Below are 56774 nucleotides of genomic sequence, written 5' to 3'. Positions count from 1 at the left end.
ACTCGTACCCACCGAGCCGGGCGGCAACACCTTCCGCCTGATGTTCAAGGGCCGTCCGGTGGCAGCCAGCCAGGTGAACGTGGATACCAGCGAAGGCTGGTACCGCGTGCTCACGCCGGCCAAGGACGGCACGGTGAGCTTCACGCCCGCCTTCCCGGGGCTGTACGTGCTGGAAGTCACCGCCCGGGTCAACAATGGCAGCGTGACGGTCGACGGCAGGAAGTACGACGACGTGCGCCACACGGCCACGCTCAGCTTCGAAGTTCCCCGCTGATGTCCGCCGGCCCGCACTGGCGGGGATCTGCGGCCGGGACATGGGAGGCGCCGTGACCGGCTGCTCAGGCCGAAGGCGGATCGCCCACGCTGCCGAGCGCCAGTATCCGCCGCGCCAGCGCATCGATGCCGGCTGGACTCAGGTCATCGGTTTCCAGTCGCGGCGCATCGCCGAAGCCGGCGTAGTTGCCGTGCTGCGAGCGGCGGTAGAGCGGGTCGTAGTGCAGGTCGATGAGTTCGCCGAACAGCTCGGGCAGGGCGCGGGCTTCGGCCAGCGCATGCCAGTGCTCGATGGTCCTGCGGCTCTGCAACTGGGCCAGGCGGTCGATGTTGGCCCGCAGGCGGGCGATGTCGTCGCCGAGGTAGGCGTAGTCGCGCACCAGGAATTCCAGCCGCGCCCCGCGGCTGGCTTCGATGGCGATGCAGGGCGCGCGGCGCATCGCGAGGATCAGTGGCTCGGGCACGAAGACTGCGCCGATCTTGCGGCTTTCGGCTTCGACGTGCACCGGGCGTGCCAGGTCGAGCGCCGCCATCCTGGCCCATAACCGAGTCTCGAAGTGCTTCTGCGCGGGCTGCGGCCGGCCGGGCAGGGCGCCGAGCACCGAACCCTTGTGGGCAGCGAGCTCTTCCAGGTCCAGCGTCTGGGCGCCGGCGCGCGCCAGCGCTTCCAGCACCCGCGTCTTGGCGCTGCCGGTGGGGCCGCAGACGACCCGCCAGCGCAGCGCCGAGGCGTAGTGCTCGATCTCGGAAATGACGTGGTGGCGAAAGGCCTTGTAGCCGCCTTCCAGTTGATGGGCGTCCCAGCCCACCATGCGCAGCCAGGTCGTGAATGAGCCGCTGCGCTGTCCGCCGCGCCAGCAATACACCAGTGGCCGCCATTTTTTCGGCTTGTCCTGGAGATGGCCCTGGAGATGGCGGGCGATGTTTTCTGCGACCAGCGCACCGCCCAGCCGGCGGGCCTCGAAGGGGGATTGCTTGTACAGGGTGCCGACGGCGATGCGCTGTTCGTTGTCCAGCACAGGCAGGTTGATTGCGCCGGGGATGCGGTCCTCGGCGAACTCCGCCGGGCTGCGGGCATCGATGATCTCGTCAAAGCCGGATAGCTGTGCTACGGTCGCGACGCCTTTTCTCATGTTTTTGCAGGCACGTTTCCAATCCTCCCCGCGCGCCCGCTGCTCCTCTTTCCGGATATGAACGAAATCAAACTCACGCAATTTTCCCACGGCGGCGGCTGCGGCTGCAAAATCGCGCCCGGCGTGCTGACCGAACTGCTCGCGGCGATGCCGGCCGGCCTGGTGCCGGCCGAACTGCTGGTGGGCACCGATACTTCGGACGACGCCGCGGTGTATCGGCTGAACGAGCGCCAGGCCGTCGTCGCCACCACCGATTTCTTCACCCCGATCGTCGATGATCCACGCGACTTCGGCCGCATCGCCGCCACCAACGCGCTGTCCGACGTCTATGCGATGGGCGGCACGCCGATCTTCGCGCTGGCCGTCGTCGGCATGCCGCTCGACAAGCTGCCGCGCGAAGTCATCGGCGAGATCCTGCAGGGCGGAGCGGAAGTGTGCCGCGAGGCCGGCATCCCGATCGCCGGCGGCCATTCGATCGACGTGCTGGAGCCGATCTACGGCCTCGTCGGCCTGGGTGTGGTCGATCCGGCCAAGGTCAAGACCAATGCCGGCGCGCGCGATGGCGACGTGCTGGTGCTGTCCAAGCCGCTCGGCATCGGCATCCTGTCGGCAGGGCTGAAGAAGGGGCTGCTGTCGCCGCAGGGCTATCGGCAGATGGTTCGCTGGACGACCACGCTGAATCGCGCCGGCACCGCGCTTGCCGAGCTGGACGGCGTGCATGCCGTCACCGACGTCACCGGCTTCGGCCTGGCCGGCCACCTGCTGGAAATGTGCCGCGGCGGCAAGCTGGGCGCGGAAGTGCGCATCGACGCGCTGCCGCTCATCGACGAAGCCGCGGCCCTGGTCAGGGACGGCATCGCCACCGGCGCCTCGACGCGCAACTGGGCCAGCTACGGCAGCGGTGTGCGCCTGCCGGAGAGCGCGCCGGAATGGCAGCAAAGCTCGTCACCGACCCGCAGACTTCGGGCGGCCTGCTGATCGCCTGCGACGAAAGCGCGCTGGAAGCGGTGCAGGCCGAGATCGCCGGCGCGCAGGGCGAGCCCGGCACGGTGATCGGGCGGATGGTGGCGGGCGAAGCGATCGTGACGGTGGTCTGAGGCTGCGCTAGCGCTTGCCCAGCATCGGCTCCAGGCCGTTCCACACCGTATCCAGCACCAGCGGCTGCGCGTCGGCCGTGGGATGGATGCCGTCGGCGAGGAAGCGCTCGGGCTGGTCGGCGAAGCCTTCCATCAGGAAGGGAACGAGTGGCACCTGCTGGGCCTTGGCGACTTCGTCGAAAGCCTGGGCAAACCGGCGGGTGTAGGCGGGACCATAATTCGGCGGCATCTGCATGCCGATCAGCAGCACCCGGGCACCGGCTTCGCGGGATGCGGCGATCATCGCTTCGAGGTTCTCGGCCAGCAGTTGCGGCTTCAGGCCGCGCAGGCCGTCGTTGGCGCCGAGTTCGAGGATGACGATGTCGGGCTTGTGGCGTTCGAGCGCGGCCGGCAGGCGCGAGCGGCCGCCGGCCGAAGTCTCGCCGGATACGCTGGCATTGACGACGGTATGGCGGAACCCTTTTTCCTCCAGGCGCGTCTGCAACAAGGTGGGCCAGGCTTCGCCGGGCTTCAGGCCGTAGCCGGCGGACAGGCTGTCGCCCCACACCAGGATCGTCGCCGCCTGGGCGGCACTCATGAACAGCAGCATGACAAAGAAGGTAGCGATGGATCGCAGCGGCATTGAAATCTCCATTCCGGTCATCGAAGTCGAGCGCTTGTCGAAGCGCGTGAAGGTGGCCGACGGCGAGGGTGATCTGCACATTCTGCAGGATGTCGGCTTCGCTGTCGGCGCGGGCGAGTCGGTCGCCATCGTCGGCGCGTCGGGTTCGGGCAAATCGACGCTGCTGGGATTGCTCGCCGGGCTGGACGTTCCATCGGACGGTTCGGTCAGGCTGCAGGGCACGGACTTCTTCGCCCTCGACGAGGATGCGCGCGCGGCGCTGCGCGGCGAGGCCATCGGTTTCGTGTTCCAGTCCTTCCAGTTGCTGCCGGCGCTGACCGCGCTGGAGAACGTGATGCTGCCGCTGGAACTGGCCGGAGTGCCGCAGGCGCGCGAAGTGGCCACGCAATGGCTGCAGCGCGTCGGCCTGGAAAGCAGGCTGCGCCACTATCCCAAGCACCTGTCCGGCGGCGAGCAGCAGCGCGTCGCGCTGGCGCGGGCTTTCGCCCCCGATCCGCGCCTGCTGCTGGCCGACGAGCCGACCGGCAACCTCGACGCCGAAACCGGCCGCGCCGTCATCGAACTGATGTTCGCGCTCAACCGCGAGGCCGGTACCACGCTGATCCTCGTCACCCACGACGAGTCGCTCGCCCGCCGCTGCGCGCGCGTGCTGCGGATGACGGCGGGGCGGCTGCGCGAGGAAGCGGCCAGCGCTGCGCTGGCCGCAGGCTGAAGCGCCTCAGCCGAAGAGGTCGAGCACCCCGTCCAGCCCGCTGTGCTCGATGCAGCAGTCCGCCACCTGGCGCAGTGCCGGCTTGGGGTGGAAAGCGACGCCGAAGCCGGCGGCTTTCAGCATCGGGATGTCGTTGGCGCCGTCGCCGGCCGCGATCACCTGCCGTGGCTCCAGGCCGAGCGCATCGCGGAGGCGCAGCAGATGGTGCGCCTTGGCCTCGCCGTCGACGATCCCGCCCACCACGCGGCCGGTCAGGCGGCCGCCGGCCACTTCGAGCTCGTTGGCATGGGCATGGTCGAAGCCCAGGCGCTGCTTCAGGCGTTCGGTGAAGTAGGTGAAGCCGCCGGACACCAGCATCGTGCGGATGCCGGCGCGCTGCAGGCCCTTCATCAGCCGTTCGGCGCCGGGGTTCAGTTGCAGGCGATGGACGTAAACCTCTTCCAGCGCGCTTTCGGGCAAGCCGGCCAGCAGCGACACGCGGCGGGTCAGCGACTCGCGGAAATCGATCTCGCCCTGCATCGCCGCTTCGGTGATCTCGGCGACCTGGGCTTTCAGGCCCTGCATGTCGGCAATCTCGTCGATGCATTCGATGTTGATCAGCGTCGAATCCATGTCGGTGACGAACAGGCCGAAGTCGCGCAACTGGCGGCCGTCGGGCAGCCAGGCATGGTCCAGGCCGCCCGCGGCGCAGGTCTTCGCCAGGTCGGGATGGGCCTGGGCGGCGACCAGACGGAACGAGCGTGGCGTGATCTGCTCGATCTCGCGCGCGCCCGTCAGCTTGGCGACGTTTTTCAGCGCAATGCTGTCGACGTCCTCGGCCAGCACGACGAGATTCATGCGCATGCTCCGCGCCTGCCCACGACTTCGCGCAGCATCGCCGCCGCATTGCGGATCATCTCCTCGGTGGTGTCCCAGCCCACGCAGGCATCGGTCACCGAGCAGCCGTACTTGAGCTGCGACAGGTCGGCGGGAATCGGCTGGTTGCCGGCCTCGATGTTGCTTTCGACCATCAGGCCGACCACCGACTCGTTGCCTTCGCGGATCTGGTGCATCACGTCCTTCATCACCAGCGGCTGGTATTCGGGCTTCTTCCAGGAGTTCGCGTGCGAGCAGTCGACGACGATGTTCTGCGGCAGCTTGGCCTTGGCCAGCGCCTGTTCGGCCAGCGACACCGACACCGTGTCGTAGTTCGGCCGCCCGCCGCCGCCGCGCAGCACGACGTGGCCGTAGTGGTTGCCGCGGGTGCGGGTGATCGCCGACTTGCCGTGGCTGTTGATGCCGAGGAAGCTGTGCGGGCTGGCCGCCGAGATGATCGCGTTGATCGCCACGTCGAGGTCGCCGTCGGTGGCGTTCTTGAAGCCGACCGGCGTCGACAGGCCCGAGGCCATCTCGCGGTGGGTCTGCGATTCGGAGGTCCGGGCGCCGATCGCCGTCCACGAGATCAGGTCGCCGTAGTACTGCGGCGCGATCGGGTCGAGCGCCTCAGTGGCGGTCGGCAGGCCGGTCTCGCAGACGTCGAGCAGGAATTTGCGCGCACGCTCCATGCCGACGTCGATGCGGAAGGAGTCGTCCATGAAGGGATCGTTGATGAAGCCCTTCCAGCCGGTCGAGGTGCGCGGCTTCTCGAAGTACACCCGCATCACCAGCAGCAGCACGTCCGACACCTCGTCGGCGAGCTTCTTCAGCCGGCGCGCATAGTCGAGCCCGGCCACCGGGTCGTGGATCGAACACGGCCCGACGACGACGAAGACGCGCGGATCCTTGCGATCGAGGATGTCCATCAGCGCTCTGCGTCCGGCCACGACCGAAGCTGCGGCTTGCTCGGTGAGCGGTACGCTGGCCTTGATCTCCTCCGGCGAGGGCATGTGATCGAAGGCGGCGATGTTGAGGTTTTCGGTCAGGGCGGCGGGCATTGCTGAGACTCCGGTGTACGGCTGGGGCGGAAAACCATAAATTCTAACTCCCGGATGTGGCTGCTGTACGATCCTTGCAACACTGCCGGCAGGCTTCCAGCCAAAGAAAACAGGAGCCGGCGGCGGCAAGTGGATGTATAATGAGAAGCGTTATCATCTTGATGGCCTGATACAGTCCTATCATGGGTATGACCGAGGCTGGCGCGCCCGCGCAGGATGTCGCAACGCTCTACCACGACAATCATCGCTGGCTGAGTGCGTGGCTGCGCGCCAGGATGGGCAACAAGGCCGATGCCGACGACCTGGCCCAGGACACTTTCATCCGCGTGCTGTGCGCACATGCCAATGTGCAGATGGCGCTGCGCGAACCACGGGCCTACCTCGCCACCGTCGCCGGACGGCTGATGGCCAACTTCTACCGCCGCCAGTCGATCGAACGCGCTTATCTCGAAGTGCTGGCAACGCTGCCGCAGGACGAAATCCCTTCGCTCGAAACCCAGGCGCTGATGAAGGAAGCGCTGCTGGAAATCGACCAGATGCTCGATGGCCTGGGCATCAAGGTCAAGCAGGCCTTCCTGCTCGCCCAGTTCGAGGAAATTCCGTATGCGCAGATCGCCGAACGCCTCGGCGTGTCGCTGCGTACCGTCAAGAACTACGTGGCGCGCGCGATGGTGCATTGCTGCGAGATGATGCCGTGAATACCAAAGCCATCTCGCACAGCGCTCCCGCATGCCGGCGTGAAAGCGGGGCAGGGTGTGAATAAGTCCTCCAGCTCCATCGAAGAAGCCGCCTTCTGGTATGCCTGCCTGCAGGCGGAAGACGCCACCGAACAGGATCGCCGCCGCTGGCAGGGCTGGCTCGACGCCTGTCCGTCCAACCGCCAGGCATGGGCGCGGATCCAGGAGGTCCGCAGCCTGTTCGACAAGGTCCCCGGCAGGCTTGCCTCGCCGGTGCTGGCGCAGAAGACTTCGCGGCGCGCGGTGCTGCGCAGCGCGGTGGTGCTGGTTTGTGCCGGACTGGCGGGCGCCGGGACCTGGCGCCAGTTGTCCTCGCCCGAGCTGCATGCCGGCCTGCGCACCGGCACCGGCGAGCGCAGCCGGCAGGTGCTGGCCGACGGCTCGCTGCTGTACCTGAACACCGGCAGCGCCATGGACCTTGCCTTCGGCCCCAGCGAGCGCGGCATCCTGTTGCGTGCGGGCGAAATCCTCGTCGAGACTCGGCCCGACAAGCTCCCCGGCGCCGCGCGCCCCTTCGTCGTGCATACCCCGCATGGCAGGGTGCGGGCCCTGGGCACGCGCTTCGTGGTCAGGCTGCATGGCGACCATTCCAGCGTGCAGGTGCTGCAGGACGCGGTCGAAGTGCGTCCGCTGCTGTCGATGGCGCAGCCCGTCCGCCTGTCCGAAGGGCAGGAGATCGTCTTCGACAGCCACAGTGCCGGCGCACCGCACATGCAGCCGGCAGGGGCGGGCGACTGGCGGGAGGGGCGGCTCAGTGTCGTGAACATGCCGCTGCCGGACTTCATTGCCGAACTCTCGCGCCACCGCAAGGGCTACCTGGGCTTCGATTCCGGACTTGCCCGGCTGCGCGTATCCGGTGTGTTCCCGCTGGACGATACCGACGAGGCGCTCGCCATGCTGGCCGATGCCTTCCCCGTCCGGGTGCGAAGCTTCACGCGCTATTACGCGACCGTGCTGCCCGCTTCAAAACCCTGACGCAACTGCGCAGGTCTCCCGGACCATTTTGCAGCGCAGGCCGGCCGGGTTCGCGGCCTCATCCCGGCACCGTCGCCGGGCCGTAGAAAATTCCGCTCGAATCATCGATGCCTTCGGGTGCACTTTCGGCGCAGCTCGCGTGTCCTTCCAGTTGTAATAGTTCTCATTAACTTCACTCATTCACTGGAATCGAGATGCCCGGAGTCGCCCAAGTCCGCAAACACCCCCCTTCGTCCCGCCGCTTCTCCAGCCATGGACGGCGAAACCTCCGCCTCAATGCCACGCTGCTGTGCATCCTGGCGGCCTTCCTGGCCCCGGAGTCCAGCCAGGCACAAACCGCCGGCACGACTCAGCAACAGGGTGTGCGCAGCTACGACATCGGCCCCGGGCCGCTCGCCGAAGTGCTCAACCGCTTCGCGCGCGAGGCGGGCGTGCTGCTGTCCTTCGATGCCCAGGCGCTGCAGGGGCGGCATTCCAGCGGCGTGCAGGGCAGCCATGCAGTGGGCGAGGGCTTCCGCCAGTTGCTTGCCGGCAGCGGCCTGCAGGCCGTCGCCATCGCAGCGAACCGCTACGTGCTGCGCCCGCTGCTGCCCGACATTGCCGGTGAAGACGACCCCGCCCGCAATGCGACCGAGATGAAAAGCGTTCTGGTGACGGGCGAACGGACCAAGGACGAGGTGGGGCATGACAATGTGTATGAGAAGGATATTTCCAATGCTTATGTCGATCGCCAGTACATGGAACGCTATCGCGGCGTCTCGGTGGGGGACGTGTTCGCCGGCGTCAATGGTGTATACAACAGCGACAACCGCAACGGCGCCGCCCTGTACCCCAACATCCGCGGGCTGTCCGGCAACGGACGCATTCCGGTCACCGTAGACGGCACCGTGCAGTCCATCGACGTATGGATGGGGCGGCAGGGCATCAACAACCGCAACTACGTCGATCCCAACCTGTTCCGCAGCATCGAGGTGGAAAAAGGTCCGTCGATGACGCGTGGGCTGAAGAGTGGCATCGGCGGTGCGGTCAACATCCGCACCATCGACGCCGACGACATCGTCGAGGACGGCCGCAACTGGGGGCGGAAATCAAGCTGGGCACCTCCAGCAATTCCATCAAGGATTCCACCGACGCGCACAGCCTGGTCGGCAAGGATTACCGCGACATCCACCGTGCAGTCACCGCGGGGCCGTTCGATGTCCCCGGCCTGCTGTTCCTGGAGCCGCAGGCCAGGCGGCGCAGCCGCAGCGACACCCGTCTGTTCAACCTGGATGACCGCAGGCTGTTCCTCGCCGGGGCCTACAGGCACGAAATCTTCGATGTGCTGGCGGCCTACAGCAACACCCGGCGCGGCAACTACTTCGCGGGCAAGAAAGGGGCTGGTGACTACATGCAGAACGAACGCACCAACGCCACCATCCTCAACAACGCCAAGGGCATGTACCCCAACATCGCCCGCCTGTTCGCGCCCGGTTGGGAGGTGCCCTATACCAGTACCGAACTGGAAAGCCTGCTGCTGAAAACAAACTGGAAACTGCCTGACGGCCAGAAGCTCAGCTTCAGCTATACCCGCAACGACCTGAACTTCGCCGAACTGCCGTCCTCGATCACGGCGGACTACATCTACCGGCTGGATCAGGACCGATATCTCGACCAGGGGAAGAGCCTCATCCAGTACCCTTTTCCGCTCACCACCATCGACCAGGACATCTACCGGGTGGGCTATGAATGGAAGCCGGCCGATTCTCGCTGGATCGACCTGGAGGTCGGGCTGTGGCAGACGGACAGCAGGAGCCGGCGCTACCAGGACGGCGATTTCACCTACCAGGTGAAAGCCAGAGATTCGGCCTGGGATCAGTGGGTTTCCTGCAACTACAGCAGCAGCTTCTGCTCGAATCCTGCCCTGATCGGTGCGCCGGAACCCGCGAAGGGGCCGAATACCGACGACCAGTACACGGTGTTCATCGGCAACGAAATCCAGACCCGCTCGACCCGTAGCGGGGTGGACCTCAGCAACCGCTTCCGATTCTCCGACCGCTTGGCGCTGACCGCCACCGCCGATTGGCAGCACGAACGGCAGAAGGACCACCAGCCGGTGGAAACCTCAGTCATGGGCGTCGGTCCGGCGCCCGCCAAGTTCGGCCCGGCCTCCGGGCGGCGGCAGGAATACGGAGTGGGTACCCTCGTCGAATGGCGGGCCACCGACCGCCTGCAGCTGAGTGCTGGCACGCGCTACGGCGCCTACTGGGCCTACGACGACGAACTGGACAAGCGCCGCGCCGAGCGCGACGAATTGTGGAAGAGCACCGCGGTGAACACGCACCAGTTGCTGCAGTGGCGCGTGCTCATGGACGATGCTGCGGCCGAGGCCTATCACAAGCTGAGATACTCTGAGCCGGACTGGGTTACTGACGAGGAGACGGGAGAGGACCACGAAATCCCGCCGCTCTTCGAACTGACCGACGAAGAGAAAAGCCGCTATATACAGATTCTGGGCGATTACAGGGCATCCATCGGCTGCGATGCTGGTTGCGCTTTCTTGAATTCTGCGGAGGATGGTAGTGGCGTTTATTATGTTGATGGTCTGTCCAGTAAGGTACCACTGAAGGATGGCAAGCCGGACAGCGGGCAGAACCCCTTCCACAACGGCAGCATCGACATCAACGAAACGGCGGAGAACCCGCAAGGGGTTGTCGGCACCTACCAGAAATATCAGCCGCTACCCCAGGGTTTCGGCGGCAGCTTCGTCACCCAGACGCCCGACGACCAGTGGAAGCGCCCTGAAACACAGCGCGCACACGCGTGGTCGTCCATGTTTGCAGCCTCCTATCTGCTGGGCGAGCGTGGCAGGGTGTATGCGCGCTATTCCAGCATGCCTCGCTTTCCGAGCATCCTGGAGATCGCCAACCGGACCGGCATCGTCGGCGGGGAATTCCTCTATTCCTCGCCCAAGCCGGAGCGTAACGAAGCCTGGGAGGTCGGCTATTCCCACGACTTGAGCGGCCTGCTGCCCGAACTGCGGCGCGCGGACGTCAAGCTGAGTTACTTCCACAACACCATCCGCGATTTCTACGACCGCACCATCAACATGGCGATGGTCCAGTTCGACCGCAAGGTCATGAGCGGCGTCGAACTGCAGAGCCGCTTCGACACCGGGCGCTTCTACGGCGGCCTGGGCGCCACTTGGCGCGAGCGCCAGGAGATGTGTGACAAGGACTACGCGGTGTTCCTCGACCCGCACTACAGCCGCCTGCCGGAATGCATGGAAGGCGGCTTCCCCGGCACCCTGTCGTTCGCCAGCATGCAGCCCCGCTATTCGATCAACCTGGACCTGGGCGCACGCCTGCTGGAGCGCAGGCTCGATCTGGGCGTGCGCCTGCGCTACCACAGCAGCACCGAGAACAAGAAGCTCGAACGCCTGCTGCGTCGCTACAACGGCGAAAGCGCGTCCGGCTACGCCTACCCGCTGAACATCACCACCGGCACCATCCGGCCCTATGACTGGCAGCCGGTGAAGCTCATCGACCTGTACGCCGAATACCGCTTCGACCGCCACGCCACGCTGCGCCTGTCGGTGGAGAACCTCACCGACCGCTATTACCTCGACCCGCTGAACCGGACGGCGGTGCCGGGGCCGGGGCGCACGGTGATGCTGGACCTGGGGTTCCGCTTCTGATTTCCGCCTTTTGCTGGTTTTCGTGAAAAACCAGATTTTCGCAGTGCTCAACTCTCAGGAGAAATGGTATGAAGATGACTGTGATTGCCACCGCCGTGCTGTCCCTCGCTGCTGCCGCGCCGGCCTTCGCGCAGGCGCCCAACGTGCAGGGCGGCTCCTCGAACACGGCCAACGTCCAGGTCGGCCCGTCCGCATTTCCTCCCGGATCTCCGACCGGATTCGCAGGGATCAGCATGCTGCGTTCGGATGGCGTGATGTCGGGTTACGTGAACATCGCCGCCGCGCCGATCAACCAGGCAACCACCTACGCGACGGCCAATTCGGCCGGGCCGTTCTACGCTCCTCTGCCGGGAACTACCCCTCCCACGCCGATCGCCCAAGTCTGGTACAACAACCAGAACGCCGTGGCCAACGTCCACAGCCTGCGTCAGGTTTCGTATGCGCAGGCCGCGCCGTGGCCGCAGTTCGGTGGCCTGGTGATCGGCCAGTTGAAGGGCAACACGCCGGGCAGCGCGGTGTATTTCGGCGAGTGGTCGCCGACCGTGAGCGGTACGCCGAGCACGGGCGACAGCACCAACCTGAACATGACGAACAGCGGCCGCACCGTATGGTACGTGGGTGACAATGCCGTCAGCAGCATGCCGTCGCTGACCAATGCCAAGTACGACGTGGTCGGCATTCGCCAGACAGGCACCAACGCTGCCGGCACGACGCTCGGCGGCGGCTTGCCGCACGCGCCCAATCTCTACACGGGCGTGCTGACCGCCAACTACTCGCCGAGCGGCTCGAAAACGCTCACCGGTACCATTTCCCGCACCGTCGGCAGCAGCACCCAAAGCGTGAACTTCAGTCCCTCCACCAACCCGACCGCCATCAGCTCCAACGGCACGTTCAGCAACACCACGGGGACGATCACAGGCCGGTTCTACAACAGCGCCAGCGCGCTGGCCGGCATCTACACCGGAGGCAGCGGATCCGGCACCAACGTTGCTTTCGGTGGCACGCGCCAGTAACGCATGCCTCCTGATCTGACGTAAGCAGGCAACCATGGAGGCCGGTCCGCTGGCCTCCATTCTATCCGTAGCTTGGGCGTCGCTGCGCTCAGCGCCAACCTACGTTGCGTCTGGCCTCGGCCCGGCCGCTATCCCTATACCCGCACCGATCCATATCATCCCCGGAAATCCCTGGCCCATGCCCAAACACCGCGCCGCCGTGCTGTGCCTGCTGCTGGCCTGCCTGCCCTTCTCCACGGCCCGTGCCGACGATGACGACACCCGCTTCCTGCTCGATCAGACACGCCGTACCGCCGAGCGCCGCATGCAGCCGGTGGAGTCGCTGGTGGCCCCGCCCGGCACCGTGGTACACGAGGGCAGGATCTACGAGGTAGGCAACAATCTGCAGGACCTGGAACCCGCCATCTACATCGCCCTGAACACCGGGCAATGGGACCGGCTGGTGGAGTTCGTCGGCCGCTACCGCCTGCTGCGCGACTACCGCCCCGAACTGGTGGACATGGCCAACGGCCTGCTGGCACGCCATCGCGGCCTCTACGGCCAGGCGCTGGAACACCTGAGTCGCGCCCATGCCGCCAACCCCGGCGATGCGCGCATCCAGCTGGAACTGGCCCGTCTGCAGTTCGAGGACAACCGCGACGCCGATGCCCGTGCCACCTTCGAGCTGGCCCGCAGCAGCACCCTGCCGGACTACGGCCGCGTGCTGACCGAGCAATACCTGTCGGCACTGGATGCGCGCGCCGGCTGGCACGGCAACCTGGCCTTCGGCATGGGCTACAACGACAACATCAACCAGACCAACGGTTCGCGCGACTGCCTGAGCGAGTTCTGGGGCATCTGCCTGTTCGAGCGCAAGATGCCCGACCCCATCGGCTCCGCCATGCTGAACTACGAGTTGGCGCTGGAGCGCCGCTTCAATCTGAGCGGCAACCACAACCTGCTGCTGCGGCCGGTCAGCTACGGCAGCCATTACCGGCACGACGATCCCCAGGCCCTGATGGGCGTGAAGGACTACAGCAGCAACACCGCGCTGCTGTACCTGGGCTACCAGTATCTGGATGCGCGAAACAGCGTCAGCATGCTGCCCTACGTGGAGCACTACTACCGCGACGGCTACACCAACTACCTGGCCCCCAGCCTGCAACTGGAATGGCGCCACGCGCTCGACAACCAATGGCAGATCGGCGGCTCGCTGGACACCCGGCGCTACCACCACAAGGACCGGGCGCTGCGGATCACCAGCGACTACGACCAGTACCAGGCCAGCCTGTTCGCCAGCTACATGCCTACGCCCGTCACCTCGATCCACGGCGGCATCGACGCAACGCGCAAGAAATACGAGGTGGCGCAGGCCAGCAGCAAGGAGTGGACGCTGCGCGCCGGCGTCTACCACCAGTTTGCCGGCGAGGCGGGCATGTATGTGAACCTGCTGGGCATCTACCGCGAGATCCGCAACGACGCCTTCGACGGCTTCCTGGCGCGCGGCGGCACGACAAACAGGAAATCTACATCGCCAGCCTGGGCGCGAACGGCTGGAAGATCGCCGGGCTGGTGCCCGAGCTGCGGCTGCGCCACAGCATCAACCGCAGCAACCTGGACTGGGCCTTCGGTTTCCGCCAGACCGAAGCCAGCCTGATGCTGCGGCACAACTTCTGACGCCGCCACCGTGAATTGAGCGCAGGCAGGTCGGCAAGCGGCCGCCAGGCTCATCCACGCGCCGCCTCCGGCGTCATCCCCGGCTGGAAATCGCGCGTCCTGCCGCGATCAGCAGCGACAGCATGTTCTCCTTGTCTTCCTCGCCCTTCCATTGCGGGCGGGCGATGCCGATGTTGATCGCGCCGACGACCTTGTTGCTCGAATCGGTGATGGCGACGCCCAGCGCGATGTCGCCGAGGTACATCTCGTCTTCCACGTGGGAATAGCCCAGGTCGCGGATGGTGTCGAGCCGGGCCAGGATCTGCTCGCGGTCATTGACCGTATGGCGGGTGTACTTGATGAGCTGGGAGCGGTCCAGGATGGCCTCGGCCTCGTGACGGGGAAGTGCGGCCAGCATGGCCAGGCCCGACGAGGTGCAGTAGGCGGGCAGGCGCGTGCCCATGATGATTTCCGGCGACAGCACGTAGCGGCTCACGATGCGCTGCAGATAGACGATGTCGGTGCCGTCCAGGATGGTCAGGTTGACCGCTGCCTCGGTTTCCATGGCCAGGTGCTGGAGGTAGGGCATGGCCCGGCTGACCAGGTCGTTCGACGATATGTACTGGTGCGCCATTCTCAGGATGCCGGGCGACAGCTCGTACGACTTGCTGCGGGGATCCTTTCTGAGCAGGTTGAGCGTGACCAGCGTGTGCGTGAAGCGCTGGACCGAGCTCATGTCCATGCCCGACTGCGCGACGATCTGGGTGAGCGTGAGCTGCCTGCGGCTGGGGCCGAAGACGGCCAGGATCTGGAAGGCTTTCTCCACCGAGTTTACGAAGAGCGGCGACGACCGCGGGTCGCCGCTCTTGCTGCGCTTTTCCTCGGCGCCGGCGGCAGGGTCGGAGAGCGTGGGGGAGGGGAGGAAGGCTTTCTTGGCATGGGCTCGGATCGGGCGTTCTTTCTTGGTGCGTATCTTATTGCATAAAAATAAATAAATCTTGCCTTTGCACCATGAGCAGGCACGGCCGAGCTGCAACTCACCTCTCAGGTGCATCGGTCACCTGGCGAACCAGGGCACCGACCCCTGAAAACGGGGTTTCAAGCCGATTCAAGGCCTGGCACAGCTCGTGCTAAGGATGTCCTGTTTCATCGGAAAATTCAGTATTGTTTTAGTGTATAGAAATAAATTAACGAACTTCCTGGCTGAGGGGACGCCTCCGAGATGCCTGTCAGGCGCGAAGTGAGGCGATATTTTCCTGTTTTTTGCGCCGTTCGTTAGGGTATTCACTTATTTTCTATCTTCATTACACAGATTTATATTTTATAAAAATACAGTTCTATCGGCGCAACGGAGAAGCAAACATGAGTACCTATCAATTCATCGAAACCGAGCAACACGACAACATCGGGCTGGTCCGGCTCAATCGTCCGGAGAAGCTCAATGCCTGGAACGGCGCCATGCGCGCCGAGATCATGCAGGCGCTGCGCGCCTTCAATGCCGACGCGGCCACCCGCGCCATCATCATGACCGGTGCCGGCGACCGTGCCTTCTGCGCCGGCCAGGACCTGGAGGAGGCCCAGCATTTCGACGAGACCGACTCCGAAGCCTGGATCCGCACCTGGGAGGAGTACTACGACACCCTGCGCAGCCTGGACAAGCCGCTGATCATGGCGCTCAACGGCACCGCCGCCGGCTCGGCCTTCCAGGTGGCGCTGCTGGGTGACGTGCGCGTCGGCCACCCCGGCGTCAAGATGGGCCAGCCCGAGATCAATTCCGGTATCGCCAGCGTTACTGGCCCCTGGATCATGAACCTGGTCCTGGGCATGTCGCGCACCATCGAGCTGACCCTCACCGGCCGCCTGATGGATGCCGAGGAATGCCGCCACATCGGCATCCTGCACCATCTGGTGCCGCAGGATCAGGTGATGGCCCGTGCCTTCGAAGTGGCGCGCGAACTGGCTGCCAAGCCGCCCGTCACGATGCGTCTGGACAAGCAGCGCTTCCGCGAGATGAGCGAGGCGAGTTTCCGCGAGACCATCGACGCCGCGATCCGCATCCACGCCGACGCCTACAGGTCCGGCGAGCCGCAGCAGATGATGGCCGCCTTCCTGGCCAAGCGCCAAAAGTAATCCTCCGGACCCGCCGCCGATCCCGCCCCCTGGCGGGGCGGCGGCACAACCAGCGGCGGCCCGCGGGCCGCCACGCCGTCCCCGATCCCCGGACGTCTTGCGTCGATAGGAGTACGCCATGAGCAAAATTCTCAACAGCAGTGATCGTCGTCGATTCCTGAAAGCCACCGCAGGTGGCCTGGTGCTGGCCCAGGTCGCGCCGCTCGCCTTCGCGCAAGGCAAGCAGCAGATCGTCGTGTCGGACCCGGGCGGTCCGTACACCGCCGCCTATCGCCGCGCCTTCTACGATCCGTTCGAGAAGGCCACGGGCATCAGGGTCGTCAACGTCGCCCGCGAAGCCCAGCCCACTGCCCAGATCGGCGCCATCGTCAAGTCGAAGAACTACATCTGGGACGTGACCACGCTGACGCTGTCGGCCGACATCCCCTATTTGGAAGCGAACAACCTGCTCGAGCCCATCGGCCTGACGAATGCCGAGTTTCCCGAACTGATGCCGGATGCGATCACCCCCAACTGGCTGGGCGTGGACGTACGCCACGATCATGGCCTATCGCACCGACAAGTATGGCGACGACGGCCCCAAGAACTGGGCCGATTTCTGGAACGTCGAGAAATTCCCCGGCCGCCGCAGCCTGCGCCGCAATCCGATCGACACCCTCGAGCAGGCGCTGATGGCCGACGGGGTGCCGGCCAGCGAGCTGTATCCGCTCGACGTGGAGCGCGCCTTCCGCAGCCTGGAAAAGATCAAGCGGCACATCAGCATCTGGTGGACCTCGGGCGCGCAGGCCATGCAGATCATCCAGAACGGCGACGTGGACATGGTGGCCACCTGGAACGGCCGCGCCCAGACCGCCATCGACAATGGCGCACCGGTCAGGATCGTCTGGAACGAAGGCCTCTACGCGATCGAAGGCTGGGGCATCCCCCGCGGCACGCCGCGCGCGGAGCTGGCCAAGCAGTTCGTGCGTTTCTGCGCCGATGCGCGGCGCCAGGCCGAGTTCACGTCCGACCTGCCGTATGGCCCGACCAACACCAAGTCGATGGAATTCATCGATCCCCAGCGCGCCACGGTGCTGCCCAGCGCGCCGGACAACATCAAGGGCATGGTGTCGCCCAGCCCGCAGTGGTGGGCCGAAAACCGCCAGGCGGTGACCGAGCGCTTCAACAACTTCCTGATTTCCTGAGCGCGGGGTCTTTGCCATGTTCAAGCTTGAAACCACCGGCCTGGCCAAGCGCTACGGCGACTTCGACGCGCTGCTGCCGACCGACCTGCAGGTGCGTGCAGGCGAGTTCCTGACCTTGCTCGGGCCGTCCGGCTCGGGCAAGACCACGCTGCTGATGATGATCGCCGGACTGGTCGCCCCGTCCGGCGGCAAGCTGCTCATCGACGGCAAGGATGCCACCTACGCGCCGCCGGGCGAGCGCGGCATCGGCATGGTGTTCCAGAGCTATGCGTTGTTCCCGCACATGACGGTGCGCGACAACGTGGCCTACGGGCTGCGCATGCGCAAGGTGCCGGAACGCGAACTGGCCGGGCAGGTGGAGAACGCGCTGGGCATGGTGAAGATGAAGGAGTACGGGCACCGCTATCCCAAGGAGTTGTCCGGCGGGCAGCAGCAGCGCGTGGCGCTGGCCCGCTGCTTCGCCTACAACCCCTCGGTGGTGCTGCTCGACGAGCCGCTGGGCGCGCTCGACAAGAAGCTGCGCGAACACATGCAGCTGGAGATCCGCCGCCTGCACCAGGAACTCGGCTCCACCTTCATCTACGTCACGCACGACCAGGAAGAGGCGCTGACCATGAGCGACCGGATCTGCCTGATGAACCACGCGCGCATCGAGCAGCTCGGCACGCCGATGGACCTCTACGACCAGCCGAAGACGCGCTTCGCGGCGGACTTCATCGGCCAGTCCAACCTGATCGACGGCCACATGCAGGCCGCCGGGCAGTTCCAGGTCGGCCAGGCCACGATTCCCGTCCATCCGCAGGACGACGCGCCTGCCGCCGGCAGCGAAGCCACGCTGATGGTGCGCCCGGAGGCGGTCGAGCTGGTGTCGCCGGGGCAGGGCTGGCTCTCGGGCACGGTCAGCGAGGCGGTGTTCCTGGGCAGCGAAGTGCGTGCCGTGGTGACGCTGGAACAGGCCGATGATGCGGCGACCTCCGCGGCCTTCATCGCCCGCTGCGGCCGCGAGCGCCAGCTGGCGCTGGGCGACCGGGTGGGGCTGCACTGGGACCTGGCGCGTTCGCGCGTGCTGCGCGCCTGAGCGCGGCAAGGAGACTCGCATGCAGACGACCACATTGCCGCCGGCCACCGCGCCGGCCTCGCCGCAGCGCCAGTTCGCCCGGATCTGGCTGCCCGCCGTTCCCGCCATCGCCTTCCTGGCGGTGTTCTTCCTGATTCCCGTCCTGCAGATCCTGTGGGGCGGCTTCGTCGCCGACGAGGGCGGCTTCGACGTGTCGCCGTTCGAGCGGCTGGTGTCGGCGCCGGTGTACGTCAAGGTGCTGTGGACGACCTTCGGCATTTCATTCGCCACCGCTTTCCTGTCGGTGGCCCTCGGCTATCCGCTGGCCTACCTGCTCAGCATGCTGAGCGAGCGCCGCCGCAACCGCTGGGTGCTGTGGATCCTGCTGCCGTTCTGGACCAGCTATCTGGTCAAGACCTATGCCTGGATGCTGCTGATGTCCAAGACCGGCCTGCTGACCACGGTGGCGACACTGCTGGGCCTGATCGACGGCAACGATACGCTGGCGCCCTCGATGCTGGGCGTGCTGGTCGGCATGGTGCATGCCATGCTGCCGCTGGCCGTGCTCACCATCCTGCCGACCATGCAGGGCATCAACCGGCAGTTGAGCAGCGCGGCGGAAATCCTCGGCGCCGGCCGTGCCACCAACTTCCTGACGGTGTTCTTCCCGCTGTCGCTGCCCGGCGTGGCGGCCGCCGGCCTGCTGGTGTTCATCACCTGCCTGGGCTTCTTCATCGTGCCCGCGCTGCTGGGCACGCCGCGCGAATCGATGATCGCGCAGATGGTCATTTCCTCGGTGCTGGAGCTGCTCGACATGCGCATGGCCGGGGCGCTGTCCATCCTGATCCTGGTGTGCTCGATCATCGTGTTCTACGTGTATGACCGGCTGGCCGGGCTGACCTCGCTGGCCGGCGAGACCAGCCAGAACGGCGGCGGCGGGGCAAGCTGGTTCTCGCGGCTGGGTTATGCGCTGGGCGGGCTGATCGACCGGGCCTTCGCCGCGCGCAGCATCCGCGCGCAGAAGGCCGGCGTGCTGGTGGGCTACTGCCTGGCGGTGGTGGGCTTCCTGGTGCTGCCGATCCTGATCGTCATTCCCATCGCCTTCAGCAAGACCGCGGTGGTGGCGTTCCCGCCCGAGCTCTTCAGCCTGCGCTGGTTCCAGGACTTCCTGGAATCGCCGGTCTGGCATGCCGCGATGGTGCGTTCGCTGAGCGTGGGCGCGGTCACCGCGGTACTGGCCGTGGTCCTGGGCTTCGGCGCCACCTATACGCTGACCAAGGTGTCCTCGCGTTGGGTCAAGCCCTTGTTCGCGCTGTACGTGGCGCCGCTGATCGTGCCCCGCATCGTCGTCGCCATCGGCCTGCTGTACCTGTTCGCCAGCCTGGGCCTGACCGGCAGCGACGTGGCGCTGGTGATCGGCCACACCGTGCTGGCCATCCCCTACGTGGTCGTGACGCTGGCGGCCGGCTTCCGGCAGTTCGACTGGCGGCTGGACGATGCGGCGCGCATCCTGGGCGCTTCCGGCTTCGCCCGCCTGCGCACCGTGCTGCTGCCGCTGCTGGCCGGCAGCATCACTTCGGCACTGCTGTTCGCCTTCATCGTCTCGTTCGACGACCTGACCATCGCCATCTTCGTCAGCGGCGGCGTCAACACCACCTTGCCCAAGCAGATGTGGGACGACATCCAGCTCGCGGTATCGCCCACGCTGGCGGCGGTCTCCACGCTCATGATCCTGCTGATCACGCTGATCATCTTCCTGTCCTCGTACATCAAATCCAAAGGTAGCCGGTGATGACCCGACTTCAATATCTACCCCAGCGCATCGACAACGACCGGTTCGACGTCGCGCCGCTGCTTTACGCAGGCTTGCTGAGCGACGATCCGCATACCGTCATCGATTTCCAGGGACAGCAGCTATCGCCCCAGGCCTTGCGCCAGGATGTCGCCGCCTTCCAGGCCTGGCTGGCGGCCGAAGGCCTGGAGAAGGGCGATCGCGTGGCGGTCATGCTCGGCAACTCGGTGCAGCACATCGCGCTGATCTACGCCATCGTGCTGTCCGGGCTGGTGTGGGTGCCGATCAACACCAAGCTGCGCGGAATGGGGCTGAAATACATCCTCGAGCATTCCGAGCCGACGCTGCTGATGCTCGACGACGAGTTCGCGCCGCTGTTCGAGGGGGCCGAGGCGCCCGGCGGGCGTCTCGAAGGCAATGCGCGGGTGGTCAATGTCGCAGACCAGGACTGGCGCGTGTCCAGCCGCGGCGACGCCGTCCCGCCCGGCGAACTGACGCACACGCCCTGCGAAGTCGGCGACACCCTGTGCCTGATCTATACCTCGGGCACCACCGGTGCGCCCAAGGGCGTGGTGTTCACCCATCGCATGATGCGGATCGCCACCGAGGCGGCGATCCGCGTGGCCGACATCAAGGCGGGCGACCGCGCCTTCCTGTGGGAGCCGCTGTGCCACATCGGCGGCGCCCAGATGCTGCTGATGCCCTTCCTCGAGAAGGTCACGCTGCTGGTGGTCGAGCGTTTCTCCGCCAGCCGTTTCTGGAGCCAGTGGCAGGAGTCCCGCGCCACCCATCTGCATTACCTGGGCGGGGTGCTGGACATCCTGATGCAACTGCCCGAGGACGCAAAGCCGGCCGATGCGCGCATCCCCGTCGCGTGGGGCGCGGGCGTGTCGGCAAGCAGCTGGCAGCCCATCCGCGACCGGCTGGGGTGCGAGCTGCGCGAGTGCTACGGCATGACCGAAGGCTCCAGCTTCGCCACGCTCAACGAGACCGGCAAGCCGGGCTCCATCGGCCGCCCCTTGCCGTGGATCACGCTCAGCCTGCTCGACGACAACGATCAGCCGGTGCCGGTGGGCGCGGCGGGCCAGATCGTGGTGGAGAGCAGTCTGGAGGGCACGCTGCTGCCGGGCTACTGGAAGAACCCCGAGGCGACCGCCAAGGCGCTGCGCAACGGCAGGCTCTACACCGGCGACATGGCCCGCCAGGATGCCGACGGCGACCTGTTCTTCATCGGCCGCGCATCGGACAGCATGCGCGTGCGCGGCGAGAACGTGTCGGCCTGGGAGGTCGAGCGGGTGTTCGCCGACCACCCCTGCATCGAGATGTCGGCTGCGATGGGCGTCAAGAGCGCCATCGGCGAGCAGGAAATCTTCCTGTACGTGAAGTTCAACGAAGGTCAATCGGTCGATTGGGCCGAACTGGTCGAATGGGCCAGGCCGCGCCTGGCGGCCTTCCAGCTGCCGCGCTACTTCATGAAGATCGACCGCTTCGATCTCACGCCCAGCCAGCGCATCCAGAAGCACAAGCTGTCGCCCGATACGGGCACGGCGTGGGACAGGGCAGCGAAATAGTGTTCCGCCCATCGCGCCGGACATGAGGTCCGGCGCGATCGCCGTCCATTCTTCCCGCTTCCTTCCCGCAACCACTTCGCCCTCCCGAACCGCCGCGACATGGGGGCGCCCAGGCGGCGAGGCTTCTGCCAATCCCGTGCCGATCGGCGGCGGCCGGCTGGCAAGGCTGTCGGCGGAACGCAATGCTAGCGGGAATGCACTCCCAGCCGCGTGACGGCGGCAGGCTCCCTGCGCGGCGACCGACAGCTCCGCGAGGATGCCGCACTGATCCACGGTGCTCGGGCTGCAGCAGCGCCGGCGCAACTCACGCAGTTGCTTCTCCAGTGCGCGCAATTCCCTGATCCGCGCCGAGACATGCCCGATGTGGGCGTCGATGAGCGCATTGACGTTGGCGCAGTTTTCCGCGCCGCCATCCTTGACGCCCAGCAGCACACGGATTTCATCGAGCGACATGTCCAGGCTGCGGCAATGGCGGATGAACTGCAGCCGCTCCAGGTGGGGCGGCTCGTAGCGCCTGAAATTCCCTTCCGTGCGCGCGGGCTCGGGAAGCAGCCCTTCGCGCTCGTAGTAGCGGATGGTCTCCACCGGCGTACCGGATGAGGCCGCAAGCTCGCCGATCTTCATGACGTTCTCCAGAAATCCACTGCCGGATTATAGGGCTTGACTCTCTAGTTGCTACAGGGTTTCCAATAGCTGTCATCGAAACGGCTGGATCAGTTCGCCATGACCACTTCAGATTCGAAATACGCTTCGGGCGCACAGGCTGGAAATGCCGGCGACGCGTGTTGTGAACGACCCACGCTGCGTCCTTCCACGCCTTCCGCCTCACAGGACACCTGCTGCGGTTCTTCGGCTGGTGGCCGCGCTGGCGAGGCACCTGCCAGGCTGCGTGTCCGGCAGGAGTCGGCTTGCTGCACTGGCACCGCAGCGGCCACGGCTTCCTCGACAGCCGATCACTTGCCCGGACGATCACTGCTGCGCAGCGCCTGGCATCACCGCCGCAGCGCCTGCCATGGATGACGCCCAGGGGATGCAGCTGCTGCGCATTCCGGCGATGGACTGCACCGTCGAGGAGGGGCAGATCCGGCGGGAGCTGGAAGGCATGCCGGACATCGCCCGCCTGCGCTTCGACCTGCCTGCCCGGGTGCTGGCCGTCGACGCGCCCGCCGGGACGATGGCGACCATCGTGGCCGCGATCGAGCGCTTGGGCTTCAAGGTGGAAACCCTGGCGGCACCGCCACGCGCGGAGGACGTCGCCGGACGCCAGCGCACCGAGCTGCAGCGCCTGCTGGCTGCGCTCGCCGTGGCGCTTGCCGCCGAGATGTTTCATTTTTTCGCGCCCGAGACGCTGCTCTGGAAGCTGGCCGGCATGGGCGTCGCGGCCGCGGCCATCGCCCTGGCCGGCACGGAGGTCTTCCGCAAGGGCCTGTCGTCGCTGCTGCACTGGCAGTTGAACATCAACGCGCTGATGAGCGTGGCCATCATCGGTGCCTTCCTGATCGGCCAGTGGCCCGAAGCCGCGATGGTCATGGCCTTGTACTCGCTGGCCGAGCTCATCGAGGCGCGTTCGGTCGAGCGTGCGCGCAACGCCATCGCCGGCCTGCTCGCGCTGTCGCCGCCGCAGACCGAAGTGCGCCAGCCCGACGGTAGCTGGATGCTGGTGGATGCGAAGGCCGTGGCGGTCGGCGCGACCGCGCGCGTCAAGCCGGGGGAGCGTTTCGCGCTGGACGGCCGCGTGCTCGCCGGACGCAGTGCGGTGGACCAGTCCCCCGTCACCGGCGAGAGCATCCCGGTGGACAAGGAGGCCGGCGACGAGGTTTTTGCCGGCACCATCAACCAGAGCGGCGCGCTGGAATTCGAAGTCACCAAGCCGGCCGCCGACACGGTGCTGGCGCGCATCATCCACGCGGTCGAGGAGGCCCAGGGCCAGCGGGCCCCCACCCAGCGCATCGTGGACCGTTTCGCCGCCGTCTATACCCCGACGGTGTTCGTGATGGCTCTGGCGGTGGCCGTCGGCACGCCGCTCGTGCTGGGTTGGCCCTGGCTGGAGGCGATCTACAAGGCGCTGGTGCTGCTGGTCATCGCCTGCCCCTGCGCGCTCGTGATCTCGACGCCGGTGACGGTGGTCAGCGGACTGGCGGCTGCGGCGCGCGGGGCATCCTGATCAAGGGCGGCGTCCATCTGGAGCAGGCGCGCAAGCTGCAGGTCATCGCCCTGGACAAGACCGGCACGCTGACCGAAGGCCGGCCCGCGCTGGTGGCGCATCGAGTCCTGTCCGACAGCTTGCCCGAGCAGCAGGTGCTGCGCATCGCCGCGAGCCTGGCCGCTCGTTCCGACCATCCCGTGTCCAGGGCGATCGCGACCGGCCTGGGCGTCGAGCCGCTGAGCGTCGGCGACTTCGGTGCCGAGCCGGGACGCGGCGTATGCGGTGTGGTGGATGGCCGGGAATACGTGCTCGGCAACCATCGCTGGATTCATGAGCGGGGCCTGTGTTCGCCCGAACTGGAAGCGCGGATGCAGGCACAGGAGGCCCAGGGCCGCACGCTGTCGCTGCTCGCCAGCGGCGACGATGCCCTGGCGCTGTTCGCGGTGGCCGATACGACGCGGGAAACGAGCCGCCAGGCGATCGAGGACTTGCATGCCCTGGGGGTGCGTTCGCTGATGCTCACCGGCGACAACCCTTCAACGGCGCAGGCCATCGCACGCCAGGTCGGCATCGACGAGGTACGAGCCAACCTGCTGCCGCAGGACAAGCAGCAGATCGTGGCGCAGTTGAGCGCCGGCGAGACCGTCGGCATGGTCGGCGATGGCGTGAACGATTCGCCGAGCCTGGCGGTCGCCGCCGTGGGCTTCTCCATGGGGGCCGCAGGCACCGACACGGCCAAGGAGGCCGCCGACGTGCTCATCATGAACGACGATCTCCGCAAGGTGCCCGAGACCATCCGGCTGTCGCGCAAGACCCACGCGGTACTGTGGCAGAACATCGTGCTTGCGCTCGGGATCAAGGCCGTGTTCTTCGTGCTGGCCATCTTCGGCAATGCGACGATGTGGATGGCCGTGTTCGCCGACATGGGCGCCAGCCTGCTGGTGGTGTTCAACGGCCTGCGCCTGCTGAGGGGCGTGCATGCCGAGGAGGGCAATACGCAATACAAGCTGCGAGAGCGGTTCGATGCACGATAAACCAACGACGTGGTGGTGGCTGATGGCCGCCTGGGCCGTCGCGCTGACCGCGACACTGGGCGCCCTGTTCATCGGCGAAGTGATGGGCATGACGCCCTGCGTGCTGTGCTGGTACCAGCGCATCGCCATGTTTCCGCTGGCCATCATCCTCGGCATCGCCGTGTTCGCCGAGGATCGGCGCGGTGCGGTGTATGCGATGCCTTTTGCCCTGGCCGGCGCCGCCCTGGCGGCCTGGCAAAGCGCGCTGATTGCCGGCTGGGTGCCGCAGTGGTGGGTCCCCTGCGGCACCGGCCCCTCATGCAGCCGGCAGGCGCTGGTCATCCTCGGCGGCATCCAGATTCCCTGGCTGTCGCTGGCCGCCTTCCTCGCAATTGCCGTTTCGCTGACGGTTCATCTACAAAGGACGCGCCCGTGAATGCAAGAAAACTGGTGGCACTCGGTGTGCTGCTCATCCTCGGCCTGGCTTTCTACTTCGGCATGGGGGCTTACCGCGACCAGACACAGGCCGAACAGGATGCGCGCGTCGGCGCGGAAAAAGCCGCCTCATCAGAATGCATACGCCGATCATCGGGCCGCGGAGCGCGCCGGTCACCATCGTCGAGTTCTTCGATCCGGCCTGCGAGACCTGCCGCGCCTTCTACCCGATAGTCAAGCAGATCATGGCCCAATACCCGGACAAGGTACGGCTCGCGCTGCGTTATGCGCCTTTCCACCACGGTTCGGACCAGGTCGTGAAGTTGCTGGAAGCCGCGCGCAAGCAGGGCCTCTACATCCCGGTGCTCGAAGCGCTGCTGGCGGCGCAGCCGGAGTGGGCCGACCACGCCAGGCCCGACATCGGCATCGCTTTCGAGGCTGCGGCGCGGGCCGGCCTGGACATGGAGCGGGCGCGGCAGGACATGGAAACCCCGGAGATCCAGGCCGTGCTCGCGCAGGACGTCGAGGATCTGAACGCGCTGCAGGTCGGCAAGACGCCGACCTTCTTCGTGAATGGACGCAGCCTGCCCAGCTTCGGCCCGGAGCAGCTTGCACGGCTGGTGGCTGAGGAGGTCGCGAAGCTTCAGCCTTGAGCCGACCGTTCAGGCACCCTGGCCATGCCGGGGCGCCTGGCTGCGATCTCCACGGGATTCTTCCGCCTGGGCAGGGAACCTGAAACCAATCGTCGTCGAGCCTGCAACAGAGCGGGCGAACGGCGAGCCGCCGTGCATGCGTGCGATCGCGGCAACGATCGACAGACCGAGCCCATGGCTGTTTCCGCCATGCTCGCGGGCCTGGTCGGCACGGTAGAAGCGCTCGAAGATGCGGGGGATGTGCTCGGCGGGAATCCTCGGGCCGCTGTTGGTGACGGAGAGCTGGACGTTTCCCGCGAGATCCGTGGCGATGTCGATATCGACCGTGCTTCCGTGCCGGGCGAACCGGGTCGCGTTGGCGAGCAGGTTCGACAAGGCCTGGCGCAGCAGCGCCGTATCGAACGTGCCGGCAGCGTCGCCGCGTACGCGAGCACGGATGCCTGCTTCAAGTAGCGCAGCCTCGTGGAAGTCGACGACATCGGTCGCCAGGGCGGCGAGGCTCTCTATCGGACTGCGGCGGGCACGCTCCCCCCGGTCCGCGCGCGACAGGAACAGCATGTCGTTGACGAGGCTCGCGAGCCGATGGAGGTCTTCGAGATTGGAGGCGAGCACCTCCTTCAGTTCTTCGGTGCTGCGCTTGCGGTTCAGTGCAAGCTCGGTTTCACCGATCAGGATGGCCAGCGGGGTGCGCAGTTCATGGGCGACATCGGCGTTGAATCCCTCCAGTTGCCGATAAGCCCCATCCAGGCGGGAAAGGAGCGCATTGAACTGGGTGACCAGGGGCTGCAGTTCTTCCACCTGAGCGGAGCCGTCGAGCGGCCGTCCCACGTTCTCCGGGGCGAGCGCGGCAGTCTGGCGGGCGAGGTCGTGAACGGAAAGCAAGGCCTGCCGTACGAGCCATGCACCACCCGCGGAGATGAGCAGCGCGCCGACGAGCGCACTTGCCAGCAAGGTCCAGGCCAACTGGTTCAGCAAACGGGTGTCGGCGCTGACGTCGAGCGTCAACTCTGCTTTCAGCGTGGACGTCGGCAGCCACGGCGCAGGCATTTCGAATGCGAACCGGTGCAGATCCTTGCCTGCATTCCGGACAGGGCGCATCAGGTACACCGGCGTGCCGGTTTCGTCGGCCAGGCTCAGGCCGATATCGACATGCCCCACGAAGAAATCGTCGAGCTTGTGGCGCAGACTGGGGAGATCGTCGAGGCTCGCCATCTCGTCGACGAGATGGCGGACCAGCTCCTGTTTGTGCTGGAGCTCCTCGGCCTGCCTGGCGGATATGCTGAAGCTGCTGGCGGTGTAGACGAGGAGGCAGACGAGCCCGAGGCCAGCGAAGCTCTGCACCGCCAGCCAGGACGACAGCCAGCGGCCGAGGGAGCGCCGGGGGAGCATGCTCAGGCGCTCCGGTCTTCGAGGACGTAACCCATGCCTCGCACCGTATGCAGCAGCTTGAGCTCGAAGGGGTCGTCGATCTTGCCGCGCAAGCGGCGTACCGCCACTTCGACGACGTTGGTATTGCTGTCGAAATTCATGTCCCACACCTGTTCGGCCAGCGCCGTGCGCGATATCACCTGGCCGGTATGGCGCAGCAGCAGGGTCAACAACACGAATTCCTTGGCGGTCAGATCGATCCGCTGTCCGCTGCGCGATGCCTTGCGCCGCACGAGATCCAGCTCCAGGTCGGCCAGTTCGAGCGTCGTCGGATCCTGTGCAGCCGGCGAAATCGCGCTGCGCCGCAGCAGGGCCTGCACACGAGCGAGCAATTCGGACAGGGCGAAGGGTTTGACGAGATAGTCGTCGGCACCGGCCTGCAGGCCGTGCACGCGGTCTTCGACCTTGTCGCGCGCGGTGAGCATCAGTACCGGGACGCGTTTCTCGCGGCGCAAGGCGGCCAGGAGACCGAGGCCATCCAGGCCGGGAAGCATGACGTCGAGCACGACGAGATCGTAGTGGCCATCGAGCGCAAGGTAGCGCCCCTCGATGCCGTCGAGCGCGACGTCGACGATGTAGCTGCTTTCGGTGAGTGCCTTGCGCAGGTATTCGGCGAGCTTGGGCTCGTCTTCGACAACCAGGATCTTCATGCACCGATTATCGCGGAGCATGCAGCCGTTCGTGATTACGAATTCGTAATCGGGCTGTTCGCATTTCGACGTGGACGCTTCCCTACAGTACGACCCGTGTCCAGCGCATGGCATTCGAGACCGCCAGGCCGGCGACGCACATTTCATATCGAAGAAAGGAGCTCCGTCATGTCCAAAGCCCGAACATCCACTCTCGTATCGCTGCTGGCTGCCGCCTGCCTGCTGCCCGGAACTGCGCTGGCGGATTCCGACTGGCATGTCGTCAATGGCGAGCATGTGTTCGTCAATCACGTGAAGAGCACCAAGACCCGCGCAGACGTAATGCGCGAGCTGGAGCAGGCGAAGGCCGACGGGAGCTATCTCTACGTCTCGCGTGGCCTCCCGGTGCCGTCCCGTCATGCCGGTCCGGGGAGGACGCGCCAGGAAGTGCTCGACGAACTGAAGAGCATTCCTCCGTCCGAGCGTATGAAACTGAGGGGCATCTACGTCGGTTCCTGAGTGCCGCAGCCCGGTTTCGACAAGCGCGGAGCCGGGTCGCGGAAACGTGCCGGGCCTTGCCTGCGACCCGCAATGACTACGCTGACAACTCAGTTTTTTGTTTCTGTCCCTGCCGCTACAATCCGCCACCATGCGCCGCTGGCTTTCCATCCTTTTCCTGCTCGTCCTGCCGCTCCAGTTCAGCTGGGCCGCGGCCAGTGCCTATTGCCAGCACGAAACCGGCGCAGCGGCCAGCCATCTCGGGCATCACGCCCATCCCCATCAGGCGGACTCCGCCAGCACCGCCGACGGCGAGGGCAGCGGGGTCGCCCCCGACTGCAGCTTCTGCCATGCGCTCGGTTGCATGACGGTGCCATCCGCCGATGTGGGCATCGTGCCTGCCAGCATCGTCGCCGTGCTTCCCGACGGCGAGTTGCGGACCTGGCTGCCCGCCGGGCTTTCCTCCGAACCTGAACGCCCCAAGTGGTCCCGCTCTGCCTGATCGGCAGGGCATCCCTTTTTCCTCGATTCCGTGCTTCGACCGTCGTGGACGGTGGTGCCGCGCGTCCGTCGCGGCCCGCACGATCGTGCCTTGCCGATTTTCCGTACCTCGTCCCTTGCGGAGAATTGGATGCTTCAAATCAAACGTATCGATTGGATCGCGGGGCTCTTGCTGAGCCTCGCCGCCGGCGGCGCCTGGAGCCAGGCGCCGCTGACACTGGAACGGGCTTTCGAAGCCGCCTGGGCGCGGCAACCCGAAGCGCAGTCGTTCGACGCCGTGCAGGCGGCGGCACGCGCACGGCGGGAGAGCGCGGACAACTGGCTGGCCGAGCCGCCGGCGCTGGAAGTCGCGGGCAAGACGGATCGCTTCGACGGCAATCACGGTAGCCGCGAATACGAGATCGGCATCGCCATGCCGATCTGGCTGCCGGGCGAACGCGGCGGCATGGCCGGCCTCGCCGCGGCGGAGCTGAGTGCCGGCGAGAGCCGCAGCCACGCGGCCCGCCTGCGCACGGCGGCCGAGGTCAGGGAAGCGTACTGGGCGTGGCAGCGCGCCGTGGTCGAGGCCGAACTCGGCCGGAAACGGCTGGACAGCGCGCGCGAGCTGGCCGCGGATGTGGCACGCCGCGTCAAGGCGGGTGAATTGGCACGCGCCGACCAGCACCAGGCAGACGGCGCCGTGGCGGCGGCCGAAGCTGCGGCGGCGGAGGCCGACAGTGCGCAGGCCGAGGCGATCCGGCAGTTGCGTGCGCTGACCGGGATCACGCCGACGCTGGATGCGGGCCACATGCCGCAGCCGGAGGCCGACCCGGGCCTGGCCGCAGCCGACGGAATGGCCGAAACCTCGCATCCGGTCGTGGCCGAGCTGAGGGACAAGGCCGAAGTCGCGCGGCGCGCCATGCAGCTGGCCAACATCCAGGGGCGCGCGAACCCGGAGCTGAGCCTGACGACCACCCGCGAACGGGGTGCAGCAGGCGAAGACTGGGAGCAGACCGTGACGCTCGCCGTGAGCATTCCGTTCGGCGGCGGCTCGCGCCATCGTGCGCGTGTCGCCGAAGCCAGTGCCGCAGCGATCGAAGCCGAAGCCCAGCTCGCCATCGAGCGCGAGCGTGTGCTCGCCGACCTCGATCTGGCGCAAGTGCGCGTTGCATCGGCGCGCACGCAACTGACGGCCGCAGAGCGGCGCGCCCGGCTTGCCGGCGAGTCCCGCGGCTTCTTCCAGAACGCCTTCCGCCTGGGCGAGGCCGACCTGCCGACCCGGCTGCGCATCGAGCTGGAAGCGGACGAGGCCGAACGCCAGCTCGCCCGCGCCCGCATCGATCTGGCTGCCGCCATTTCCACCCTGCGCCAGGCCCTCGGTCTGCTGCCCCGATAAACGACAGGAATTCCCCACATGAAGATCGTCCATACCCTGGCGGCCTGGAGCATGGCTGCCGCGTTGGCGGGCTTTGCCGCCCCCATCCTGGCCGGCCCCGGACACGACCATGACCACGGCGACGAAGCGGCCCAGATGTCCGGCCCGGCACTGCCGCGCTTCACCGCCGTTTCCGAGCTGTTCGAGCTGGTCGGCGTGGTCGACGGCAGGAACATCACCCTCTACCTGGACCATTTCGCCGACAACGCTCCGGTGCTGGAGGCAACGCTGGAACTGGAGATCGACGGCACGCCCGTCCCCCTCGAAACCCGCCCGGACGGGACTTTCGCAGCCGTGCTGGCCGAGCCGCCGGCGCCGGGCGTGCTGCCCGTGACCGCGATGGTGGTCGCCGGCGACGAGGCCGACCTGCTGGCCGGAGAGCTCGACATCCACGACGACGAGGAAGCACACGGCGTGGAGACCGCGGCAGACATGACCCGCTACGCCGGCTGGCTGGTGGCCGGCCTGCTGGCGCTCGGCGGCGTGACCCGGGCAGCGCTGCGCAAGGATGCTGTGGCCAAGCGCTCCGTCGGAGGTGCGGCATGAAGGCGAAGATCCTGATCGCCATGCTGAGCCTGGCGCTGGCCGGCACGTCGTCGAACGCCCTGGCGGGCCCCGGCCACGACCACGGCGACGAAGGCCCGCTGCAGGCCAGCGGCAATGGCCCGCGGCGGCTGCCGGACGGCAGCGTCTTTCTGCCCAAGCCTGCACAGCGCCAGATCGGCGTCCTCACGCAAGTGACGAAAGCCGGAGAGCTGCCACGCTCGATCGCGCTCGCGGGCCGCGTCGTCATGGACCCGAATGCCGGCGGCCGGGTGCAGGCGATGCTGGCCGGCCGCCTGGAAGCAGGCCCGAAGGGACTGCCCAGCGTCGGCCAGGCGGTGAAGAAGGGGGACGTCCTCGCCTACGTGCTGCCGTCGGCTGGGCAGATCGAACGGTCGAACCAGCTCGCGCAACTGGCCGAGCTGCAATCGGCCAGGGCGCTCGCGCAGAAGCGCGCCGAACGGCTGCAGGCCCTGGCCGATACGGTTCCGCGCAAGGACATCGAGGCCGCCGAAAGCGAACTCGCCAGCCTCGGCGCCCGCATGGCGGCATTGAATGCCGGACTCAGCAATCGCGACGTGCTGGCCGCGCCGGTTTCGGGAGTGCTGGCATCGAGCAGCGCGGTGGCCGGCCAGGTCGTCGATGCGCGCGAGCTGATCTTCGAAATCGTCGATCCGCAACGCCTGCACGTCGAGGCGCTGGCCTACGACGCCGAACTGGCCGGGGACGTCGCAGGTGCGAGCCTCGCTGCCGGCGACCGGCGCGTGCCGCTGTCGTTCATCGGTGCCGCCCGCAGCCTGCGCGAACAGGCCTTGCCGCTGCGCTTCGCGGTCGATGACGGGGCTGCGCCTGCGCTGACGGTCGGCCAGCCGGTCGAAGTCATCGTGCAGACGCGCAGCACCCAGTACGGCGTGAGCGTGCCGGCGGCCTCGGTGCTGAAGAGCCCGGCGAACCAGTCCATCGTGTGGGTGAAGACCGCGCCCGAGCGCTTCGAGCCGCGCACCGTGACCGTCGCGCCGCTCGACGGCGCGAACGTCGCGGTGACCTCGGGCCTCGCTGCCGGCGAGCGCGTCGCCACGCGCGCGGCCACGCTGATCAACCAGATTCGCTGACGGAGCGTCCGCACGATGTTCAAGTGGCTACTCGACAACAGCCTGGGCAACCGCATGCTGGTGATCATCGCCAGCCTGGTGCTGATGGCTTATGGCGCGTTCACGCTCACGCGCACGCCGGTGGACGTGTTCCCCGATCTCAACAAGCCGACGGTCACGATCATGACCGAAGCGGGCGGCATGGCGGCCGAGGAGGTCGAACAGCTCATCACCTTTCCGCTCGAGACGACGATGAACGGCCTGCCCGGCGTCGAGTCCGTCCGCTCGGTGTCGAGCGCGGGGCTGTCCTTCATCTACGTCACCTTCGACTGGAGCACCGAGATCTTCCTGGCGCGGCAGATGGTGTCCGAGCGCCTGTCGGCGATGGAGGAAGGCCTGCCCGAGAACGTGATTCCGCGCATGGGGCCGATCAGCTCGGTGATGGGCGAGATCATGCAGATCGCGATCCCGGTCGACACGGCGAAGAGCACGCCGATGCAGGTGCGCGAATACGCCGACTGGGTGCTGCGCCCGCGCCTGATGGCGATCCCGGGGATCGCGCAGGTGATTCCGATCGGCGGCGAAGTGCGCCAGTTCCAGATCCAGCCGGATACCCGGCGCATGGCGGCGCTGGAGATTTCGCTCGACCAGCTGGAAGCGGCGATCCGCGGCTTCTCGTCGAACACCTCGGGCGGCTTCCTGGAGCTCTCCGGGCGGGAATACCTCATTCGCCACCTGGGCCGCACGTCCAGCCTGGACGACCTGAAGAACCTCGCCATCACGGCGCGCAATGGCCAGCCGATCCTGCTGCGCCAGATCGCTGACGTCACCTTCGCGCCGGCGCTCAAGCGCGGCGATGCCGGCTTCGAAGGCAAGCCGGCGGTGATCCTCGGCATCCAGAAGCAGCCCACCGCCGACACCATCCAGCTGACGCGGCTGATCGAGGATGCGCTCGACGAGATGAAACGCTCGCTGCCCGAGGGCATGGAAGCGCCCGAAGTCACCTTCCGCCAGGCAAGCTTCATCGAGGCCTCGATCAGCACCTTGCAGGGCAAGCTGATCGCCGCATCCCTGTTCGTCGCGGCGATCCTGTTCTTCTTCCTCGGCACGCTGCGCCCGACGGTGATCGCGCTCACCGCGATTCCGGTATCCATCTTCATGACCGCGCTGGTGTTCAAGTACTTCGGCCTGTCGATCAACACGATGACGCTCGGCGGGCTCGCGATCGCGATCGGTGGGCTGGTCGACGATGCGGTGGTGGGCGTCGAGAACGTGCTGCGGCGGCTGAAGGAGGACAGGGCGAGGCATCCGACCCACCGCCTGCACCCGATTGAGCTCGTCGCGCGCGCGACCATGGAAGTCCGTTCGGCGATCCTGTACGCGACCATCATCATCGTGCTGGTGTTCCTGCCGCTGTTCGCGCTGCCGGGCATGGAAGGCCGCCTGTTCGTGCCGTTGGGCGTGGCCTTCATCGTGTCGACGCTGGCCTCGCTGGTGGTCTCGGTGACGGTGACACCGGTGCTGTCCTTCTACCTGCTGCCGCGGATGAAGTCGCTCGACCATGGCGATACGCGCCTGCTGGCCTGGCTGAAAGCGCGTTACCGTGCAGCGCTGCAAGGCGTGCTCGATCGCCCGCGGGCGGCCGTCGCGGCCGGAGGGCTCGCGGTCGTGGTCGCCGCGGCCGCGGTGCCTTTCTTCCCGACGACTTTCCTGCCGCCGTTCAACGAGGGCACCCTGCTGATCGGCATGCGCCTCAACCCCGGGGTGACGCTGGCGGAATCCACCGCGCTCGCCCAGCAGGCCGAAGTGCTGGTGTCGCAGGTGCCCGAGGTCACGCACGTCGGCCGCCGCAGCGGCCGGGCAGAGCTCGACGAGCATGCAGAAGGCGTGCACGTCAGCGAACTGGACGTCGGCCTCCAGCCGGCAGCGGAGCTGACCCGCTCGATGGGGGAAATCACCGCCGACATCCGCTCGCGGCTGGTGAATCTGCCGGCCGCGATCTCCATCGGCCAGCCGATTTCACACCGCATCGACCACATGCTGTCGGGCGTGCGCTCGCAGATCGCGATCAAGATCTTCGGCGAGGACCTCGACGTGCTGCGCGGTCAGGCGGATGCGCTGCAGGCGCGGCTGGCCGGCATTCCCGGCGTTGCCGACCTGGAAGTGGAGAAGCAGGTGCTGGCACCGCAGATCAAGGTGCGCATCGACTATGCGGCAGCGGCCCGCTACGGCGTGCCGGCACCGCAGGTGCTGGCTGCGCTGCAAAGCCTGGTCGAAGGCGAGCGCATCACCCAGATCGTCGAAGGCGGTCGGCGCTTCCCGCTGGTCATGCGCCTGCCCGAATCCGCGCGTTCGATCGACGGCTTGGCGCAGATCCTCATCGAAACGCCGAGCGGGCATGTGCCGCTGTCCAAGCTGGCATCGATCGAGGACGGCGACGGTCCGAACCAGGTCAGCCGCGACGACGGCAAGCGCCGCATCGTGCTGTCGGCCAATGCGCAGCAGCGTCCGCTGTCCGAAGTGGTCGCCGACATCCGCGCCGCGGTCGCCGGCATGGCACTGCCGGAAGGCTACTTCATCACGCTGGGCGGGCAGTTCCAGGCGCAGGAGGAAGCCTCCCGCCTGGTCGGGATGCTGTCGATCGTGTCGCTGGTGCTGATGTTCGTGGTGCTCTACAGCCGCTACAAGTCGGTACGGCTGTCGGCGCTGATCATGGCCAACATCCCGCTCGCGCTGGTCGGCGCGGTCATCGGCCTGTGGCTGTCCGGCCAGCCGCTGTCGGTCGCGGCGCTCATCGGCTTCATCACGCTGGCCGGCATCTCGGTGCGCAACGGCATCCTCAAGGTCAGCCACTACATCAACCTGATGCGCATCGAAGGCGAGAACTTCGACCACGCGATGATCCTGCGCGGTTCGCTCGAACGCCTGTCGCCGGTGCTGATGACCGCGCTGGTGACGGCCTTTGCGCTGGCCCCGCTGCTGTTCGAGGCCGAACGGCCGGGCACCGAGATCCTGCATCCGGTCGCGGTGGTGATCTTCTCCGGCCTGATCAGCTCGACCCTGCTGGACACCTTCCTGACCCCCGCGATGTTCTGGCTCTTCGGCCGGCGCGATGTCGAGCGCCTGCTGGACGATCGGAACGCCGAGGCATTCTGAGCGCAGTACCCCCCGACGACACACGACCCCGAAAGGAGCAGACATGAAACTCTCGAAATTCATTGCCATCGCCGCCCTGGCGCTTGCCGGACCGGCCTTCGCCGCCGATGACCACGGTCACGACCACGACCATCCGCACGAACACGCAGCGCTGCACGGCGGCGTGCTGGCCGAGGCCCGCGGCCTCGACCTGGAGCTCGTCGCCACGCCCGACCGTATCCGGCTTCACGTGCGCGACCACGGCACGCCGGTCGATGTCTCCAGCGGCAGCGCCAAGCTCACGCTGCTTTCCGCCGCCGGCAAGCAGGAAGTCGAACTGAAGCCGGCCGGCGACTACCTGGAAGCGACGGGCACCTTCAACGTCGGTGCCGGCACCAAGCTGGTGACCGTCCTCAGCCTGCCGGGCAAGCCGGCGGCGACGGCGCGCTTCTCGCTGAACTGAGAACCTGCCGCCGCTACGCGAGCACCGTGGCGGCGGCTCGACCGGAGACGGAAATGCAGATGAAATCGATGATCGGAGGCCTTGTCCTGGCCGGCCTCGCCGCCCATGCCGGCGCGGGAGCCGATGTGGACAAGTATCCGCGGGAAGCGGGCTGGCGTGCGGGGACGGTGGTCGAGATCGGCCCGGCACGGGCGCTGGAGCGGCCCTCGTACTACGATTGCCGGCGCGGCCCGGCTGCCGGCCAGGCGGATGAACCCTATGTCGTCGTCGCCTTCCTGCGCAACGGCCGGCCGTATGCACGCGCCACGCCTTTGGCAGCGGCAGATGCGAGCCTGCAGGTCGGCGACAAGGTCTACGTCAATATCGAGGACTGCGGTGCGGCGGTGGCGAAACGGGACTCATGAACTCGCCGGGCGCTAAAGCCACTTCGCCTTTCTGAACTGCCAGTACAGGAAACCGCCCAGCGCCGCGATCGTGGCCAGTGCCAGCGGGTAGCCGTACTTCCATTCCAGCTCGGGCATGTACTTGAAGTTCATGCCCCAGATGCCGGCCAGCGCGGTGGCGACGGCGAAGATGCCGGCCCAGGCGGCGAGGCGCTTGCTGATCTCGGTCTGGTCGACGGTGACCAGCGCCAGGTTGACCTGGATCGCGGTGGCGATGGTGTCGCGGATGCCGTCGAGCGAGGCGTTGATGCGGACGAGGTGGTCGAAGACGTCGCGGAAATAGTGGCGGCTCTTGCTGCAGACGTCGGGCACGCGGCCGCTGTGCAGCTTGCCGGCGGCTTCCATCAGCGGCGTGACGGCGTGCTTGAGCAGCGTGACCTTGCGCTTGAGGCGGTACAGGCGGCGGATGTTGGAGCGTGCGGCGCCCCTGGTGAAGATGCGTTCTTCCAGCGCCTCGACCTCGGTCTCGAGCTTTTCGATGTGCGGGAAGTAGCGATCCACCACCGCGTCCATCAGCGCGTAGAGCACATAGCCCGGGCCCTTGGCCAGCATCCGCGGCTCGCGCTCGCAGCGGGCGCGCACGCCGGCGAAGTCGCGCGGGCTGTCGTTGCGCACCGACAGGATGTAGTTGGCGCCGACGAAGACATGGACTTCGCCGATGTGCAGGCTACCTTCGCGCTCGTCGATCAGATGCATCACGGCGAACAGGCTGGTGCTGCCGTCGTCGCCGTCGTTGTATTCCTCGACCTTGGGCCGCTGGTGGCCGTGGTTGGCATCCTCGACGGCAAGCTCGTGCAGGTCGAAGGTGCGCTTCATCACCGCCAGTTCGTCCGGCGTCGCGTCCTTGAGCGCGACCCAGACGAAAGTGTCCGGCCGCGCCAGGTAGTCGCCGATGCGCTCGACCGGCAGGTCGGCGAGCTTGCGGCCGTGCTGGTAGGCGGTGCAGTTGATGAGCATGGCGGCCTCCGGTCGGTCAGGCTTTCACCGCGTCGAGCAGATCCTTCACGGCCTTGGCGCGGTCCTTCAGGTTCGGCAGCGCGGTGCGGCGCACGAGCTTTTCCGGGCCGGCCATCTTGATGCTGCGATCCTTCTGGATCAGGAAGATGACCTTGACCGGGTCGATCGGCGCGTCCTTGGCGAACTGCACGCTGATCTGGGCGTCGGAGGCATCGAGCTTCTGTACGCCGTAGTCCTTGACGAGCATGCGCAGGCGGTGGGTTTCGAGCAGCGCGGTCGTCTGCGGCGGCAGTTCGCCGAAGCGGTCGATCAGTTCTTCCTGCAGCGCGCGCAGGTCCTCGTCGGTCTCGCAGTTGGCCAGGCGCTTGTACAGCGTCAGGCGCTCCTGCACGTCGGGGCAGTAGTCGGTGGGTAGCAGCGCCGGGGTGTGCAGGTTGATCTCGGACACCACTTCCAGCGGCTGGCTGAGGTCGGGTTCCTTGCCGGCCTGCAGGTCCTTGACCGCGCGCTTGAGCATTTCGGTGTAGAGGCTGAAGCCGACCTGCTGGATCTCGCCCGACTGGTTCTCGCCCAGCACTTCGCCGGCGCCGCGGATCTCCAGGTCATGCATCGCCAGGTAGAAGCCGGAGCCGAGGTCTTCCATCATCGTGATCGCTTCCAGCCGCTTCTGCGCCTGGGCCGAGGGCTTGGCGCCCGGCTGGGTCAGCAGGTAGGCGTAGGCCTGGTGGTGGCTGCGGCCGACGCGGCCGCGCAGCTGGTGCAGCTGCGCCAGGCCGAAGCGGTCGGCACGGTTGATGATGATGGTGTTGGCGGTGGGGATGTTGATGCCGGTCTCGATGATGGTGGTGCACAGCAGCAGGTTGGCGCGCTGCTGGGTGAAGTCGCGCATCACGCGCTCCAGCTCGCGCTCGGGCAACTGGCCGTGGCCGACGACGATGCGCGCCTCGGGCAGCAGTTCCTCGAGGTCGTTGCGCATGTTCTCGATGGTGTCGACTTCGTTGTGCAGGAAGTACACCTGGCCGCCGCGCTTGAATTCGCGCAGCACCGCCTCGCGGATCGTGCCGCGGCTGGAGGGCTGCACGAAGGTCTTGATCGACAGCCGCTTCTGCGGCGCGGTGGCGATCACCGAGAATTCGCGCAGGCCTTCCATCGCCAGCCCCAGCGTGCGCGGAATCGGCGTCGCGGTCAGGGTCAGGATGTCGACTTCCGAGCGCAACTGCTTCAGCGCCTCCTTCTGGCGCACGCCGAAGCGGTGCTCCTCGTCGATGACGACCAGCCCCAGGCGCTTGAACTGCACGTCCTTCTGCAGCAGGCGGTGGGTGCCGATGATGATGTCGACCTTGCCTTCGGCCAGTTGCTGCAGGGCTTCGGCCTGTTCCTTGGCCGACTTGAAGCGCGACAGCTCGGCGATGCGCACCGGCCAGTCGGCGAAGCGGTCGGCGAAAGTCTGGTAGTGCTGTTCGGCGAGCAGGGTGGTGGGGCACAGCACGACCACCTGCTTGCCGTCCTGCACGGCGATGAAGGCGGCGCGCAGCGCGACCTCGGTCTTGCCGAAGCCGACGTCGCCGCAGACCAGGCGGTCCATCGGCCGGCCGGACTTCATGTCGGCCACCACGGCATCGATCGCAGACTGCTGGTCGAGCGTGGTCTCGAAACCGAAGCCTTCGGCGAAGGCTTCGAGGTCGTGCTGCTGGAAGTCGAAGCGGTGGCCGGGGCGCGCGGCGCGCTGGGCGTACAGCGCCAGCAGTTCGGCGGCGGTGTCGCGCACCTGCATCGCGGCCTTCTTCTTGGCCTTTTCCCACTGGCCGGAGCCGAGCCGGTGCAGGTCGACCGCTTCCGGGTCGGCGCCGGCGTAGCGGGTGATGACGTGCAGCTGCGATACCGGTACGTAGAGCTTGTCGCCGTTGCTGTATTCGAGGTGCAGGAACTCGGTGTCGCCCTCGCCGAGGTTCATGTGGATCAGGCCGAGGTAGCGGCCGATGCCGTGCGAGACGTGCACCACCGGGTCGCCGACCTTCAGTTCCGACAGGTCGCGCAGCCAGCCTTCCATCGTCGCCGCCTTGCGGTTGTCGCGGCGCGTGCGGGTGCGGGCGGTGGCGGCGTACAGCTCGGCTTCGGTGACGATCGCCAGCCCGGCCTCGGGCAGCAGGAAGCCGCTGGCGAGCGGCGATGTGCCGAGCGCAAAGCGAACGTCACTGTCGATGAAGGCGCCGAAGTCCGTCATCGCCTCGGGCTTCAGGCCGAACTCGGCGAGGAACTCGGCCATCGTCTCGCGCCGTCCCGGCGAATCCGCCAGCAGCAGGATGCGGCCGCCGCGCTGGTACCAGTCGCCGGCCTGGAAGGCTTTCAGCTTGTGCAGCGGGTCGGTGGCCTTGCGCTCGACCGACAGCTCGGGCAGCGGCCGGGCGATGGCCTCGCCGCCTTCGGCGCCGGCAACGGCACCCAGCACCAGGCGGGGGCGCGCTTTCAGCGCGCCGAAGAAGTCCTCGTCGCTGAGGAAGAGCTGTTCCGGCGGCATCACCGGCCGGCTGCGATCGCCTTTCAGCAGGTCGTGGCGCGAGCGGGTGTCGCGCCAGAACTCGGCGATCGCCGCCGGCACGTCGCGGTGCAGCAGCACCGTGGTGTCGGTGGGCAGGTAGTCGAGCAGCGTGGCGGTTTCGTCGAAGAACAGCGGCAGGTAGTACTCGATGCCGGCCGGGGCGATGCCGTTGGAGACATCCTTGTAGATCGCCGCGCGCGTCGGGTCGCCTTCGAAGGTCTCGCGGAAGCGGCTGCGGAAGCGGGTGCGCCCGGCATCGTCGAGCGGGAACTCGCGCGCCGGCAGCAGGCGGATCTCCTTGGTCGGATAGACGGTGCGCTGGGTGTCCGGATCGAAGGTCTTGATGCTCTCGACTTCGTCGTCGAACAGGTCGATGCGGAAGGGCAGCGGCGAGCCCATCGGATACAGGTCGACCAGGCCGCCGCGCACCGAGAATTCGCCCGGGCTGACCACCTGGGTGACGTGGGCGTAGCCGGCCAGCGTCATCTGCGCCTTCAGCGCCTCGACGTCGAGGCGCTCGCCCTGCTTCAGGAAAAAGGTGTAGGCCGCCAGGTAGGACGGCGGCGCCATGCGGTACAGCGCGGTGGAGGCGGGCACCAGCACCACGTCGGCTTCGCCGCGGCTGATCGCGTACAGCGAGGACAGCCGCTCGGAGATCAGGTCCTGGTGGGGCGAGAAGTTGTCGTAGGGCAGCGTCTCCCAGTCGGGCAGCAGGTGCAGCCGCAGATCGGGCGCGACCCAGCGGATCTCGTCCTGCAGGCGCTGGGCATCCAGCGGATTGGCGGTGACGACGAGCAGCCGGCCGGCGCGTGCCGCCAGCGCGGCGACCGCCAGCGCATCGGCCGAGCCGGCGAAGGCGGGAAGCTCGAGGCGGGCGCCGGGCCTGGGCAGCGCACAGGCGGCGAGCAGGGGCAGCAGCGGATCGAGGGAGGAGCGGAGCTGGGAAGGGGGCTGAGGGGAGGGCATTGCACCGGTGTTGCGCGTTCTGAAGACGCGATTATAGAGAGTGCCCGGGCGACCGTTGCCCGCCGCCTTCGTCCGCCAACGGGTTTTTCGTCATGGAGCGGCCATTGCCTGCTGTCATTACGTTGACGTTAACGTAATTTTCGACACATCATCCCGCGAACGAAAACAAGAAGGGTGGTGCATGATGTGCCGGCGCCATCATGCGGCTCCCGCCCCCCAGCCCAGGAGAACGATTCGAGTGCTTCACGACATCGACACCCGCGACCATTGGATCGAGGCCGGCGGCGCCCGCCTGTATGCACGTGAATGGTCGCCTCGCGGCTTGCCGCCCCCGTCGGGCCGCGATCGCACCCCGATCGTGCTGCTGCACGATTCGCTCGGCAGCGTGGAGCTGTGGCGGGATTTCCCCGCGGCCCTGTGCGCCGGCACCGGCCGGCGGGTGCTGGCCTACGATCGCCTCGGCTTCGGCCGTTCCGATGCGTATTCGGGCAGACTCCCGTTGGACTTCATCGCGACCGAGGCGGAGACGGGTTTTGCGGCGCTGCTGCGGCAGCTGGAGATCGGCCGTTTCATCCTGTTCGGCCACAGCGTCGGCGGTTGCATGGCGGTGAATTGCGCCGCGCGCCATGCTGGCGACTGCGTGGCGCTCGTCACCGAGTCGGCCCAGGCTTTCGTCGAGGACCGGACCGTCGCAGGTCTCGAGGAAGCCCGCGAGCTGTTCAAGGATCCGGCGCAGCGCGAACGGCTGGCGAAATACCATGGCGACAAGGCGGAGTGGGTGCTGGAGGCCTGGATCGGTACCTGGCTCGACCCGGCTTTCTCGTCCTGGTCGCTGAGGCCGGTGCTGCCCAGGGTCGAATGTCCCGTCCTTGTCATCCACGGCGCGGAAGACGAGTACGGCAGTCCGCGCCAGCCGGAACTGATCGGCGCGCTTGCCGGCGGCCCGGCGCGCGTCGAGATCATGGCCGATACGCGGCATGTGCCGCACCGCGAACGCCCGGCGCAGGTCACCGAGCTGGTTTCGCGTTTTCTCGACGGCCTCGCCTGAAGGCGGCGGCTCTCAACAATCCTGTCCGTTCCCGAGGTTCCTCGCATGAGCAGCTCCCTCCAGTCAGCAGTCGATGAAGTCATCAACAGCCGCTATTCCTGCCGCGCCTTCCTGCCGCGCGCCGTGCCTCGGGAGACGATTGCCGAGATCCTCGCCGTGGCTTCGCGCGCGCCGTCCGGCACCAACATCCAGCCGTGGAAGGTTTGGGTCCTGACCGGGGAAACCAAGGCCAGGGTGTCCGACAAGATACTCGCCGTGTTCGACGATCCCGGCGAGGCCGCGACCCACGTCGAGCCCTATGTCTATTACCCCAGGGAGTGGGTGTCGCCCTACGTCGAGCGCCGCCGCCAGGTCGGCCGGCAGTTGTACAGCCTGCTGAACATCCAGAAAGGCGATGCGCAGCGCATGCACGAGCAGTTCGCCCGCAACTACAAATTCTTCGACGCGCCGGTCGGCCTGATCTTCAGCGTCAACAGCATCATGGAGCAGGGCTCGTGGCTCGACAGCGGAATGCTGCTGCAGAACGTCATGCTGGCGGCAAAGGCGCGCGGGCTGGATACCTGCCCCCAGGTCGCACCGATCCAGTTCCATCGCATCATCAAGCAGGAGCTCGGCATTGCCGACAGCGAAGTCCTGATCTGCGCGATGTCGATGGGCCACGCCGATCCGGAGGCGCCGGAGAATGCCTTGCGCACGGAACGCATGGCGCTCGACGAGTGGGTCAGCTTCCGCGACTGAGGGGGATGCCGGGCGCTCAGGCGGACCGAGGCGGCTGCCCGGTACCGGTTTCGTCCACCGGCGGGAGATGGGATGCCAGCCAGTCGCTGGCGGCCTGCGCGGCGTGCCGCTGCCGATCGTGCTCGCCGGCAGCCGGCAGCGCCAGCCAGTCGCGCTCGCCCTGGAGCAGCGCGTAGGCGGATGCCAGCATCGGCGCATCCGGGCTTTCCGGCACGACGACGAAGCGTGCCGGCGTGCGGACCGCACGCAGCGGGGCTGCGCCGGCGAGGTCGGGCCGTCCGCCGAGGCAGGCGATCGACGTGAAGCTTTCCGGTGCGTTGACCGCCGCGCGGATCGCCGCGGCGCACCCGGTGCCGTCGGCGACGAGGCCGAGCGGAAGGCGGTCGAGCGATGGCTGGTGGATGGCCCAATCCACCGCGGCGAGGATGCGTTCGGTGAGGCGCGGAATGTTGAAAGCGGCATCGGCATCGTGCAGCGCTTCGTCGCTGGTCAGCAGTTCGACCGTCATCGTCGCGAAGCCGGCGGCCTGCAGTGCCGGCTCCAGCGGCCCGGATGCGCCGTCGAGCGGAGACTGCTCCAGCGAGCGGCCCGATGAATGGATGCACAGCGCCAGCGCCCGCACGTCCGGTGCGTGGGCAAGCATGCCGGTCAGCCAGTCGCCGTGCGCCGGAATGCTGAGCGGAGTGTGGCGCAGCTTCACGATGCGGGTTTCCCGTCGTTGGTGCGCCAGGAGCTGACGCCGTAGCGTGCCGCCATCAGCCCATCCACCGGGCGCTCGAGCGGAATGCCGGCTTTCTCCTTGAGCGCGGCGAGGAACAGCTCCGGCCGCGGCAACCGGGTCCACATGTGCGGCAGCAGTGTGACGCCGCGGCAGCCGGCAAACAGCATCACCCCGTCCTGCTGCGGGCGCAGTTGGCGAAGCAGGTCGGCCTCGTCGGCAAAATCGATGAACTCCGGCTCGTCCAGCAGCGAAACCTCGATTTCCGCCTGTGCGAATGCCGCCGCGTCGAGCGCCGGAAAGCGAGGATCCTGGCTGGCGGCGATTGCGTTGGCGACCACGTCGGCCGCCAGCGAGCGGCTGCGCCGCATGCTGCCGACGCTGCCGCGCAGTTCGCCCGCCACGATCAGGGTGACGAAAGTGGCGCCGCGTTCGTCGAGCGCGGGGTCATCGCCCGGCGCGGGTGCGGGGCCGAGCCCGAGATGGTGGGCGATGGCCTCGCGCGCCAGGCGCAGCAGTTGCGGACCGAGGTCGGTGTCGGAGATGGCTTCGGTCCGGGGCTGGGCGAGTGGCATGGAAAGAAGGAGGGCGGATGGCAGGCCCCCGAATCATACCTCCACGCCTCGCAGAATGCGGCCCGGCGCCGTCGGGCGCGGTTAGAATGCGCGCCATGCAAAATACACAAGCCCGCCCCCGGGCCCGCCATTTCGCCATCGTGCCTGCCGCGGGCAGCGGCTCGCGCATGGGCGCTGCGCGGCCCAAGCAGTATCTGTCGCTGCTGGGCCGTCCGCTGATCCACCATGCCTTGTCGGTGCTGTGCGCTTCGCCCGACATCGACAAGGTCTTCGTCGTGCTGTCGGTGGATGATGCCGAGTGGTCGCGGCACGATTGGTCGGTGCTGGGCGGCAAGCTCGTGCCGCTGTTCTGCGGCGGTGCGACGCGCGCGGACAGCGTGCTCGGCGGCCTGCGTGCGATCTCGAAGGAGGCCGCGCCATCCGACTGGGTGCTGGTCCATGATGCCGCGCGGCCCTGCCTGGCGGCATGGCACATCGACAAGCTGGTGCGCGAACTGGCGCACGACGAAGTCGGCGGGCTGCTGGCGGTGCCGGTGGCCGACACGCTGAAGCGGGCCGACGACCACCGCCACGTCGCCGCCACGGTACCGCGCGACAGCCTGTGGCAGGCGCAGACGCCGCAGATGTTCCGCTACGTGATGCTGCGCCGGGCGCTGGAGGGCGCATCCGAGGTCACCGACGAGGCCAGCGCGATCGAAGCCGCCGGCCTGCGCCCCCGCCTGGTGCAGGGCGACGCCACCAATCTGAAAGTCACCTATCCGCTCGATCTGCACCTGGCCGAGTGGATTCTGCAGAACCGCGAAGGAGCCAGGCAATGAGTGTTCCGTTCCGAATCGGCCAGGGTTTCGACGTCCATGCCTTGGTGCCCGGCCGGCCGCTGATCATCGGCGGCGTGACGATTCCCTTCCCGCGCGGCCTGCTCGGCCATTCCGATGCCGACGTGCTGCTGCACGCCGTCACCGATGCCTTGCTGGGGGCGGCCGGCCTGGGCGACATCGGCAGGCTGTTTCCCGATACCGATCCGCAGCATGCCGGTGCCGACAGCCGCGTGCTGCTGCGCGAAGCTTTCGCCCGCGTGCGTGCGGCGGGCTGGCAGGTGGTCAACATCGACGCCACCATCATCTGCGCTGCGCCGAAGATCATGCCCCATGCGCCGGCGATGGTCGCCAACATCGCAGCCGACCTCGACATGGATGCAAGCGCGATCAACGTCAAGGGCAAGACCACCGAGAAGCTCGGCTTCACCGGACGTGGAGAAGGGATCGCGACCCAGGTCGTGGCCTTGCTGGCGCGCGCCGACGGGGCCGCCTGAAACGGCAGCGGGGCCGCGTGTCTGGCACGCCGGCCCCGCGCTCTGCGTAACGGCGCCGGGCATCGCGCCCCTTGCGCCGTCGAGCCTCCTGGACGGAGGCTTGTCGGAAATGAATCGGAATGGTTCAGATCGAATCGAGTGGGATGTCGTATCCGCTCAAATGAATCCTCCTCCGAAAACGCCGTTCCTGCGGCATTACAGATAGATTTACAGATAGATCGCCGAAGCGAGCCGCTGGCTCAGTTCCGGCTCGGTCGTCTTGGTGTAGTCCTTTTCGAAGCGGTCGCTGATCAATTGTGCCGTCGGGCCGTCGATCACGGTGTTGAGCATGCCCATGAAAGCCGGCGGCGCGACCAGGATGGCGCGCTTGAAGGCGTTTGCCGCCCGCCCCTGGTACAGGGCCTGGGCGATCTCCTGGGCGAAGACCCGGGCTTCGTGCTGTTTCGGGAGTGTCTGTGGCTGCATCGATCCGCCACCGCCGTTGGCACCCATCGCGCCCGAGCGGTCGGTGACGAGTTCAGAGTTCTTCTGCCTGCTTTCCGGGTGGATCAGTTCCTTGACCAGCGTGAGTCCCTTGTTGGGACCGAGATTCGCATACAGCTTCGCCAGGCTGGCGTTGGCAACCAAAATCCAGGTTATTGCCATGAGACGACCTCCGTTGCGTGAAAAGGATGACGTACCGTGCCATGCACCAAAGGGGTGCCGATGGAGCGGCACTCGTTCAGCTTAGTCACTCGTTTCGATCCTGCCAAACTCATTTGGTATCACAGTGTGGAAGCGCGTTTCGATGAACGGATTGCATCCTGCAAAGCGCCGCAGGCTCTGGCGATCCGCGAGTCCTTGCTTCAGGAGCCCGCCTAGAAAATTCCCATCGCCAGCCCGGATGCCATCGCTTCGCCGAGCTCTTCGGCGGCATCCAGATGCCCGGCGGTGATCTCCTTGCGTGCGATCAGCGCCTCGGCGACCTGTTTCCAGCCGTAGCCGTTGGCGATGCGCCCGATCTCGCGCACCGCGCCGGTGCCGTCGTTGCCGGCGCTGACGAAGACGGCGTAGGGCAGGCCGACGAGCTTGCCTTCGCAGGGGTAGTAGGTACGGTCGAAGAAATCCTTCAGCGCGCCGGACATGGTGCCGAAGTTCTCGGGCGTGCCGAGCAGCAGGCCGTCGCAGGCCAGCAGATCGTCGGTGCCGGCGGCGAAGGCGCGCATCAGCCGGGTGTCGACGCCATCGACGTGCCCGGCGCCGCGCAACACCGCTTCGGCCAGCATGCCGGTGTTGCCCGACTGGGTGTGATGCACGATCAGCAGGCGCTTGGCTGGTGCCATCCGCGTCCTCTCAACAGGGCTTCCCGCTGGGCGGGGTCGACGCCGTAGAACAGGGCGAGTTGAGCGTACACCTGCGGAAAGCGCTGCTGCAGGACATGGGGCGCTTCGAAGAACACTTCGGAAACGACGGCGAAGAACTCGCCCGGATGCTCCGCGCCATAGGGGTCGATGTCGGTTTCCATGCCGCTGTCCACTTCGCCGCAGAATTCCTCGTATGCCTGGCTGAAGGCGGCTGCCCAGGCCCGGCGGGACATGTCGGAGCGCAGCCGCGGCAGGCCGTCGACGCCGCCGTTCTCCATGTCGAGCTTGTGGGCGAACTCGTGGATCACGACATTGACGCCTGCCGGCTGCCCTTCGCCGCCGAACCAGGACAGCAGCACGGGTCCGCCTTCCCAGGCTTCGCCCAGCGCTTCGTCCTCGTATTCGTGCAGCACGCCGGCCTCGTCGTATTCGCGCCGGGGAATGAGGAAATCGCCCGGATAGACGATCACGCCGACCCAGTCGCGGTAGGCCTGCAGGCCGATGTTCAGTACCGGCAGGCAGGCCTGCAGCGCGATGCAGAGCAGGATGTCGTCGTCCAGCTCGAGCCCGTTGGCGCCGTGGAACTGCTTGCCGGCGAGAAACTCCAGCGCCATCCTCCGCAGGCGGGGCCGGTCGTCCGGATCGAGGTAATCGAGGAAGGGCAGCGAGGCCTCGACTCGCTCCCACTGGCTGTCGGGAACCGAAGTCGGCGGGGTGGCCAGGCCGAGCCAGCGGCGGATGCGTTCGAACATGGGATCAGCTCGAGGGTTTGCGCGTGGTCAGGAAAATGCCGGCGAACACCAGCGCGATGCCGACGAAGTGGTACCACTGCGGCCGCTCGCCGAGGAAGATCGCCGCCAGGATGGTTGCGAACACCGGCATCAGGTGGATGAACAGCGAACCACGCGCCGGCCCCACTGCGGCGACGCCGGCGTTGTAGAACACGTAGCCGAGAAAGCCGGGGAAGATGCCGGTGTAGAGGATGCCGCCGAGCGATGCCGGGTTGAGATTGATGTGCCGGCCTTCGGACAGCTCCCAGGCGTAGGCCGGCGCCAGCGCGAGCAGGCCGACCACGGTGAAGGCGGCCAGCATCAGCATCGGATCGACGCCGGCAGGGCGCTTCTGCAGGCCGACGGTGCACAACCCCCACACCGTCACCGAAGCCAGCATCCACAGGTCGCCGGTGTTGAGGCTGAGCCCGAGCAGGGTTTCCAGGCTGCCGCGGCTGACGATCGCGGCCACGCCGAGCAGCGACACCGCCACGCCGAGCGCCTCGGCACGGCTCAGGCGCTTGCCGAAGAACAGGAAACCGAAGGCGATGGTGACGATCGGGATGAAGGAGTTCAGCAGCGTGGCGCTGGTCGCGGTGGTGTGCTGCAGGGCGAGATAGGCAAACGTGTTGTAGCCGCCGACGCTCAGCAGGCCGAGCACGACGACGATCGGCCAGGCCGCGCGCAGCTTGTCCCATTGCCCGCGCAGGTGCGGCAGCGCGAACGGCGCGACCAGGGCGAGGGCGATCACCCAGCGCCAGAAGGCGAGCGCGAGCGGCGGCACGTCGGCGCGAATGCCGCGGCCCATCACCATGTTGCCCGACCAGAACAGGGCGGTGAGCGTGAGCAGGAGGTAAGGATTGGCGTTGAGACGCTGCATCGGTGCTTCGGCCTGGAGTCGTTTCGGGGGGCGGCACTCGATCGTGGCGGGCGCCGCAGGCCGGGGATGATCGCACAGCACGGATGCCGCTGCGAAGCGCATGCCCGCCGCCTGCACCGGCAGGCCGCGTTTCCATACATTTCCCGCGGCCTGACGACAGGTTCGAAAAGCCCGCCGGTATGGGATAATCAGCCGCCATGGTTTCCGTCACTCACGCCATCTCCCAGGGCGACACCGCCCCCCGGTCGACATGCTCGCTGCCGGCCTGACGGCCGAAGAACGCGACAGGATCGAGTCCGCGCTCGAATGGATCTCCGAGCTGTACGAAGGCAAGGTGCTCGGCACCGGCGAGCCGGCCTGGACCCATGCGATCGGCACCGCGCTGGTCGCGGCGTCGCTGAGGCTGGACGCGGACACGCGCATCGCCGCGCTGCTGTTCGCGGTGTGGGACGAGGTGGACGACCCGGCCGAAGAGATCGAGTCGCGCTTCGATGCCGACATCTGCCATCTGGTGCGCGGCCTGCACAAGCTGAACGGCCTGCGCGTGCTGACGCGCATGACGACCACCGCCACCGCGCCCGAGATCCGCGCCCAGACCGAAGTGCTGCGCAAGATGCTGCTGGCGATGGTCGAGGACATCCGCGTGGTGCTGGTGCGGCTGGCGTCGCGCACGCAGACGCTGCGCTTCTACACCGACCTGCCGGGCGACGCGCGGGTGGATGTGGCGCGCGAGAGCCTGGACATCTATGCGCCGCTGGCCAACCGGCTGGGCATCTGGCAGCTCAAGTGGGAGCTGGAGGATCTTTCCTTCCGCTTCATCGAGCCCGAGACCTACAAGCGCATCGCCAAGATGCTCGACGAGCGCCGGGTGGAGCGCGAGCAGTTCATCCAGGATGCGATCGAGCGCCTCAGGGCCGAACTGGCGGCGGTCGGCATCAAGGCCGAGATCACCGGCCGGGCCAAGCACATCTACAGCATCTACAACAAGATGCGCAAGAAACGGCTCGACTTCTCGCAGGTGTTCGACATCCGCGCGCTGCGGGTGCTGGTCGACGAGGTCAAGGACTGCTACACGGTGCTCGGCTTCGTGCATCGGATCTGGCAGCCGATCGCCAAGGAATTCGACGACTACATCACCAAGCCCAAGGGCAACAACTACCAGTCGCTGCATACCGCGGTGCTGGCGGGCGACGGCCGTGCGCTGGAGGTGCAGATCCGTACCTACGACATGCACAGGCACGCCGAACTCGGCGTGGCCGCGCACTGGCGCTACAAGGAAGGCTCGCAGTCCGGCTCCGACTACGACGAAAAGATCGCGCTGCTGCGCAACCTGTTGTCCTGGCGCGACGAAGTCACCGACTCCGCGCAGTGGATGGAGCAGTTCAAGCGCGCTTCGCTGGACGACACGCTGTACGTGCTGACGCCGCAGGGCAAGGTGGTCGATTTGCCGCGCGGCGCGACGCCGATCGATTTCGCCTACCGCCTGCACACCGACCTCGGCCACCGCTGCCGCGGGGCCAAGATCGACGGCCATTTGATGCCGCTGAACACGCCGCTGGAAAACGGCCAGACGGTCGAGATCGTCACGGTCAAGGAGGGCGGCCCGTCGCGCGACTGGCTCGATGCACGCCAGCATTACGTCAACACTTCGCGCGCGCGCAACAAGATCAAGCAGTACTTCGCCCAGCTCGACGAGGAAGACCTGCTCGCGCGCGGCCGCAGCTTCGTCGCGCGCGAGATGCAGCGCGACGGCCACAGCCAGGCCAATCTCGACGGCCTCGCCGAGCGCATGGGCTTCAAGAACGCCGAGGCGCTCTTCCTCGCCGCCGGCCGTGGCGAAGTGGGGCCGCGTTCGGTGCAGGTGGCGCTGCGCGAAGGCAGCGCGCCAGCGCCGGAAGCGCCGGCCGAGCCGGATTTCGTCGTCAGCCGCAGCCGCTCGGGCGACAACTCGGACAAGATCCTGATCGTCGGCGTCGGCAAGCTGATGACTTCGCTGTCGCGCTGCTGCAAGCCGGCGCCGCCGGATGCGATCGAAGGTTTCGTCACGCGCGGGCGCGGCATCTCGATTCACCGTGTCGATTGCCAGGACTTCCAACTGCTGGCGCAGAAGCATCCCGAGCGCGTGATCTCGGCGGAATGGGGCGGGCTGGCGACCGACAGCAAGACGGCGCTGTACCAGGTCGACATCACCGTGCAGGCAATGGACCGCCAGGGCCTGCTGCGCGACATCTCCGAAGTGCTGTCGCGCGAGAAGCTGAACGTGATCGCGGTGAATACGCTTACCAAGAAGGGCACGGCCTACATGCGCTTCACGATGGAGGTCAACGGCATCAAGCAGGTCCAGCGTGCGATCACGCTGATCCGCGAGGTGTCCGGCGTGATCGACGCGCAGCGCAAGTGAGGCGCCGCTACCGGAAGCGTTGACGCCGGGCCGGTGGGGCGAACGGGGGCGATGCAGCCCCCGATGCCCTTAGTGCCGCCTGCTCAACTGCTGGCGGCAAGCTCCTTCAGCAGGATCATCTGCGCGGCGCGGCGCGTGCCGCGCGGATTCCGGCGGCGGTAGCGGCCATCCGAATGCATTTCCCAGGCCTGGCAGTTGTCGCCGAGGTAGGGGCGCAGGCCTTCCTTCATCACGCGCCGCTTCAGCTTCGGGTCGAGCACCGGGAAGGCGATCTCGATGCGGCGGAAGAAGTTGCGCTCCATCCAGTCGGCGCTGGACAGGAACATCAGGTCGTCGCCGTCGGCATGGAAATGGAAGATGCGGTGGTGCTCCAGGAAGCGGCCGACGACCGAGCGCACCCGGATGTTGTCCGACAGGCCGGACACGCCCGGTTTGAGCGCGCAGGGGCCGCGCACGATCAGGTCGATCTCGACGCCGGCCTGCGAGGCTTCGTACAACGCCTCGATGGTTTCCGGTTCGAGCAGCGCGTTCATCTTGGCGATGATGCGGCCGCGGCGGCCTTCGCGGGCGATCTCGGCCTCACGCTTGATCGCCTCGACGACCTTGGGCTGCAGCGTGAACGGCGCCTGCCACAGGTGGCGCAGCTCGCTGGCGGTGCCCAGGCCGGTCAACTGCTTGAACACGGTGGCGACGTCCTCGCCGATTTCCTCGTTGGCGGTCAGCAGGCCGAAGTCGGTGTAGAAGCGCGTGGTGCGCGGATGGTAGTTGCCGGTGCCCAGGTGCACGTAGCGGCGCAGGCCGTCTTCCTCGCGCCGTACCACCATCAGCAGCTTGGCGTGGGTCTTGTAGCCGAACACGCCGTACACCACGTGCGCGCCGACTTCTTCCAGGCGGTTGGCCCAACTGATGTTCGCCTCCTCGTCGAAGCGCGCCATCAGTTCCAGCACCACGGTCACTTCCTTGCCTTTCTGCGCCGCGCGCACCAGGTGCTCCATCAGCACCGAGTCGGTGCCGGTGCGGTACACCGTCATCTTGATCGCGAGCACCAGCGGGTCGTCCGCCGCCGCGCGCAGCAGGTCGATGACCGGCGCGAAGCTCTGGAAGGGGTGGTGCAGCAGCACGTCGTGATTGCGCAGCACGGAGAAGATCTGCCGCCGCTTGTCCAGTGGCTTCGGAATGCCCGGCACGAAGGGCGGGTACTTGAGGTCGGGGCGCTCCACCCAGTCGGGTACCTGCATCAGGCGCACCAGGTTGACGATGCCCGGCGTGCGGTACAGGTCGTCCGGCTCCAGATGGAAATGCTGCAGCAGGAACGCGGCCATCTCCTTCGAGCAACTGTCGGCGACCTCCAGCCGCACGGCGTCGCCGTAGTGGCGCTGCTGCAGTTCGCCCTTCAGCGACACCCGCAGGTCCTTGACCTCTTCCTCGTCGACGAACAGGTCCGAATTGCGCGTGACGCGGAACTGGTAGCAGCCGAGCACGTTCATGCCCGAGAACAGTTCGCCGACATGCGAGTGCAGCACCGAGGACAGGAACACGAAAGTGTATTCCTGGGCGCAGATCTCGCGCGGCAGCCGGATGACGCGGGGCAGCGCGCGCGGCGCCTGGACGATGGCGGCGCCGGAATCGCGGCCGAAGGCGTCGCGCCCTTCCAGTTCGACGGCGAAGTTCAGGCTCTTGTTCAGCACGCGCGGGAAAGGGTGCGCGGGATCGAGCCCGATCGGCGTCAGCACCGGCATCACTTCGTCCATGAAGTAGTCGCGAATCCACTTCAACTGGGTTTCGCTCCATTCGCTGCGGCGCAGGAAGACCACGCCTTCCTTTTCCAGCGCGGGAAGGATGTCGTCGTTGAGCAGTTCGTACTGGTCCGAGATGATGTCGTGCACCTCGTCGCTGACCCGTTCGAGCAGGTCGCGCGGCGAGATGCCGTCGTGGCCGGTCTTGCGGCTGCCGAGGTGGATCTGCTCCTTGATGCCGGAGACGCGGATCTCGAAGAACTCGTCGAGGTTGCTCGACACGATGCACATGAAGCGCAGGCGCTCGAGCAGCGGCACCGTCGGGTCGGCGGCCTGTGCGAGCACGCGGCGCTGGAACCGCAGCAAGGACAGTTCGCGGTTGATGAAATGGTCGGTGGGGTAGCTGCGATCGTTCTTCGGGGCGTACATGGCGGTCCGGGTTCGCGGAGGGAGGTTCGTCACGATTATGTGACATATTCGTTGCAGGATCATGACAGCAGCGAGCTTCGATGATTCAGCGCAAGGAACGGCGGCGGATGTGTTCGGCAGAATATTTCTGCTGCAACGCAGCGTAGCGCCGATGCTAAAATCCGCCGATCGGCCTCGTGCCATTCATCCGGAACTTTGATGATGCGGAACCTCATTGCAGCAATCGATCTCGGCTCCAACAGTTTTCGCCTGCAGGTCGGTCGCATCGTCAATGACCAGATCTATCCGCTGGACGGGTTGAAGGAGTCGGTGCGCCTCGCCGCGGGCCTGTCCGCCGACAAGATTCTCGACCTCGATGCCCAGCAGCGCGGGGTCGCGGCGCTGCAGCGCTTTCGCGAGCGCCTGCACGACTTCGACGCCGGCGCCGTGCGTGCGGTGGCCACCAACACGCTGCGTGTGGCGAAGAACTCCGCCGAGTTCCTGTTTCGCGCCGAAGCGGCGCTCGGCTTTCCGATCGAAGTCATCGCCGGCCGCGAGGAAGCCCGCCTGATCTACGTCGGCGTGGCGCATACGCTGCCCGATCCGCACAAGCAGCAACTGGTGGTCGACATCGGCGGCGGCTCGACCGAGTTCGTCATCGGCAAGAGCTTCGAGCCCTTGCTGCTCGAATCGCGCTACATGGGCTGTGTGGGCTACAGCCTGCGCTATTTTCCGGATGGCCGCATCGACAAGCGCAGCCTGAAGGAAGCCGAACTGGCCGCACGGCGCGAGCTGCAGACCATCGTCGCCGCCTACCGCGAAGCGGGCTGGGAAGAGGCGGTCGGCTCCAGCGGCTCGGCCAAGGCCCTGGCCGAAATACTTGAGCAGAACGGCTTCTCGCCTTCGGGGATCACCCGCGAGGGGCTGGAGCGCTTCCGGGCCGAACTGCTGCGGGCGGGGCGCATCGATGCTCTCGACCTCGCCGGGCTGAAGGGCGACCGCCTGCCGGTGATTCTGGGCGGCTTCGCCATCATGAGCGCCGTGTTCAAGGAATTCGACATCGAGCGGATGGTGTTCTCCGAAGGCGCGTTGCGCCTGGGCGTGCTCTACGACCTGCTCGGCCGCTACCACCATCACGATCTGCGCGACGCCACGGTCAGCGCCTTCGTGCGCCGCTACAACGTCGATCTGCGCCAGGCCCAGCAGGTCGCGGATACCGCCTGCCATCTGCTGAACCAGGTCGAACCGGTGATGGCCGATCCGGAAAACCTCGACCGGCGCTTTCTGAGCTGGGCGGCATTGCTGCACGAGATCGGCATTTCCGTCGCCCATTCGAGCTATCACAAGCACAGCGCCTACATCGTCGCCAACGCCGACATGCCGGGCTTCTCACGCATGGATCAGGGACGCCTGTCGCGCCTGGTGCTGTCGCATCGCGGCAAGCTCGAGCGGGTGGCGTCGATCGATCCGAACAGCGTCGACTGGCTGCTGATCGCCTGTCTGCGGCTGGCCGTGGTCATCCATCGCGCCCGCGATGCGCGCGGCACGCCGCCGATCGTGCTGCGGCGCGAAGGGCGCGGCTTCAGCGTCAATACGCCGCCGGGCTGGCTGCAGAAGCTGCCGCTGACGGCCGCAGCGCTGGACGAGGAACAGCGGCAATGGAGCGCGCTCGGCAGAGGGCTCTATATCCGTTCGCCCAGCACGCGCAATGCAGAGGTCTGAACGGGGCAGGCCGTCGGCGCCGAGGGAACTGGCTGCCGGCTCCGCGAAGCAGTACCATGTACGGCAGTTGACGTTACCGTCAACATGATCCAGGCAGTTGCGGCCGGCGAGGTGCATTTGGCCGGCGCGGATCGCACGCCCCGAATCGATCATACAAGGAGACCTCATGAGCGCCGTTCCCGTTTCCAGTTCCGAGCCGATGCTGCTGCGCCGTGACGATGGCGGCGTCACCACGCTGACGCTGAATCGCCCGAACCAGTTCAACTCGCTGTCCTTCGAGATGCTCGAGACGCTGATCGAGGCGGTGGACGAAATCGCCCGCGACGACAGCGTGCGCGTGGTCGTGCTGGCGGGCGAAGGCAAGGCCTTTTGCGCCGGGCACGACCTGAAGGAAATGCGCGGCAACTACAGCAAGGACTTCCAGCAGCGGCTGTTCCGCCTGTGCGGCAAGTTCATGATGAAGCTGACCGAGCTGCCGCAGCCGGTCATCGCGCGCGTCCATGGCATCGCCACCGCGGCGGGTTGCCAACTGGTGTCGATGTGCGACCTGGCCGTGGCCGCAGACCTTGCGCGCTTCGCGGTGTCCGGCATCAACGTCGGCCTGTTCTGCGCCACGCCGGGTGTCGGCCTGTCGCGCAACATGGGCCGCAAGGAGGCGTTCGAGATGCTGGTTACCGGCGATTTCATCGATGCCCACGAAGCCCAGCGCCGCGGGCTGGTGAACCGCGTGGTGCCGCTCGAACAGCTCGACGATGAAGTTGCCCGGCTGGCGGCTTCGATCGTCGCCAAGTCGCCGGTCGCGATCCGCATGGGCAAGCAGATGTTCTACAAGCAGCTCGAAATGGGCCTGGAAGCCGCTTACCAGATGGCGGCCGAAACCATGGCCTGCAACGCCATGTGCGAGGACGCGGCCGAAGGCATGGACGCCTTCGCCGCCAAGCGCAAGCCGGTGTGGAAAGGGCGCTGAACCTCTCCGGGCGGCGGCCGGGCAGGGCCGCTGCAATGGCAGCATGCTGATCGACACCCACATCCACCTCGATGCCGCCGAGTTCGATGCCGATCGCGGGCAGGCCATCGATTTCGCCCGGGCCAGCGGGGTTGCCGGCTTCGTCGTGCCGGCGGTCGAACGGGCCAACTTCGATGCCGTGCGGGGCATCGCCGCGATGAATGCCGATGTCTGCTTCGCGCTCGGCATCCACCCGATGTACGTGATGCCGGCGCGGATGGACGACATCGAGGTGCTCGACGAATGCCTCGGCGAAGGCGGGGCGGTGGCGGTGGGCGAAATCGGCCTGGACCATTTCGTCCCCGGCATCGATCATGCACGGCAGCTCGAGTTCTTCGTCGCGCAGCTCGAGCTTGCCCGGCGCCATGGGCTTCCGGTGATCCTCCACGTGCGCCGCGCGATCGACCCCATTCTGAAGCAGTTGCGCCGCATCGGCGTGGCGGGCGGAATCGCCCATGCCTTCAACGGCAGCAGGCAGCAGGCGGACGCCTTGATCGGCCTGGGCTTCAAGCTGGGCTTCGGCGGCACGATGAGCTTCAGCGGCTCGACGCGCATCCGCGAACTCGCCGCCACACTGCCGCTGGATGCGATCGTGCTCGAGACCGATGCCCCCGACATTCCGCCGGAATGGGCGAGGGGACAGCGCAACGAGCCGGCAAACCTGTCGCGTTATGCATCGATTCTCGCCGAGCTGCGCAGGGTCCCGGTCGAGGAGATCATCGCGGCGACCGGGCGCAACGCGATTGAAGTCCTGCGCTGGCAGCCCGGCAAGGCGGGCGCTCAGGCCGTCGGCGTCTGAAGCCCGGCCGGCTCGGCTGCAGCCGCCAGCGTGGCCATGGACCCGGATCGTGCGATCAGATCGGCGATGTCGCGCTTGAGGCGCAGCACGTCGCTGTCGAATTTCTCGTAGATCATCAGCGACACGCCGAACACGTAGGCGTAGAGCAGCATGCAGCGGCTCGAGGCTTCTTCCATCGGCACGCCGCAAGCCAGGAAGAGGTCGCGTGCGCAGCGCAGGCGGACGTCATCCACTTCGGCGACGATCGCCGCAGCTTCGGCATCGCGGCGGGCCCAGTCGCGCACCGCGAGTTCGATCATCATGCCGCGGCGGTTGCGGCTTGCGCTGTATACATCGATGACGTGGTAGATCTGGGCAAGCTCCTTGCCCGGCTGCACCCGGGTCTGCTTGATGATGTCGCAGATCCGGCCTTCCTTCCAGTGCTGCAATATCGCCAGCAGCAGGTCGCGGCGGTCGTCGAAGTGCCAGTAGAAACTGCCTTTGGTGACCTTGAGCCGCTTGGCGAGCACTTCGACCCGCAGGCCGGCGATTCCTTCTTCGGCCATGACTTCGATGGCGGCGTTGATCCAGCTCTGGCGGTCGAGTTGGGGGCGTGGCTTCTTTGCTGTTTTTTCCATACGGAATAGTATTGACGATTCTTTGTCCATACGCTACCGTATGTACCGATAGCATGGGACGCGGCGCTGGCTTTCACTCCGGCACGCGTGTCATGTCCGCGGAGCAGTGACATAATCATCCACCCCGGTCGCAATCGCCGGAAGATATTCTGACCAATGAAAGGAGCGCGGCAGAGTGAAGATTCTCGTACCCGTGAAACGCGTTGTCGACTACAACGTGAAGGTTCGCGTCAAGGCTGACGGCAGCGGCGTGGATATAGCGAACGTCAAGATGAGCATGAACCCGTTCGACGAGATTGCGGTGGAAGAGGCGGTGCGGCTGAAGGA

General features: G+C 66.8%; 50 protein-coding genes and 3 pseudogenes (2 of these 53 only partly in view). 35 read left to right on the top strand and 18 right to left on the bottom strand.

Features of this window, described 5'->3' with window-relative positions; all coding sequences use genetic code 11:
- Window positions 1-274, top strand: the 3' end of a protein-coding gene (locus tag AAFL97_RS10135; RefSeq protein WP_341644792.1) for a hypothetical protein. 377 nt of this gene lie to the left of the window's left edge; 274 of the gene's 651 nt are visible here — the last part of the coding sequence; the start codon falls outside the window, past its left edge; its stop codon occupies window positions 272-274.
- A 64-nt stretch (window positions 275-338) separates the two neighbouring features.
- Here AAFL97_RS10135 and mnmH read toward each other — a convergent pair whose 3' ends face one another.
- Window positions 339-1406, bottom strand: coding sequence for a tRNA 2-selenouridine(34) synthase MnmH (gene mnmH / locus AAFL97_RS10130; protein WP_341644791.1), 1068 nt, complete (start codon window positions 1404-1406; stop codon window positions 339-341).
- A 57-nt stretch (window positions 1407-1463) separates the two neighbouring features.
- Between mnmH and selD the strand changes: the two are divergent.
- Window positions 1464-2503, top strand: a pseudogene (selD, locus tag AAFL97_RS10125) (selenide, water dikinase SelD).
- Window positions 2504-2510: 7 nt separating this feature from the next.
- Here selD and AAFL97_RS10120 read toward each other — a convergent pair.
- The gene (locus AAFL97_RS10120) at window positions 2511-3125 is read right to left on the bottom strand and encodes an arylesterase (RefSeq protein ID WP_341644790.1); all 615 of its coding nucleotides are present in this window, start codon (window positions 3123-3125) and stop codon (window positions 2511-2513) included.
- Here AAFL97_RS10120 and AAFL97_RS10115 point away from each other — a divergent pair.
- Window positions 3109-3837: an ABC transporter ATP-binding protein gene (locus AAFL97_RS10115; protein WP_341647136.1), complete on the top strand. Its 729-nt coding sequence runs from the start codon at window positions 3109-3111 to the stop codon at window positions 3835-3837. The genes AAFL97_RS10120 and AAFL97_RS10115 overlap by 17 nt on opposite strands.
- Before the next feature lie 6 nt (window positions 3838-3843).
- Here the strand turns inward: AAFL97_RS10115 and serB are convergent, their stop codons facing one another.
- Window positions 3844-4674, bottom strand: a complete 831-nt coding sequence (gene serB, locus AAFL97_RS10110) for a phosphoserine phosphatase SerB (protein WP_263459728.1) — start codon at window positions 4672-4674, stop codon at window positions 3844-3846.
- Complete coding sequence (locus tag AAFL97_RS10105; RefSeq protein ID WP_341644789.1) at window positions 4671-5750, bottom strand: 3-deoxy-7-phosphoheptulonate synthase; 1080 nt, start codon at window positions 5748-5750, stop codon at window positions 4671-4673. The genes serB and AAFL97_RS10105 overlap by 4 nt, the downstream gene beginning before the upstream one ends.
- 182 nt (window positions 5751-5932) lie before the next feature.
- Here AAFL97_RS10105 and AAFL97_RS10100 point away from each other — a divergent pair, with 182 nt between their 5' ends.
- From AAFL97_RS10100 to AAFL97_RS10075, 6 genes are all read left to right on the top strand, one after another.
- Window positions 5933-6448 (top strand): sigma-70 family RNA polymerase sigma factor, encoded by a 516-nt coding sequence (locus AAFL97_RS10100; RefSeq protein ID WP_341644788.1) that lies wholly within the window; start codon window positions 5933-5935, stop codon window positions 6446-6448.
- Window positions 6449-6505: 57 nt separating this feature from the next.
- Window positions 6506-7462 (top strand): FecR domain-containing protein, encoded by a 957-nt coding sequence (locus AAFL97_RS10095; RefSeq protein WP_341644787.1) that lies wholly within the window; start codon window positions 6506-6508, stop codon window positions 7460-7462.
- Between the two features lie 194 nt (window positions 7463-7656).
- Window positions 7657-8982, top strand: a complete 1326-nt coding sequence (locus tag AAFL97_RS10090; RefSeq protein ID WP_341644786.1) for a TonB-dependent receptor — start codon at window positions 7657-7659, stop codon at window positions 8980-8982.
- A complete protein-coding gene (locus tag AAFL97_RS10085) occupies window positions 8901-11138 on the top strand; it encodes a TonB-dependent receptor domain-containing protein (protein ID WP_341647135.1) in 2238 nt (745 codons plus the stop codon). The genes AAFL97_RS10090 and AAFL97_RS10085 overlap by 82 nt, the downstream gene beginning before the upstream one ends.
- A gap of 68 nt (window positions 11139-11206) precedes the next feature.
- Window positions 11207-12151, top strand: a complete 945-nt coding sequence (locus tag AAFL97_RS10080) for a hypothetical protein (RefSeq protein ID WP_341644785.1) — start codon at window positions 11207-11209, stop codon at window positions 12149-12151.
- 178 nt (window positions 12152-12329) lie between these two features.
- Window positions 12330-13787, top strand: a complete 1458-nt coding sequence (locus AAFL97_RS10075) for a porin family protein (protein WP_341644784.1) — start codon at window positions 12330-12332, stop codon at window positions 13785-13787.
- A 93-nt stretch (window positions 13788-13880) separates the two neighbouring features.
- Here AAFL97_RS10075 and AAFL97_RS10070 read toward each other — a convergent pair whose 3' ends face one another.
- On the bottom strand, window positions 13881-14822 hold the full coding sequence (locus tag AAFL97_RS10070; protein WP_341644783.1) for an IclR family transcriptional regulator: 942 nt from the start codon (window positions 14820-14822) through the stop codon (window positions 13881-13883).
- A gap of 326 nt (window positions 14823-15148) precedes the next feature.
- On the opposite strand from AAFL97_RS10070, the gene AAFL97_RS10065 reads away from it, so the two are divergent.
- From AAFL97_RS10065 to AAFL97_RS10045, 5 genes are all read left to right on the top strand, one after another.
- Window positions 15149-15916 (top strand): enoyl-CoA hydratase/isomerase family protein, encoded by a 768-nt coding sequence (locus AAFL97_RS10065; RefSeq protein ID WP_341644782.1) that lies wholly within the window; start codon window positions 15149-15151, stop codon window positions 15914-15916.
- A 497-nt stretch (window positions 15917-16413) separates the two neighbouring features.
- Window positions 16414-17100: an extracellular solute-binding protein gene (locus AAFL97_RS10060; protein ID WP_341644781.1), complete on the top strand. Its 687-nt coding sequence runs from the start codon at window positions 16414-16416 to the stop codon at window positions 17098-17100.
- A 16-nt stretch (window positions 17101-17116) separates the two neighbouring features.
- Window positions 17117-18178: an ABC transporter ATP-binding protein gene (locus tag AAFL97_RS10055; RefSeq protein WP_263459681.1), complete on the top strand. Its 1062-nt coding sequence runs from the start codon at window positions 17117-17119 to the stop codon at window positions 18176-18178.
- Window positions 18179-18197: 19 nt separating this feature from the next.
- Window positions 18198-19949 carry an ABC transporter permease subunit gene (locus tag AAFL97_RS10050; RefSeq protein WP_341644780.1) on the top strand — a complete coding sequence of 584 codons (1752 nt, stop codon included), beginning with the start codon at window positions 18198-18200 and terminating at the stop codon, window positions 19947-19949.
- On the top strand, window positions 19949-21520 hold the full coding sequence (locus AAFL97_RS10045; protein WP_341644779.1) for an AMP-binding protein: 1572 nt from the start codon (window positions 19949-19951) through the stop codon (window positions 21518-21520). The genes AAFL97_RS10050 and AAFL97_RS10045 overlap by 1 nt, the downstream gene beginning before the upstream one ends.
- Before the next feature lie 225 nt (window positions 21521-21745).
- Here AAFL97_RS10045 and cadR read toward each other — a convergent pair.
- A pseudogene (gene cadR / locus AAFL97_RS10040) lies at window positions 21746-22144 on the bottom strand (Cd(II)/Pb(II)-responsive transcriptional regulator); the annotation flags it as partial.
- A gap of 406 nt (window positions 22145-22550) precedes the next feature.
- Here cadR and AAFL97_RS10035 point away from each other — a divergent pair.
- From AAFL97_RS10035 to AAFL97_RS10020, 4 genes are all read left to right on the top strand, one after another.
- Window positions 22551-23684 (top strand): heavy metal translocating P-type ATPase, encoded by a 1134-nt coding sequence (locus AAFL97_RS10035; RefSeq protein WP_341644778.1) that lies wholly within the window; start codon window positions 22551-22553, stop codon window positions 23682-23684.
- The gene (locus tag AAFL97_RS10030) at window positions 23606-24700 is read left to right on the top strand and encodes a heavy metal translocating P-type ATPase (RefSeq protein WP_341647134.1); all 1095 of its coding nucleotides are present in this window, start codon (window positions 23606-23608) and stop codon (window positions 24698-24700) included. The genes AAFL97_RS10035 and AAFL97_RS10030 overlap by 79 nt, the downstream gene beginning before the upstream one ends.
- Complete coding sequence (locus AAFL97_RS10025) at window positions 24690-25115, top strand: disulfide bond formation protein B (protein ID WP_341644777.1); 426 nt, start codon at window positions 24690-24692, stop codon at window positions 25113-25115. The genes AAFL97_RS10030 and AAFL97_RS10025 overlap by 11 nt, the downstream gene beginning before the upstream one ends.
- 136 nt (window positions 25116-25251) lie before the next feature.
- A complete protein-coding gene (locus AAFL97_RS10020; RefSeq protein ID WP_341644776.1) occupies window positions 25252-25767 on the top strand; it encodes a DsbA family protein in 516 nt (171 codons plus the stop codon).
- 9 nt (window positions 25768-25776) lie between these two features.
- On the opposite strand, the gene AAFL97_RS10015 is transcribed toward AAFL97_RS10020, so the two are convergent.
- Window positions 25777-27156: a heavy metal sensor histidine kinase gene (locus AAFL97_RS10015; protein WP_341644775.1), complete on the bottom strand. Its 1380-nt coding sequence runs from the start codon at window positions 27154-27156 to the stop codon at window positions 25777-25779.
- Window positions 27157-27158: 2 nt separating this feature from the next.
- Window positions 27159-27845 carry a heavy metal response regulator transcription factor gene (locus AAFL97_RS10010; protein ID WP_341644774.1) on the bottom strand — a complete coding sequence of 229 codons (687 nt, stop codon included), beginning with the start codon at window positions 27843-27845 and terminating at the stop codon, window positions 27159-27161.
- Between the two features lie 168 nt (window positions 27846-28013).
- Here AAFL97_RS10010 and AAFL97_RS10005 point away from each other — a divergent pair, with 168 nt between their 5' ends.
- The 8 genes from AAFL97_RS10005 to AAFL97_RS09970 all read left to right on the top strand — a co-directional run bounded on the left by AAFL97_RS10005 (window position 28014) and on the right by AAFL97_RS09970 (window position 35873).
- Window positions 28014-28343: a DUF4148 domain-containing protein gene (locus tag AAFL97_RS10005; RefSeq protein ID WP_341644773.1), complete on the top strand. Its 330-nt coding sequence runs from the start codon at window positions 28014-28016 to the stop codon at window positions 28341-28343.
- A gap of 130 nt (window positions 28344-28473) precedes the next feature.
- Window positions 28474-28824, top strand: a complete 351-nt coding sequence (locus AAFL97_RS10000; RefSeq protein WP_341644772.1) for a hypothetical protein — start codon at window positions 28474-28476, stop codon at window positions 28822-28824.
- Between the two features lie 129 nt (window positions 28825-28953).
- Window positions 28954-30198, top strand: coding sequence for a TolC family protein (locus AAFL97_RS09995; protein ID WP_341644771.1), 1245 nt, complete (start codon window positions 28954-28956; stop codon window positions 30196-30198).
- 18 nt (window positions 30199-30216) lie between these two features.
- Window positions 30217-30783: a hypothetical protein gene (locus AAFL97_RS09990; protein ID WP_341644770.1), complete on the top strand. Its 567-nt coding sequence runs from the start codon at window positions 30217-30219 to the stop codon at window positions 30781-30783.
- On the top strand, window positions 30780-31892 hold the full coding sequence (locus tag AAFL97_RS09985) for an efflux RND transporter periplasmic adaptor subunit (RefSeq protein WP_341644769.1): 1113 nt from the start codon (window positions 30780-30782) through the stop codon (window positions 31890-31892). The genes AAFL97_RS09990 and AAFL97_RS09985 overlap by 4 nt, the downstream gene beginning before the upstream one ends.
- Before the next feature lie 15 nt (window positions 31893-31907).
- A complete protein-coding gene (locus AAFL97_RS09980) occupies window positions 31908-35027 on the top strand; it encodes an efflux RND transporter permease subunit (RefSeq protein ID WP_341644768.1) in 3120 nt (1039 codons plus the stop codon).
- Window positions 35028-35070: 43 nt separating this feature from the next.
- Entirely contained in the window at window positions 35071-35469 is a 399-nt protein-coding gene (locus AAFL97_RS09975; protein WP_341644767.1) for a hypothetical protein, read from the top strand.
- Between the two features lie 59 nt (window positions 35470-35528).
- The gene (locus tag AAFL97_RS09970; protein WP_341644766.1) at window positions 35529-35873 is read left to right on the top strand and encodes a hypothetical protein; all 345 of its coding nucleotides are present in this window, start codon (window positions 35529-35531) and stop codon (window positions 35871-35873) included.
- 12 nt (window positions 35874-35885) lie between these two features.
- Here AAFL97_RS09970 and AAFL97_RS09965 read toward each other — a convergent pair whose 3' ends face one another.
- The gene (locus AAFL97_RS09965; protein ID WP_341644765.1) at window positions 35886-36869 is read right to left on the bottom strand and encodes a magnesium and cobalt transport protein CorA; all 984 of its coding nucleotides are present in this window, start codon (window positions 36867-36869) and stop codon (window positions 35886-35888) included.
- 16 nt (window positions 36870-36885) lie between these two features.
- Window positions 36886-40374, bottom strand: a complete 3489-nt coding sequence (gene mfd, locus AAFL97_RS09960; protein WP_341644764.1) for a transcription-repair coupling factor — start codon at window positions 40372-40374, stop codon at window positions 36886-36888.
- Window positions 40375-40612: 238 nt separating this feature from the next.
- On the opposite strand from mfd, the gene AAFL97_RS09955 reads away from it, so the two are divergent.
- Together AAFL97_RS09955 and AAFL97_RS09950 are read left to right on the top strand one after the other, a co-directional pair.
- The gene (locus AAFL97_RS09955) at window positions 40613-41422 is read left to right on the top strand and encodes an alpha/beta fold hydrolase (protein ID WP_341644763.1); all 810 of its coding nucleotides are present in this window, start codon (window positions 40613-40615) and stop codon (window positions 41420-41422) included.
- Window positions 41423-41467: 45 nt separating this feature from the next.
- Window positions 41468-42160, top strand: a complete 693-nt coding sequence (locus AAFL97_RS09950) for a nitroreductase (RefSeq protein ID WP_341644762.1) — start codon at window positions 41468-41470, stop codon at window positions 42158-42160.
- A gap of 16 nt (window positions 42161-42176) precedes the next feature.
- On the opposite strand, the gene AAFL97_RS09945 is transcribed toward AAFL97_RS09950, so the two are convergent.
- Complete coding sequence (locus AAFL97_RS09945) at window positions 42177-42860, bottom strand: alpha/beta hydrolase (protein WP_341644761.1); 684 nt, start codon at window positions 42858-42860, stop codon at window positions 42177-42179.
- Window positions 42857-43453, bottom strand: a complete 597-nt coding sequence (amrA, locus tag AAFL97_RS09940) for an AmmeMemoRadiSam system protein A (RefSeq protein WP_445954485.1) — start codon at window positions 43451-43453, stop codon at window positions 42857-42859. The genes AAFL97_RS09945 and amrA overlap by 4 nt, the downstream gene beginning before the upstream one ends.
- A gap of 86 nt (window positions 43454-43539) precedes the next feature.
- Here amrA and ispD point away from each other — a divergent pair, with 86 nt between their 5' ends.
- Both ispD and ispF read left to right on the top strand, forming a co-directional pair.
- Window positions 43540-44271 carry a 2-C-methyl-D-erythritol 4-phosphate cytidylyltransferase gene (gene ispD / locus AAFL97_RS09935; protein WP_341644760.1) on the top strand — a complete coding sequence of 244 codons (732 nt, stop codon included), beginning with the start codon at window positions 43540-43542 and terminating at the stop codon, window positions 44269-44271.
- Window positions 44268-44765: a 2-C-methyl-D-erythritol 2,4-cyclodiphosphate synthase gene (gene ispF, locus AAFL97_RS09930; protein WP_341644759.1), complete on the top strand. Its 498-nt coding sequence runs from the start codon at window positions 44268-44270 to the stop codon at window positions 44763-44765. The genes ispD and ispF overlap by 4 nt, the downstream gene beginning before the upstream one ends.
- A 207-nt stretch (window positions 44766-44972) precedes the next feature.
- Here ispF and AAFL97_RS09925 read toward each other — a convergent pair whose 3' ends face one another.
- From AAFL97_RS09925 to AAFL97_RS09910, 4 genes are all read right to left on the bottom strand, one after another.
- Window positions 44973-45410 (bottom strand): host attachment protein, encoded by a 438-nt coding sequence (locus tag AAFL97_RS09925; protein WP_263459657.1) that lies wholly within the window; start codon window positions 45408-45410, stop codon window positions 44973-44975.
- 212 nt (window positions 45411-45622) lie between these two features.
- Window positions 45623-46087 carry a flavodoxin family protein gene (locus AAFL97_RS09920; RefSeq protein ID WP_341644758.1) on the bottom strand — a complete coding sequence of 155 codons (465 nt, stop codon included), beginning with the start codon at window positions 46085-46087 and terminating at the stop codon, window positions 45623-45625.
- Window positions 46063-46860, bottom strand: coding sequence for a M90 family metallopeptidase (locus AAFL97_RS09915; RefSeq protein ID WP_341644757.1), 798 nt, complete (start codon window positions 46858-46860; stop codon window positions 46063-46065). The genes AAFL97_RS09920 and AAFL97_RS09915 overlap by 25 nt, the downstream gene beginning before the upstream one ends.
- 4 nt (window positions 46861-46864) lie before the next feature.
- Complete coding sequence (locus AAFL97_RS09910) at window positions 46865-47758, bottom strand: DMT family transporter (protein WP_341644756.1); 894 nt, start codon at window positions 47756-47758, stop codon at window positions 46865-46867.
- Window positions 47759-47955: 197 nt separating this feature from the next.
- Here AAFL97_RS09910 and AAFL97_RS09905 point away from each other — a divergent pair.
- Window positions 47956-50159, top strand: a pseudogene (locus tag AAFL97_RS09905) (RelA/SpoT family protein).
- Between the two features lie 83 nt (window positions 50160-50242).
- Here AAFL97_RS09905 and ppk1 read toward each other — a convergent pair.
- On the bottom strand, window positions 50243-52324 hold the full coding sequence (ppk1, locus tag AAFL97_RS09900; protein WP_341644755.1) for a polyphosphate kinase 1: 2082 nt from the start codon (window positions 52322-52324) through the stop codon (window positions 50243-50245).
- A 198-nt stretch (window positions 52325-52522) separates the two neighbouring features.
- Here ppk1 and ppx point away from each other — a divergent pair, with 198 nt between their 5' ends.
- From ppx to AAFL97_RS09885, 3 genes are all read left to right on the top strand, one after another.
- Complete coding sequence (ppx, locus tag AAFL97_RS09895) at window positions 52523-54025, top strand: exopolyphosphatase (RefSeq protein WP_341644754.1); 1503 nt, start codon at window positions 52523-52525, stop codon at window positions 54023-54025.
- Window positions 54026-54191: 166 nt separating this feature from the next.
- The gene (locus AAFL97_RS09890) at window positions 54192-54992 is read left to right on the top strand and encodes an enoyl-CoA hydratase (RefSeq protein WP_341644753.1); all 801 of its coding nucleotides are present in this window, start codon (window positions 54192-54194) and stop codon (window positions 54990-54992) included.
- Between the two features lie 43 nt (window positions 54993-55035).
- Complete coding sequence (locus AAFL97_RS09885) at window positions 55036-55830, top strand: TatD family hydrolase (protein ID WP_341644752.1); 795 nt, start codon at window positions 55036-55038, stop codon at window positions 55828-55830.
- On the opposite strand, the gene AAFL97_RS09880 is transcribed toward AAFL97_RS09885, so the two are convergent.
- Window positions 55812-56447 (bottom strand): TetR/AcrR family transcriptional regulator, encoded by a 636-nt coding sequence (locus AAFL97_RS09880; protein ID WP_341644751.1) that lies wholly within the window; start codon window positions 56445-56447, stop codon window positions 55812-55814. The two genes, AAFL97_RS09885 and AAFL97_RS09880, sit on opposite strands and share 19 nt — an antisense overlap.
- A 175-nt stretch (window positions 56448-56622) precedes the next feature.
- On the opposite strand from AAFL97_RS09880, the gene AAFL97_RS09875 reads away from it, so the two are divergent.
- Window positions 56623-56774: the start of an electron transfer flavoprotein subunit beta/FixA family protein gene (locus tag AAFL97_RS09875; protein WP_263459647.1), read on the top strand. 598 nt of this gene lie beyond the right edge of the window; only the first 152 of its 750 coding nucleotides appear in the window; it begins with the start codon at window positions 56623-56625; its stop codon lies off the right edge, out of view.

The sequence above is a fragment of the Thauera sp. SDU_THAU2 genome (assembly GCF_038260575.1).
In the GTDB taxonomy this organism is placed as follows: Bacteria; Pseudomonadota; Gammaproteobacteria; order Burkholderiales; family Rhodocyclaceae; genus Thauera.
The sequence above is the reverse complement of the archived record's forward strand: the minus strand, read 5'-3'. Positions and strand labels throughout refer to the sequence as shown.

Coding starts and splice junctions, on each gene's coding strand:
- mnmH (WP_341644791.1), bottom strand. CDS start 1,406: ATGAGAAAAGGCGTCGCGACCGTAGCACAGCTATCCGGCTTTGACGAG.
- AAFL97_RS10035 (WP_341644778.1), top strand. CDS start 22,551: ATGCAGCTGCTGCGCATTCCGGCGATGGACTGCACCGTCGAGGAGGGG.
- AAFL97_RS09925 (WP_263459657.1), bottom strand. CDS start 45,410: ATGGCAATAACCTGGATTTTGGTTGCCAACGCCAGCCTGGCGAAGCTG.
- AAFL97_RS10105 (WP_341644789.1), bottom strand. CDS start 5,750: ATGCCCGCCGCCCTGACCGAAAACCTCAACATCGCCGCCTTCGATCAC.
- AAFL97_RS10000 (WP_341644772.1), top strand. CDS start 28,474: ATGCGCCGCTGGCTTTCCATCCTTTTCCTGCTCGTCCTGCCGCTCCAG.
- AAFL97_RS09915 (WP_341644757.1), bottom strand. CDS start 46,860: ATGTTCGAACGCATCCGCCGCTGGCTCGGCCTGGCCACCCCGCCGACT.
- AAFL97_RS09950 (WP_341644762.1), top strand. CDS start 41,468: ATGAGCAGCTCCCTCCAGTCAGCAGTCGATGAAGTCATCAACAGCCGC.
- AAFL97_RS10065 (WP_341644782.1), top strand. CDS start 15,149: ATGAGTACCTATCAATTCATCGAAACCGAGCAACACGACAACATCGGG.
- AAFL97_RS10055 (WP_263459681.1), top strand. CDS start 17,117: ATGTTCAAGCTTGAAACCACCGGCCTGGCCAAGCGCTACGGCGACTTC.
- serB (WP_263459728.1), bottom strand. CDS start 4,674: ATGAATCTCGTCGTGCTGGCCGAGGACGTCGACAGCATTGCGCTGAAA.
- AAFL97_RS10075 (WP_341644784.1), top strand. CDS start 12,330: ATGCCCAAACACCGCGCCGCCGTGCTGTGCCTGCTGCTGGCCTGCCTG.
- AAFL97_RS10050 (WP_341644780.1), top strand. CDS start 18,198: ATGCAGACGACCACATTGCCGCCGGCCACCGCGCCGGCCTCGCCGCAG.
- AAFL97_RS09890 (WP_341644753.1), top strand. CDS start 54,192: ATGAGCGCCGTTCCCGTTTCCAGTTCCGAGCCGATGCTGCTGCGCCGT.
- AAFL97_RS10085 (WP_341647135.1), top strand. CDS start 8,901: ATGTACCCCAACATCGCCCGCCTGTTCGCGCCCGGTTGGGAGGTGCCC.
- AAFL97_RS09980 (WP_341644768.1), top strand. CDS start 31,908: ATGTTCAAGTGGCTACTCGACAACAGCCTGGGCAACCGCATGCTGGTG.
- AAFL97_RS09990 (WP_341644770.1), top strand. CDS start 30,217: ATGAAGATCGTCCATACCCTGGCGGCCTGGAGCATGGCTGCCGCGTTG.
- ppx (WP_341644754.1), top strand. CDS start 52,523: ATGATGCGGAACCTCATTGCAGCAATCGATCTCGGCTCCAACAGTTTT.
- AAFL97_RS10080 (WP_341644785.1), top strand. CDS start 11,207: ATGAAGATGACTGTGATTGCCACCGCCGTGCTGTCCCTCGCTGCTGCC.
- ppk1 (WP_341644755.1), bottom strand. CDS start 52,324: ATGTACGCCCCGAAGAACGATCGCAGCTACCCCACCGACCATTTCATC.
- AAFL97_RS10115 (WP_341647136.1), top strand. CDS start 3,109: ATGGATCGCAGCGGCATTGAAATCTCCATTCCGGTCATCGAAGTCGAG.
- AAFL97_RS09975 (WP_341644767.1), top strand. CDS start 35,071: ATGAAACTCTCGAAATTCATTGCCATCGCCGCCCTGGCGCTTGCCGGA.
- AAFL97_RS10045 (WP_341644779.1), top strand. CDS start 19,949: ATGACCCGACTTCAATATCTACCCCAGCGCATCGACAACGACCGGTTC.
- ispD (WP_341644760.1), top strand. CDS start 43,540: ATGCGCGCCATGCAAAATACACAAGCCCGCCCCCGGGCCCGCCATTTC.
- amrA (WP_445954485.1), bottom strand. CDS start 43,453: ATGCCACTCGCCCAGCCCCGGACCGAAGCCATCTCCGACACCGACCTC.
- AAFL97_RS09920 (WP_341644758.1), bottom strand. CDS start 46,087: ATGGCACCAGCCAAGCGCCTGCTGATCGTGCATCACACCCAGTCGGGC.
- AAFL97_RS09985 (WP_341644769.1), top strand. CDS start 30,780: ATGAAGGCGAAGATCCTGATCGCCATGCTGAGCCTGGCGCTGGCCGGC.
- AAFL97_RS10060 (WP_341644781.1), top strand. CDS start 16,414: ATGCGATCACCCCCAACTGGCTGGGCGTGGACGTACGCCACGATCATG.
- AAFL97_RS09885 (WP_341644752.1), top strand. CDS start 55,036: ATGCTGATCGACACCCACATCCACCTCGATGCCGCCGAGTTCGATGCC.
- AAFL97_RS10020 (WP_341644776.1), top strand. CDS start 25,252: ATGCATACGCCGATCATCGGGCCGCGGAGCGCGCCGGTCACCATCGTC.
- AAFL97_RS09970 (WP_341644766.1), top strand. CDS start 35,529: ATGAAATCGATGATCGGAGGCCTTGTCCTGGCCGGCCTCGCCGCCCAT.
- ispF (WP_341644759.1), top strand. CDS start 44,268: ATGAGTGTTCCGTTCCGAATCGGCCAGGGTTTCGACGTCCATGCCTTG.
- AAFL97_RS10090 (WP_341644786.1), top strand. CDS start 7,657: ATGCCCGGAGTCGCCCAAGTCCGCAAACACCCCCCTTCGTCCCGCCGC.
- AAFL97_RS10005 (WP_341644773.1), top strand. CDS start 28,014: ATGTCCAAAGCCCGAACATCCACTCTCGTATCGCTGCTGGCTGCCGCC.
- AAFL97_RS10120 (WP_341644790.1), bottom strand. CDS start 3,125: ATGCCGCTGCGATCCATCGCTACCTTCTTTGTCATGCTGCTGTTCATG.
- AAFL97_RS10015 (WP_341644775.1), bottom strand. CDS start 27,156: ATGCTCCCCCGGCGCTCCCTCGGCCGCTGGCTGTCGTCCTGGCTGGCG.
- AAFL97_RS09965 (WP_341644765.1), bottom strand. CDS start 36,869: ATGCTCATCAACTGCACCGCCTACCAGCACGGCCGCAAGCTCGCCGAC.
- AAFL97_RS10100 (WP_341644788.1), top strand. CDS start 5,933: ATGGGTATGACCGAGGCTGGCGCGCCCGCGCAGGATGTCGCAACGCTC.
- AAFL97_RS09995 (WP_341644771.1), top strand. CDS start 28,954: ATGCTTCAAATCAAACGTATCGATTGGATCGCGGGGCTCTTGCTGAGC.
- AAFL97_RS09910 (WP_341644756.1), bottom strand. CDS start 47,758: ATGCAGCGTCTCAACGCCAATCCTTACCTCCTGCTCACGCTCACCGCC.
- AAFL97_RS09880 (WP_341644751.1), bottom strand. CDS start 56,447: ATGGAAAAAACAGCAAAGAAGCCACGCCCCCAACTCGACCGCCAGAGC.
- AAFL97_RS10010 (WP_341644774.1), bottom strand. CDS start 27,845: ATGAAGATCCTGGTTGTCGAAGACGAGCCCAAGCTCGCCGAATACCTG.
- AAFL97_RS10025 (WP_341644777.1), top strand. CDS start 24,690: ATGCACGATAAACCAACGACGTGGTGGTGGCTGATGGCCGCCTGGGCC.
- mfd (WP_341644764.1), bottom strand. CDS start 40,374: ATGCCCTCCCCTCAGCCCCCTTCCCAGCTCCGCTCCTCCCTCGATCCG.